Annotated in this window: 54 protein-coding genes, 1 tRNA gene and 1 riboswitch (1 of these 56 only partly in view); of the genes, 27 read left to right on the forward strand and 28 right to left on the reverse strand. The window is 67.6% G+C overall.

Going from position 1 to position 57,225, the window contains the following annotated elements; genetic code table 11:
- The first annotated feature begins 83 nt into the window (after positions 1 to 83).
- From M3B11_RS05710 to M3B11_RS05740, 7 genes are all read left to right on the forward strand, one after another.
- Positions 84 to 338: a DUF3263 domain-containing protein gene (locus tag M3B11_RS05710; RefSeq protein ID WP_165883619.1), complete on the forward strand. Its 255-nt coding sequence runs from the start codon at positions 84 to 86 to the stop codon at positions 336 to 338.
- Between the two features lie 3 nt (positions 339 to 341).
- On the forward strand, positions 342 to 947 hold the full coding sequence (locus M3B11_RS05715; protein WP_259875777.1) for a LytR C-terminal domain-containing protein: 606 nt from the start codon (positions 342 to 344) through the stop codon (positions 945 to 947).
- Positions 948 to 1,238: 291 nt separating this feature from the next.
- Positions 1,239 to 1,442, forward strand: coding sequence for a cold-shock protein (locus M3B11_RS05720; RefSeq protein ID WP_175293903.1), 204 nt, complete (start codon positions 1,239 to 1,241; stop codon positions 1,440 to 1,442).
- A gap of 271 nt (positions 1,443 to 1,713) precedes the next feature.
- Positions 1,714 to 3,339 carry a chaperonin GroEL gene (groL, locus tag M3B11_RS05725; RefSeq protein ID WP_191726471.1) on the forward strand — a complete coding sequence of 542 codons (1,626 nt, stop codon included), beginning with the start codon at positions 1,714 to 1,716 and terminating at the stop codon, positions 3,337 to 3,339.
- Positions 3,340 to 3,573: 234 nt separating this feature from the next.
- The gene (locus tag M3B11_RS05730; protein ID WP_259875778.1) at positions 3,574 to 4,317 is read left to right on the forward strand and encodes a sulfite exporter TauE/SafE family protein; all 744 of its coding nucleotides are present in this window, start codon (positions 3,574 to 3,576) and stop codon (positions 4,315 to 4,317) included.
- A 110-nt stretch (positions 4,318 to 4,427) separates the two neighbouring features.
- Positions 4,428 to 5,261 (forward strand): hypothetical protein, encoded by an 834-nt coding sequence (locus M3B11_RS05735; protein WP_259875779.1) that lies wholly within the window; start codon positions 4,428 to 4,430, stop codon positions 5,259 to 5,261.
- 3 nt (positions 5,262 to 5,264) lie between these two features.
- Positions 5,265 to 5,504 carry an RNA-binding S4 domain-containing protein gene (locus M3B11_RS05740; protein ID WP_259875780.1) on the forward strand — a complete coding sequence of 80 codons (240 nt, stop codon included), beginning with the start codon at positions 5,265 to 5,267 and terminating at the stop codon, positions 5,502 to 5,504.
- An 87-nt stretch (positions 5,505 to 5,591) separates the two neighbouring features.
- Here M3B11_RS05740 and M3B11_RS05745 read toward each other — a convergent pair whose 3' ends face one another.
- The 10 genes from M3B11_RS05745 to M3B11_RS05795 all read right to left on the reverse strand — a co-directional run bounded on the left by M3B11_RS05745 (position 5,592) and on the right by M3B11_RS05795 (position 15,646).
- Entirely contained in the window at positions 5,592 to 6,191 is a 600-nt protein-coding gene (locus M3B11_RS05745; RefSeq protein ID WP_259875781.1) for a PspA-associated protein PspAB, read from the reverse strand.
- Between the two features lie 47 nt (positions 6,192 to 6,238).
- A complete protein-coding gene (htpX, locus tag M3B11_RS05750; protein WP_259875782.1) occupies positions 6,239 to 7,141 on the reverse strand; it encodes a zinc metalloprotease HtpX in 903 nt (300 codons plus the stop codon).
- A gap of 39 nt (positions 7,142 to 7,180) precedes the next feature.
- Positions 7,181 to 7,483, reverse strand: coding sequence for a PspA-associated protein PspAA (locus M3B11_RS05755; RefSeq protein WP_259875783.1), 303 nt, complete (start codon positions 7,481 to 7,483; stop codon positions 7,181 to 7,183).
- Positions 7,484 to 7,485: 2 nt separating this feature from the next.
- Entirely contained in the window at positions 7,486 to 8,283 is a 798-nt protein-coding gene (locus tag M3B11_RS05760; RefSeq protein WP_259875784.1) for a PspA/IM30 family protein, read from the reverse strand.
- A gap of 239 nt (positions 8,284 to 8,522) precedes the next feature.
- The gene (locus tag M3B11_RS05765; protein WP_259875785.1) at positions 8,523 to 8,813 is read right to left on the reverse strand and encodes a WXG100 family type VII secretion target; all 291 of its coding nucleotides are present in this window, start codon (positions 8,811 to 8,813) and stop codon (positions 8,523 to 8,525) included.
- Positions 8,814 to 8,965: 152 nt separating this feature from the next.
- Entirely contained in the window at positions 8,966 to 10,699 is a 1,734-nt protein-coding gene (locus M3B11_RS05770; protein WP_259875786.1) for a trypsin-like peptidase domain-containing protein, read from the reverse strand.
- Complete coding sequence (locus tag M3B11_RS13300) at positions 10,683 to 12,479, reverse strand: sensor histidine kinase (RefSeq protein ID WP_396121538.1); 1,797 nt, start codon at positions 12,477 to 12,479, stop codon at positions 10,683 to 10,685. Before M3B11_RS13300 ends, M3B11_RS05770 begins: the two co-directional genes overlap by 17 nt.
- 45 nt (positions 12,480 to 12,524) lie before the next feature.
- Positions 12,525 to 13,286: a response regulator transcription factor gene (locus M3B11_RS05785; RefSeq protein ID WP_165883612.1), complete on the reverse strand. Its 762-nt coding sequence runs from the start codon at positions 13,284 to 13,286 to the stop codon at positions 12,525 to 12,527.
- 73 nt (positions 13,287 to 13,359) lie between these two features.
- Positions 13,360 to 15,018: an FMN-binding glutamate synthase family protein gene (locus tag M3B11_RS05790; protein WP_259875787.1), complete on the reverse strand. Its 1,659-nt coding sequence runs from the start codon at positions 15,016 to 15,018 to the stop codon at positions 13,360 to 13,362.
- Positions 15,019 to 15,094: 76 nt separating this feature from the next.
- Positions 15,095 to 15,646 carry a CGNR zinc finger domain-containing protein gene (locus M3B11_RS05795; protein ID WP_259875788.1) on the reverse strand — a complete coding sequence of 184 codons (552 nt, stop codon included), beginning with the start codon at positions 15,644 to 15,646 and terminating at the stop codon, positions 15,095 to 15,097.
- Positions 15,647 to 15,829: 183 nt separating this feature from the next.
- Here M3B11_RS05795 and M3B11_RS05800 point away from each other — a divergent pair, with 183 nt between their 5' ends.
- Both M3B11_RS05800 and M3B11_RS05805 read left to right on the forward strand, forming a co-directional pair.
- Entirely contained in the window at positions 15,830 to 16,360 is a 531-nt protein-coding gene (locus tag M3B11_RS05800) for an EamA family transporter (protein ID WP_259875789.1), read from the forward strand.
- The gene (locus M3B11_RS05805; protein ID WP_259875790.1) at positions 16,361 to 16,855 is read left to right on the forward strand and encodes a DMT family transporter; all 495 of its coding nucleotides are present in this window, start codon (positions 16,361 to 16,363) and stop codon (positions 16,853 to 16,855) included.
- Positions 16,856 to 16,864: 9 nt separating this feature from the next.
- Here the strand turns inward: M3B11_RS05805 and M3B11_RS05810 are convergent, their stop codons facing one another.
- From M3B11_RS05810 to M3B11_RS05820, 3 genes are all read right to left on the reverse strand, one after another.
- A complete protein-coding gene (locus M3B11_RS05810; RefSeq protein ID WP_259875827.1) occupies positions 16,865 to 18,055 on the reverse strand; it encodes an MFS transporter in 1,191 nt (396 codons plus the stop codon).
- Between the two features lie 122 nt (positions 18,056 to 18,177).
- Entirely contained in the window at positions 18,178 to 19,854 is a 1,677-nt protein-coding gene (locus M3B11_RS05815) for a DNA repair helicase XPB (RefSeq protein ID WP_259875791.1), read from the reverse strand.
- Positions 19,851 to 22,139 carry a helicase-associated domain-containing protein gene (locus M3B11_RS05820; RefSeq protein ID WP_259875792.1) on the reverse strand — a complete coding sequence of 763 codons (2,289 nt, stop codon included), beginning with the start codon at positions 22,137 to 22,139 and terminating at the stop codon, positions 19,851 to 19,853. The genes M3B11_RS05815 and M3B11_RS05820 overlap by 4 nt, the downstream gene beginning before the upstream one ends.
- 103 nt (positions 22,140 to 22,242) lie before the next feature.
- Between M3B11_RS05820 and M3B11_RS05825 the strand changes: the two genes are divergently transcribed.
- The 5 genes from M3B11_RS05825 (at position 22,243) to M3B11_RS05845 (ending at position 26,100) form a co-directional block, all read left to right on the forward strand.
- Positions 22,243 to 22,509, forward strand: a complete 267-nt coding sequence (locus M3B11_RS05825; protein WP_259875793.1) for a hypothetical protein — start codon at positions 22,243 to 22,245, stop codon at positions 22,507 to 22,509.
- A 187-nt stretch (positions 22,510 to 22,696) separates the two neighbouring features.
- A complete protein-coding gene (locus M3B11_RS05830; RefSeq protein WP_259875794.1) occupies positions 22,697 to 23,065 on the forward strand; it encodes a cold-shock protein in 369 nt (122 codons plus the stop codon).
- Positions 23,065 to 24,204, forward strand: coding sequence for a DUF3027 domain-containing protein (locus M3B11_RS05835; RefSeq protein ID WP_259875795.1), 1,140 nt, complete (start codon positions 23,065 to 23,067; stop codon positions 24,202 to 24,204). The genes M3B11_RS05830 and M3B11_RS05835 overlap by 1 nt, the downstream gene beginning before the upstream one ends.
- Positions 24,201 to 25,466 (forward strand): MFS transporter, encoded by a 1,266-nt coding sequence (locus M3B11_RS05840; RefSeq protein WP_259875796.1) that lies wholly within the window; start codon positions 24,201 to 24,203, stop codon positions 25,464 to 25,466. Before M3B11_RS05835 ends, M3B11_RS05840 begins: the two co-directional genes overlap by 4 nt.
- Before the next feature lie 133 nt (positions 25,467 to 25,599).
- On the forward strand, positions 25,600 to 26,100 hold the full coding sequence (locus tag M3B11_RS05845) for a DUF456 domain-containing protein (RefSeq protein ID WP_259875797.1): 501 nt from the start codon (positions 25,600 to 25,602) through the stop codon (positions 26,098 to 26,100).
- A 126-nt stretch (positions 26,101 to 26,226) separates the two neighbouring features.
- Here the strand turns inward: M3B11_RS05845 and serC are convergent, their stop codons facing one another.
- Positions 26,227 to 27,363 (reverse strand): phosphoserine transaminase, encoded by a 1,137-nt coding sequence (gene serC / locus M3B11_RS05850; RefSeq protein WP_259875798.1) that lies wholly within the window; start codon positions 27,361 to 27,363, stop codon positions 26,227 to 26,229.
- A gap of 63 nt (positions 27,364 to 27,426) precedes the next feature.
- On the opposite strand from serC, the gene pdxH reads away from it, so the two are divergent.
- The 6 genes from pdxH (at position 27,427) to M3B11_RS05880 (ending at position 33,141) form a co-directional block, all read left to right on the forward strand.
- Positions 27,427 to 28,125 (forward strand): pyridoxamine 5'-phosphate oxidase, encoded by a 699-nt coding sequence (gene pdxH / locus M3B11_RS05855; protein WP_259875799.1) that lies wholly within the window; start codon positions 27,427 to 27,429, stop codon positions 28,123 to 28,125.
- Positions 28,126 to 28,383: 258 nt separating this feature from the next.
- Entirely contained in the window at positions 28,384 to 29,850 is a 1,467-nt protein-coding gene (locus M3B11_RS05860; RefSeq protein ID WP_259875800.1) for an aldehyde dehydrogenase family protein, read from the forward strand.
- A gap of 234 nt (positions 29,851 to 30,084) precedes the next feature.
- Entirely contained in the window at positions 30,085 to 30,771 is a 687-nt protein-coding gene (locus M3B11_RS05865) for a metal-dependent transcriptional regulator (protein ID WP_259875801.1), read from the forward strand.
- 254 nt (positions 30,772 to 31,025) lie between these two features.
- Positions 31,026 to 31,173: riboswitch (cyclic di-AMP (ydaO/yuaA leader) on the forward strand.
- A gap of 2 nt (positions 31,174 to 31,175) precedes the next feature.
- Complete coding sequence (locus M3B11_RS05870; RefSeq protein ID WP_259875802.1) at positions 31,176 to 32,057, forward strand: C40 family peptidase; 882 nt, start codon at positions 31,176 to 31,178, stop codon at positions 32,055 to 32,057.
- A gap of 380 nt (positions 32,058 to 32,437) precedes the next feature.
- Positions 32,438 to 32,641, forward strand: a complete 204-nt coding sequence (locus M3B11_RS05875) for a hypothetical protein (protein WP_165883598.1) — start codon at positions 32,438 to 32,440, stop codon at positions 32,639 to 32,641.
- Positions 32,638 to 33,141: an HNH endonuclease gene (locus M3B11_RS05880; RefSeq protein WP_259875803.1), complete on the forward strand. Its 504-nt coding sequence runs from the start codon at positions 32,638 to 32,640 to the stop codon at positions 33,139 to 33,141. Before M3B11_RS05875 ends, M3B11_RS05880 begins: the two co-directional genes overlap by 4 nt.
- Positions 33,142 to 33,411: 270 nt before the next feature.
- Here the strand turns inward: M3B11_RS05880 and M3B11_RS05885 are convergent, their stop codons facing one another.
- A complete protein-coding gene (locus M3B11_RS05885; protein ID WP_259875804.1) occupies positions 33,412 to 33,678 on the reverse strand; it encodes a GlsB/YeaQ/YmgE family stress response membrane protein in 267 nt (88 codons plus the stop codon).
- A gap of 427 nt (positions 33,679 to 34,105) precedes the next feature.
- On the opposite strand from M3B11_RS05885, the gene M3B11_RS05890 reads away from it, so the two are divergent.
- Both M3B11_RS05890 and ppk2 read left to right on the forward strand, forming a co-directional pair.
- Positions 34,106 to 35,122, forward strand: coding sequence for a universal stress protein (locus M3B11_RS05890; protein WP_259875805.1), 1,017 nt, complete (start codon positions 34,106 to 34,108; stop codon positions 35,120 to 35,122).
- Positions 35,123 to 35,241: 119 nt separating this feature from the next.
- The gene (ppk2, locus tag M3B11_RS05895; protein WP_259875806.1) at positions 35,242 to 36,144 is read left to right on the forward strand and encodes a polyphosphate kinase 2; all 903 of its coding nucleotides are present in this window, start codon (positions 35,242 to 35,244) and stop codon (positions 36,142 to 36,144) included.
- Between the two features lie 93 nt (positions 36,145 to 36,237).
- Here ppk2 and M3B11_RS05900 read toward each other — a convergent pair whose 3' ends face one another.
- Positions 36,238 to 36,690 (reverse strand): DUF805 domain-containing protein, encoded by a 453-nt coding sequence (locus M3B11_RS05900; RefSeq protein ID WP_259875807.1) that lies wholly within the window; start codon positions 36,688 to 36,690, stop codon positions 36,238 to 36,240.
- 209 nt (positions 36,691 to 36,899) lie between these two features.
- Here M3B11_RS05900 and M3B11_RS05905 point away from each other — a divergent pair, with 209 nt between their 5' ends.
- Entirely contained in the window at positions 36,900 to 37,856 is a 957-nt protein-coding gene (locus M3B11_RS05905) for a carbon-nitrogen hydrolase family protein (protein ID WP_259875808.1), read from the forward strand.
- Here the strand turns inward: M3B11_RS05905 and M3B11_RS05910 are convergent.
- Both M3B11_RS05910 and M3B11_RS05915 read right to left on the reverse strand, forming a co-directional pair.
- Positions 37,846 to 38,583 (reverse strand): hypothetical protein, encoded by a 738-nt coding sequence (locus M3B11_RS05910; RefSeq protein ID WP_259875809.1) that lies wholly within the window; start codon positions 38,581 to 38,583, stop codon positions 37,846 to 37,848. The two genes, M3B11_RS05905 and M3B11_RS05910, sit on opposite strands and share 11 nt — an antisense overlap.
- Positions 38,584 to 38,882: 299 nt before the next feature.
- Positions 38,883 to 38,958, reverse strand: a tRNA-Arg gene (locus M3B11_RS05915).
- A gap of 131 nt (positions 38,959 to 39,089) precedes the next feature.
- Between M3B11_RS05915 and M3B11_RS05920 the strand changes: the two genes are divergently transcribed.
- Entirely contained in the window at positions 39,090 to 43,640 is a 4,551-nt protein-coding gene (locus M3B11_RS05920; protein ID WP_259875810.1) for a DUF4011 domain-containing protein, read from the forward strand.
- A 4-nt stretch (positions 43,641 to 43,644) separates the two neighbouring features.
- Positions 43,645 to 43,953: a hypothetical protein gene (locus M3B11_RS05925; RefSeq protein ID WP_259875811.1), complete on the forward strand. Its 309-nt coding sequence runs from the start codon at positions 43,645 to 43,647 to the stop codon at positions 43,951 to 43,953.
- Here M3B11_RS05925 and M3B11_RS05930 read toward each other — a convergent pair.
- The 3 genes from M3B11_RS05930 to M3B11_RS05940 are packed head-to-tail and all read right to left on the reverse strand — an operon-like array spanning position 43,927 to position 48,128.
- A complete protein-coding gene (locus M3B11_RS05930) occupies positions 43,927 to 44,526 on the reverse strand; it encodes a LysE/ArgO family amino acid transporter (protein ID WP_259875812.1) in 600 nt (199 codons plus the stop codon). The two genes, M3B11_RS05925 and M3B11_RS05930, sit on opposite strands and share 27 nt — an antisense overlap.
- Positions 44,527 to 46,422, reverse strand: a complete 1,896-nt coding sequence (locus tag M3B11_RS05935) for an ABC transporter ATP-binding protein (RefSeq protein WP_259875813.1) — start codon at positions 46,420 to 46,422, stop codon at positions 44,527 to 44,529. It abuts the gene before it with no gap.
- Positions 46,419 to 48,128, reverse strand: a complete 1,710-nt coding sequence (locus M3B11_RS05940; protein WP_259875814.1) for an ABC transporter ATP-binding protein — start codon at positions 48,126 to 48,128, stop codon at positions 46,419 to 46,421. The genes M3B11_RS05935 and M3B11_RS05940 overlap by 4 nt, the downstream gene beginning before the upstream one ends.
- Positions 48,129 to 48,280: 152 nt before the next feature.
- Between M3B11_RS05940 and M3B11_RS05945 the strand changes: the two genes are divergently transcribed.
- The gene (locus tag M3B11_RS05945; RefSeq protein WP_259875815.1) at positions 48,281 to 50,419 is read left to right on the forward strand and encodes a RecQ family ATP-dependent DNA helicase; all 2,139 of its coding nucleotides are present in this window, start codon (positions 48,281 to 48,283) and stop codon (positions 50,417 to 50,419) included.
- Here the strand turns inward: M3B11_RS05945 and M3B11_RS05950 are convergent.
- From M3B11_RS05950 to M3B11_RS05980, 7 genes are all read right to left on the reverse strand, one after another.
- Complete coding sequence (locus M3B11_RS05950; RefSeq protein WP_259875816.1) at positions 50,416 to 51,696, reverse strand: MFS transporter; 1,281 nt, start codon at positions 51,694 to 51,696, stop codon at positions 50,416 to 50,418. The genes M3B11_RS05945 and M3B11_RS05950 overlap by 4 nt on opposite strands.
- A 4-nt stretch (positions 51,697 to 51,700) precedes the next feature.
- A complete protein-coding gene (locus M3B11_RS05955) occupies positions 51,701 to 52,672 on the reverse strand; it encodes a serine/threonine dehydratase (RefSeq protein WP_259875817.1) in 972 nt (323 codons plus the stop codon).
- A gap of 136 nt (positions 52,673 to 52,808) precedes the next feature.
- Positions 52,809 to 53,627 carry a DedA family protein gene (locus tag M3B11_RS05960; protein WP_259875818.1) on the reverse strand — a complete coding sequence of 273 codons (819 nt, stop codon included), beginning with the start codon at positions 53,625 to 53,627 and terminating at the stop codon, positions 52,809 to 52,811.
- Positions 53,628 to 53,773: 146 nt separating this feature from the next.
- On the reverse strand, positions 53,774 to 54,274 hold the full coding sequence (gene mscL, locus M3B11_RS05965; RefSeq protein WP_259875828.1) for a large conductance mechanosensitive channel protein MscL: 501 nt from the start codon (positions 54,272 to 54,274) through the stop codon (positions 53,774 to 53,776).
- A 141-nt stretch (positions 54,275 to 54,415) separates the two neighbouring features.
- The gene (locus M3B11_RS05970; protein WP_259834382.1) at positions 54,416 to 55,129 is read right to left on the reverse strand and encodes an SAF domain-containing protein; all 714 of its coding nucleotides are present in this window, start codon (positions 55,127 to 55,129) and stop codon (positions 54,416 to 54,418) included.
- A 148-nt stretch (positions 55,130 to 55,277) separates the two neighbouring features.
- Positions 55,278 to 55,658 carry an FmdB family zinc ribbon protein gene (locus M3B11_RS05975; RefSeq protein ID WP_259875819.1) on the reverse strand — a complete coding sequence of 127 codons (381 nt, stop codon included), beginning with the start codon at positions 55,656 to 55,658 and terminating at the stop codon, positions 55,278 to 55,280.
- A 44-nt stretch (positions 55,659 to 55,702) separates the two neighbouring features.
- The gene (locus M3B11_RS05980) at positions 55,703 to 56,338 is read right to left on the reverse strand and encodes a 5-formyltetrahydrofolate cyclo-ligase (RefSeq protein ID WP_259875820.1); all 636 of its coding nucleotides are present in this window, start codon (positions 56,336 to 56,338) and stop codon (positions 55,703 to 55,705) included.
- Between the two features lie 30 nt (positions 56,339 to 56,368).
- On the opposite strand from M3B11_RS05980, the gene galU reads away from it, so the two are divergent.
- Positions 56,369 to 57,225, forward strand: partial view of a UTP--glucose-1-phosphate uridylyltransferase GalU gene (gene galU, locus M3B11_RS05985; RefSeq protein ID WP_259875821.1) — the 5' portion only. Its footprint extends 49 nt past the window's final position; the window shows 857 of its 906 coding nt (coding positions 1-857); its start codon is at positions 56,369 to 56,371; the stop codon falls past the right edge of the window.

Raw genomic sequence — 57,225 nt, forward strand, 5'->3', positions numbered from 1 at the left:
TTCTGCATGACCGGCACGCCCGCCTGAAGCACATGCGTGTCATTCTTCGCTAGACTGTGGCTATCCGACAGAAGGCAGGTGGCATGAGCGAGCAGGAGCTCACCGAACTCGAATCCCGTGTGCTGCGCTTCGAGCGCCAGTGGCACACCTACGGAGGCGCCAAGGACGGCGCGATCCGTCAGGAGTTCGACATGTCGGCCCCGGCCTATTTCCAGCTGCTCAACACTCTGCTCGACAGCCCCGCAGCCTATGCTGCCGATCCCATCCTCATCAAACGGCTGCGCCGCATCCGCGAGAGCCGTCACCAGCACCGCGCCCGCGCGCGCATGGCGAGGTAGCCGATGGCCAAGTACCCACGCGACGAATTCGACGACCTGCAGCCCACCGGCCGCAAGGGTGCCCATCGTCGAGGCGGACCGATCTCGCAGGGCGGAGCGATCGCTCTCATCGCTGTGCTCGCCGTTGCCGCACTGCTCGTCGTCTTCGGTGCCCTGAACATCATCCGCCAATCCGCCTCGAACCCCGAGGAGAATGTGGCAGAGTCGCCGACCGCCACTGAAGAGGCCGAACCGACCGAGGAGACCTCCGAGCCGACCGTCGACGTCGTCGACAAGACCGCCGAGGTCCACGTCCTCAACGGATCCGGAGTCACCGGTGCGGCCGCGAAGTTCCGCGAGCACCTCGAATCCAGCGGTTGGAACGTCACGAGCGTCGGCAACCATTCGACGAACGAGTCCTCCTCTGTGGTGTACTACTCCGATGACGAGTACGAGATCCAGGCTGGCGCCCTGGCCGCTGAGCTCGGTGTCGAGACCGTTGAGAAGTCAGCCGAATTCCCCGGCCAGGTGACTCTGCTCATCACCTCCGATATCGCTGATGACGATCTCGACAGCCTCGGCGGAGACGGCGGTTCGACGGAGGGCGCCACCGGGGGCACCGGCAACTGAGAGCTGGTACCGGCAACTGAGAGCTGGCCCCGGTGAGTGGGGGGCTCTCATTGCGCATGCGGTCCGAAACGTATGACGCTGCTGCGGTGTTTGCAGACAACGCCACCTGTGGCATAGGCTGTCGGCAATGTATGAGATACAAGGAAACTTGCCGTAACCGACAGTCTTCCGGGCATACAGTGAACCGCGTCGATCGCGCTGCTGTCGCACTGTGGCAGTCGCGTGCCCGGCTCGAACAACGGAGCTCCTTCGATAGGTGCCCCGCTGCAGTACGCATGATATGGAGTAGAAATGACGCAAGGCACGGTCAAGTGGTTTAACGCTGAGAAGGGCTACGGCTTCATCACCGTGGAAGGCGGAGACGAGGACGTCTTCGTTCATTGGACCGCGATCGAAATGGACGGGTACCGCTCGCTTGAAGAGGGCCAGCAGGTCCAATTCACGGTTGGCGAAGGCGGCAAGGGCCCGCAGGCAGAATCGGTCACGGTGCTCTGAGCACTGTCGACCGGCGTTGCCCGCCGATCACCTGAAGAGCCGGGTTGCCCCCGGCTCTTCTCATGTCCGGACTCCCTGTGCCTGCACCGTTCCCGAGGTGTGGGTGCAGTTTTGCACTCTCGACCTGAGAGTGCTAAATCTAGTACTGGTAAATCTCGGCCCCGAGAAGTGAGACAGGCTGCTGTGGAAGGGAATCAGCAGAACCGGCTCTGCCGTCGCGGGCGCTCAGGACCGGGAAGACATGCCACTCCGTTCAGGGAGGACCAGCCATATGGCAAAGCTCATCTCATTCGATGAAGATGCACGCCGCGGACTCGAAACCGGACTCAACACCCTGGCCGATGCGGTCAAGGTGACGCTGGGACCGCGCGGCCGCAACGTCGTGCTCGAAAAGAAGTGGGGCGCACCGACCATCACCAATGACGGTGTCTCCATCGCCAAGGAGATCGAACTCGAGGATCCATACGAGAAGATCGGCGCCGAGCTCGTCAAGGAAGTCGCGAAGAAGACTGACGATGTCGCCGGCGACGGCACCACCACCGCCACCGTCCTGGCCCAGGCTCTCGTCCGCGAGGGACTGCGCAACGTGGCTGCCGGTGCTGACCCGCTCAGCCTCAAGCGCGGTATCGAGAAGGCTGTTGCAGCCGTCTCCGACGTGCTGCTCGAGACCGCTAAGGACGTTGAGACCAAGGAGCAGATCGCTGCAACCGCAGGCATCTCGGCAGGCGACCCGGCCATCGGCGAGCTCATCGCCGAGGCGATCGATAAGGTCGGCAAGGAAGGCGTCGTCACCGTCGAGGAGTCGAACACCTTCGGCCTGGAGCTCGAGCTCACCGAGGGCATGCGCTTCGACAAGGGCTACATCTCCGGGTACTTCGTCACCGACGCTGAGCGTCAGGAGACGGTGCTGGAGGATCCCTACATCCTCATCGTCAACTCGAAGATCTCGAACGTCAAGGATCTGCTGCCGGTGCTGGAGAAGATCCAGCAGTCGGGCAAGCCGCTGCTCATCATCGCCGAGGACGTCGAGGGCGAAGCCCTCGCTGTGCTCGTGGTGAATAAGATCCGCGGCACTTTCAAGTCCGTGGCCGTCAAGGCACCGGGCTTCGGCGACCGCCGCAAGGCGCAGCTGGCCGACATCGCCATCCTCACCGGTGGCCAGGTCATCGCCGAAGAGGTCGGCCTCAAGCTGGAAAACGCCACCCTCGACCTGCTGGGCACCGCCCGGAAGGTCGTTGTCACCAAGGACGAGACCACCATCGTCGAAGGTGCCGGTGACGCCGACGAGATCCAGGGCCGTGTGCAGCAGATCCGCACGGAGATCGAGAACTCCGATTCGGACTACGACCGCGAGAAGCTGCAGGAGCGCCTGGCCAAGCTGGCCGGCGGTGTGGCAGTCATCAAGGCCGGAGCTGCGACCGAGGTCGAGCTCAAGGAGCGCAAGCACCGCATCGAGGATGCTGTGCGCAACGCCAAGGCCGCAGTCGACGAGGGCATCGTCGCCGGTGGCGGCGTGGCACTCATCCAGGCCGGCAAGACCGCATTCGAGAAGCTGCAGCTCGACGGAGACGAAGCCACCGGTGCTGCGATCGTCAAGGTCGCCATCGACGCTCCGCTCAAGCAGATTGCCACGAACGCCGGCCTCGAGCCCGGTGTGGTGGCCGAGAAGGTCCGCAACCTCGAACCGGGACACGGCCTCAACGCCGCCACCGGTGAGTACGAGGATCTCATGGCTGCCGGCATCAACGACCCGGTCAAGGTGACCCGCTCTGCACTGCAGAACGCCGCCTCGATCGCCGGTCTGTTCCTCACCACTGAGGCTGTCATCGCCGACAAGCCGGAGAAGGCTCCGGCGATGCCCGGTGGCGAACCGGACATGGGCGGCATGGGCTTCTGAGCTGCTGAGAACTGAACGGCCGGCCGCGTAGCCGACACGTCAGAACTCGGCCTGGCGGGGTGGAAGAGTCCGACTCTTCCACCCCGCCTGCTGTCATTCACCCCGCCGCTGTGAGCGCCCTGATCCGCAGCGCACCGCATGCTGCTTCGGTCGCATCGGACCGCATCGGACCGTATCCCAGCGGTCGTCGCACGTCCCGGTGCTGCGCTGAGGAAGCGCTAAGCTGAGTTCATCATGCCCGTCATCACCTTCATCCTGCTCGCCGTCTTCATCGGCGCACTGTCCCAGCGTGTGACGGGGATGGGATTCGCCCTCGTCTCCGGTCCGTTCCTCGTGCTGCTGCTCGACCCGTTGTCCGGGGTCGTGCTCGTCAACATCGTCGGCTTCATCTCCTGCGCGATCGTCTTCGCCCGCACCTGGCGCGAGGTGCATTGGAAGGCGTTGAAGATCCTCGCCGTGTCCTCGGTCATCGCCACCATTCCCGGTGCGTGGCTGGCGTCCGTCATGCCGACCGCTCCGCTGCAGACTCTCATCGGTGCGATCGTCGTCGTCGCGCTGGCCACCTCGATCGTCATCGGCCGCGTCGGCAAAGTCCTTCCGGTCACGCCGGTCGGCATCGCCACCTCCGGCCTGGCCGCCGGCCTCATGAACGCCGCCGCCGGTGTCGGCGGGCCGGCCTTCAGCACCTACGCGGTCCTCACCCGCTGGGAGCAGCGCAGCTTCGCTGCCACGATGCAGCCGCTGCTGGCCATCGCCTCGGTGATGTCGATCATCGCCAAGGTCACATTCGATCGCAACGCGATTCCGCACCTCGGGCTCAGTCAGTGGCTCATGGTCCTCGCCGCACTGGGCGCCGGTCAGATCATCGGCGAGCTGACCGCCGAGCGCATCCCGGTTAGAGTCGCGCGTATCGGTATGATCACCATCGCACTGGCCGGCGGTGCTGCCACCCTCATCAAGGGGCTGGCGGGCCTGTGAGCTGATCCCGGGGCGCCGTACTCACGCCTGCTCCTCAGAGTGCACTAAGGTTCGCCGGTGATAATGGGGCAGTCAGATGCACTCGTGATGGAAGAAGGATCGGACGGGGCATGGGATACGTCTTTCTCGGTTTGCTCATCATCGTCGGCTCACTTATGTTCTTCGGCTCCCGGCGCCAGAAGCTCCGCGAGCAGGAGGAGCAGGCAGAGGAGCTCAGCTTCGTCACCCAGTCGGCAGCCGAGGACGTCACGTCTTTCGGAGAGGAAGTCGCTGATCTCGACATCGTCACCTCCGGCGCTGACCTCGACGAGGGCGGCCGCCAGGACTACCAGCGCGCACTCGACGCCTACGACACCGCCAAGGAAACCCTTGATCGCGTGCAGAAGCCCGAGGACATCCGGCACGTGACCGAAGCGCTTGAAGACGGCCGCTACGCCGCCAAGTGCGTCCGCGCCCGCGTCAACGGCGAGCCGCTCCCGACCCGCCGCCCGCCGTGCTTCTTCAACCCGCAGCACGGCCCCTCGGCTGAGGAGATCGACTGGGCTCCCGTCGGCGGCCAGCCGCGTCCGGTGCCTGTGTGCGCCGCCGACGCTGAGCGCATTGCCGTCGGTGCTGAACCGGCCGTGCGCAAGGTTGCCACTGCTGACGGGCTGGGCCGCCGCGCCTACTGGGAGGCCGGCCCGAGCTACGCCGAATACAACCGCGGCTACTTCAACTCCTACGCTGGCTCCGGTCTGCTGCCCGGTGTCCTGATGGGCGCGATGCTCTTCAACGGTTTCGGCCACGGCTGGGACGGCTCCTATGCTGACGGCTTCAACGACGGAATGAATGCTGACGCCAGCGGGATGGACGGCGGCGATGCCGGCGGCTTCGACGGTGGTGGCTTCGATGGTGGCGGCCTCGGCGACGGGGGCGGGTTCGGCGACTTCTTCGGCGGATTCTGATCCGTGGAGACGATCGAGATCCGCTCAGGCGATATCCGCCTCGGTCAGCTGCTCAAACTCCACGGCGTTGCCGAGCACGGGGTCATGGCCAAGGACATGATCGCTGCCGGTGATGTCCTCGTCAATGGCGAAGTCAATACGCGTCGCAGCGCCAAGATCGTCACCGGCGACGTCGTCGCCGTGCCCGCTGCCGGCGTCGAGTTCACCGTCGTCCAAGCACTGGAGCCACCAATCGTCAGCTGACCGTCCGGTAGCGTCGGCGTCCGGTTCCTGATGCTGCGTGCAGACTCAAAGAACGTCGAGTCTACACGGACTGCACTCGGGCCCTCATCAGCGGGGCAGCTCTGGACCAGCCATCCGGTCCATGCCCGGGGCATCCCACAGCGGCGACCACTTCGTCAGATCCTCCTCAAGTGGAACCTCGCCCTCGAGCAGACCTTTGAGTTGGATTTCCAGGGCGTTGTCCCGCCGATGCTGACCGACCTGTACGAAGGGGTAGAAGGTGCCGCGCTTGTACAGGTAGACGATCGCGGCCCCACGTCCCTCAGCGTCACGGAAATACAGCGCGGTGCACAGCAGCATCGTGTCGAAGCCCTGGTTGACCAACGCTGAGTTGATCGCGTGCATGTTCGTCGCCAGATTCGAGATGTTCGCCTGGGCGTCGCTGATGACCTGCCAGGTGAAGCCGTAACCGTCGTTGACCTGCTCGACGTCGCAGTCGGGATCCTTGGCGATGAGCTCACGGCTTTCCTGCTCAGCTTCGGCAAAGGCGCGGCCTTCGACTTCGCGAAAGCAAACGGCACCGACGCCGGTGGGCGCGAATGTCGAGGACGACTGCAGGGTCAGCGACACATTCGGCAGCGCGAACAGATCATCGAGGTTGGCTCGCTTCGGCTTGCTGCGGCCCAGAATCGCATCGAGGAGTCCCATGGTCTCAGTTTACGAGTCCAGGCCCAGGTGCGGAACCAGCGGTGAGGTCATGACGGCTGGGAGAGCTGGCCGGAGATCTTGTTCAGCTGCTCCAGGCGCTTCTCGAGGGTCGGATGGGTGGAGAACCACTGGCGGACGTCGCGGCCGTTGATGGCCGGGACGAGTGCGAGGTGATTGGCGCTAGCGGTCTTGCGCAGATCCTGCGAGGGGATCTGCGTCATCTGACCGCTGATCTTCACCAGAGCCGAGGCGAGTGTTGATGGCTGGCCGGTGAGGATCGCGGCAGCACGGTCAGCGGCCAGCTCCCGGTAGCGGGAGAGCACTCGGATGAGCACGAAACTGAGTGCGTAGACGACAGCACCGACGATCATCATCGCCAGCATCACCGGCAGACCGTTGTTGTTGCGGCTGCGCCCGCCGGTGTAGAAGCCTGCGCGAACCATGAGCGAGGCGACGACGCCGGTAACACCGGCAACCGTCATGACGGTGACATCGCGGTGGGCGACGTGGGAGAGCTCATGCGCCAGGACGAGCTCGACTTCCTTGGGCTCGAGGGTGTCGAGAAGGCCGCGGGTGACGCAGACGACCGAGTGCTTCGGCGACCGGCCGGTGGCAAAGGCATTGGGCACAGGCGAATCGGAGTACGCCACCCGCGGTTTGACGGTGTCCGACAGCTGGCACAGCCGATCGACGATGACATGCAGTTCGGGTGCCTGTTCGGGTGTGACGACCCGGGCGCCCATCGCTTTCAACGCAATCGAGTCGGAGAAGTACCACTGGAAGAAGAAGGCGCCAGCGCTGACGATCACCGCGATGACGACTCCACCGGGGCTGCGACCCAGGATGTACCAGATCGCCACCATGAGCAGCACGAAGATGAGGCCATTGAGGAACATGGCCGTGCTCATCCGGAATGTCAGCCCGTGGTCTTTGACGAAACGGTTCTTCATAGTCTCCTGCCTTGTTGCTGTGCCGACGGCTGGTCCTGCTCAGCCCTGAGGGCCGAGGGAGTCCAGGTCTGGGATCAGGCCAGAACCGTCGACCAACTGTCGGATGTCGTCGATGCTCGCATCAGCGAACGGGACGACGATGTCGGAGGTGCCGAGGAAGTCATCTGCCACGGGAGTGCCGTGGGAGAGGATGTACGAGCGCAGGTCGTGGAGCGCGGCGCTCGTCTGCTCCTCATCTCCGGACTGAACGGCCTGCTCGACCTTGTCGTCGTAAGCCTGGAGGGCATCTTGTTCGACATCGGCGACGTCGTACTGGCCTTCGCCCATGATGCGCACGATCATGATCAGCCCTCCTGCCGGGGATTCTCAGCCGGGGCCTGCGAGTCGGCGGTCTCTGCGTCGACAGGGGCCTCGCGGGTGATTTCCGGACGGTTCGAATGGCCGCTGGGCAGCCCCTCGCGCAGACGGGCGAGTTCCATTTCGACATCGCTGTCACTGGAGAGCGCGTTGAGCTGGGCGTCGATGTCGTCGTGCGGGGCGCCGGTCGGATCGTCAAGTGCACCGGAAGCCAGCAGCTCATCCATTGCGCCGGCGCGAGCCTGCAGCTGCGCGGTTTTGTCCTCGGCGCGCTGGATCGCCAGACCGACATCGCCGAACTCCTCAGAGATTCCCGAGTATGCCTCGCTGATCTTGGTCTGCGCTTCTGCTGCGTTGTAGTTGGCCTTGAGGGTCTCCTTGCGGGTGCGGAAGGAGTCGACCTTGGCCTGCAGGCGCTGCGAGGCCGTCGTGAGCTTCTGCTCTTCGGCCTGCAGATTCTGGTGCTGGGTCTGCAGGTCGCCGATCTGCTGCTGCAGACCGGACTTGCGGGTCAGCGCCTCACGCGCGAGATCCTCGCGACCGACTTCCAGGGCCTTCTGCGCCTGGGACTGCAGCTTGTCCTGCTGCTTCTCCAGCTGACCGATCTGCAGTTCGAGCCGCTTGCGGCTCGTGGCCACATCGGCGACCCCGCGGCGCACCTTCTGCAGCAGCTCGAGCTGCTTTTGGTACGAGTAGTCCAGTGTCTCGTTGGGGTTCTCGGCTTTGTCCAGGGCGGAGTTGGCCTTGGCGCCGAAGATCATCTTGATGCGTTTGAAAATGCCCATCCCGGGGAGTCTCCTTCGAGCTCAAGCTCAGTTCTGCGTTCCCCCTCACTCTACTGCGTGAAAGTGGAAAAAGCTTGAGTCGGATCGGCCTGAATGCCAAGCCCTGGGCGGGTTCTGCGGCCCGGGATGGTGCTGCGCCGCCGGTGCGCTGCAGCCGGAACCATCCGCCGGGTCATCCCGGTCTCCTCCAGCTGCCTGTCGGCTCCAGCTGCCTGTCGGCGCACCGGCGGCGCGCACTGTCAGCGCGAGAACCGCCTGCGGTTGGCCTCCTCCACCTCTGAGTACTGCACCCCGGCAGCTGAGAGAGCGTCGCGGATGCTCTCGATGCTCTCCTGCACCTGCCGCTGCACGACCTCCCATTCGCCGGCCAGCTGCTGGAAGCTCTCAGCGGCACCGCCGCGCCACGAGTTCTCCAGATTGCGCAGGTGGCTCATGAGGCTGGCCGCCTGATCGTGCAGGACCGTGCATGATTCCCTTGTCCGCGTGACAGTGGCTTCGATCTCCTGGGCATCGACCTGGATGACAGCCATCTCCGGCTCCTTTCGTGTGGGGAGAATTGCTGTCCTCCATTGGACGGCAGAGCATCGCCGGCCACCAGACGAAGCCGGCCAGGTGTGGACAGCGGCGCGTGTCCACACCCGACCGTGCGCCGTGTCAGCTGCCGTTCACAGCAGACCGCCTGTCATTTCGCCAGCAGCGTCGTGTCGATCTCCTCCTCCTGTCCGCCGCGCACCACGGTGATCTTGACTGTCTGGCCCACCGCATGGGAGCGGATGAGTGCCTGCAGTGCGACCGCGTTGTTCACCTGGGTGCCGTCGACAGCGGTGATCTCGTCATCGGCCTGGATCCCGGCCTGCTCGGCAGCCGAACCGCCCTGCACCTCGGTGACCTTCGCGGCACCTCGTGCGATCCCGTTGTGATCGACCTGCGAGTCCTGCACCGCCACACCGAGCGCGGCGTGCTCGGCCTTGCCGTTCTGGATGAGCTGGTCGGCGATGTTCTTGGCCTGGGCAACCGGGATGGCGAACCCGATGCCGATCGAACCTGACTGCCCGCTCTGCTGGGAATCGCGCAGTGTCGCTGCCGATGAGTTGACTCCGATGAGCTTGCCGTTGCCGTCGACGAGCGGACCACCGGAGTTGCCCGGGTTGATCGCGGCATCAGTCTGGATGGCGTTGGTGATGGTCAGAGCTCCCTGCGGGTCCTCGGCGTCCTCACCGATGTTCTCCGTGGTCACCGGCCGGTTGAGGGCGGAGACGATGCCGGTGGTGACGGTGTCGGCCAGGCCGAGCGGATTGCCCAGTGCCATGACCGGGTCGCCGACGCGCAGCTGGCTGTCGTCGCCGAGCGGCAGCGGGGTCAGGTCTTCGGGGCTCTGCCTAAGCTTGAGCACGGCGATGTCGGTCTCGGGGTCGCGTCCGGCGATGTCCGCTTCGACGGTGTCGCCGTTGTTGAAGACGACGTTGACCTGGCCGCCGGGCGTATCGGCTGCGGCGATGACGTGGTTGTTCGTCACGATGTGGCCGGCGGTGTCGTAGACGAAGCCCGAGCCCAGTCCGCGCACCTCACCGTTGACACCGACCCGGATCGCAGCGACCGACTTCGAGGCGGTGTCGGCGATCGCCGCCCAATCGGGGGTTTCCTGCGTGCGCTGCGGGGTGTTCTGCGGATCGGTCTGGGACTCCTGCTCGCCGAGAGCCTGCATCCCGTACACGGTGCCGGCACCCAGTGCACCGCCGAGCAGCACCGCGAGCAGTGTGAACAGAGTCAGTGCACCCCAGCCGGGACCGCGTCGCTTCCGGCGAGACGGGGCGGAATGAGGGTCGCCGTTAAGAGGGCCGCCAGCGTGGGAACCGCCGGTAAGAGGGCCGCCAGCCTGGGAACCGCCAGGAGGCGGGGTCTGCTCACCACCGGAGCCGTAGCTCGGCGCGCCAGCGCCCATCGCGCGGCCTGCGGCCGTCCACCCGCTGGCCGTGTCCCCACCGGCTCCAGCACCAAGCTCGGTTCCGAGACCTGACCCGGACCCGGCTGAGTGCCCGGCGCTGCGGTCGGGTCCGGCGCTGCCGGATCCTGACCCGGCCGGACCGCCCGGTCGCGGGCCGGACTGGTATGCCTGCGGTGCGCTCGCCGGTGGCTGCGGGAATGTGCGCGGGGGCTGGCTGGGCTGCGGTCCGCCAGCCGGCGGGAAGGGCCGACCGACCGGCGTGCCGCTAGCATCAGCGCCATGGCCCGGATCGTGTCCGGGAGCGGGCTGCCGGCCCGGCTGGGAGCCGTAGGCCGCCGTCGGCCAGGCGGGACGCAGAGGATCGTCGCTGGTGGGGAAGGTCCGCCGGGTCTGCTGGGAGTGGCGGCCGGGCTGCACCGGTCCGGCGGGGCGCTCGTAGCCGTCGGCAGGGTGCTCAGGCGTGTGGCTCATCAGTGTCCTTTCCTTGCGCTTCGGACGCAGCGGGGGTGTCGAGTGGAATCGGCAGGTCGACGCGGAAGGTCGCGCCACCGCCGGGAGTGGGGTGCACGGTGATCCGGCCCTGGTGGGATTCGACGATCGCCTTGACGATCGACAGGCCCAGGCCGGAACCTCCGGTGTCACGGTTGCGGGAGGCATCGAGGCGGTAGAACCGCTCGAAAATGCGCGGGACGTCCTCCGCGTCGATTCCGTCGCCGTGATCGCGGACCTCGAAGCGCACCCGGCCGGCGGGGAACCCGGCGAGCTTCTCGCTCACGCTCACACCCCCGGCTGCGGAGACGTCTGGGACGATTGTCTGCGCCGTGCCCGAGGCGGCGGTTCCGGTCTCGGAGGCAGCGGCGCTGCCGGTGGCCGGTCTGGTCTTGGGGTCGGTTCTGTCGGTCTTGTCGCGTTTGAAGATCCGCACCGGGCCGGTGACGAAACCAGGCGCCTTGGGCTTCGGATCCACCGCCTCGGGAGCGGGAGGCTCGGCGGGCACGCCGACGACGCCGACGGCGAACTCGATCGCCGTCTGCGGTGGGGTGTGGCGCACGGCATTGCCGGCGAGGTTGACGATGACCTGGCGCAGCTTGGCCTCTGAGCCGTAGATGACCGGGATGTTCTCATCAGCGTCGCCGCCGTCGAGGCCGATGAAGCTGATGTCGCGATCCGGGTCCTGGGCGGCGGCGTCGGCGGCGGCGTCGCGGACGATCGCGCAGATGTTGACCGGGCCGAGCTCTGCCTCACGGCGTTCATCGAGGCGGGCGAGGACGACGAGGTCTTCGACGAGCACGCCCATCCGCTTGGCCTCGGCTTCGATGCGGTCCATCGCCTGGCCGATGTGCTCAGGGTCCTTGAGTGCGCCCTGCCGGTAGAGCTCGGCATAACCGCGGATCGTCACAAGCGGGGTGCGCAGCTCATGGGAGGCATCCGACACGAACTGGCGGATGCGCTTCTCTGAACGCGTCTGGCCGTCGAAGGAGTCCTCGATGCGGCCGAGCATGGTGTTGAGCGCTGCTGAGAGTCGGCCGAGCTCAGTGTTGCGGGGATACTTCGACACACGCTGAGAGAGGTCGCCGGCGGCGATTCGCGAGGCGGTCTCCTCGATGTTCTTCAGCGGCCGGAAGGTGTTGGTGATCGCGAAGTAGCCGACGCCTGCCACCAGTGCCAGGGCGAGCAGGCCGATGCCGACCATGGTGTTGCGGGCTCGTTCGCTGATGCCGTCGACGTCCTTGTCAAAGGGCACGGCGACGGCGACGAGCCACGGGGTTCCTTCGACTTGGAGCGCGAGCGCCCGCCAATGCGAGGAGGTGCCCTCGACGGTGAACGGGTGGCCAGCGCGTTCGCTGACGAGTGACTGATTGATAGCGGGCAGGTACGGCACATTCGTCGGGTCCGGAGCGACCGGCTCGAAGGCGGTATTGCCGTCGTTCGAGTAGAACTGCACGTAATAGGAGCCGGGCAGCAGATTGCGCAGCGACTCCTCCTGCGGATTCGACTGCACCTGATCCCCGCCCTGCAGAGGTGCGGGTAGGAACACCTGCTCAGCGGCCTGAATCGCCAGGGCATCCGAGGCGCTGATGAGCCGCTCATCGGTGCGCTCGATGAGGCTGGCGCGGAGGTTCTCGAGCACCCATGCGCTCGTGCCGGTGAGCACGAGCAGCATGAGCGTCATCATAATCGTCAGCAGCTTGGTGGTCAGCGACCATTCTTCCCAGAGGACGGTCTGCTTGCTCTTGCGGTGACGATTCACAGGCGTGACGATTCTCAGCTCGATAGGGGATCAGGTGTCAGATGCTCACTTGGTCTCGGGTGTGCGCAGCATGTAGCCCACGCCGCGCTTCGTCTGGATCATCGGGCGCCATTCGGCCTGCACCGGGTTGCCGGCTTCATCGGTTTCCGGGGCGGTGTCGATCTTGCGGCGCAGGTAGGAGATGTAGGACTCGACGATGCCGGTGTCGCCGCCGAAGTCGTACTCCCACACGTGGTCGAGGATCTGCGACTTCGACAGCACGCGGTTGGCGTTGAGCATGAGGTAGCGCAACAGCTTGAACTCGGTGGGCGAGAGGTCGACGAGGATCCCGCCGCGGCGCACTTCATGGGTGTCGTCGTCGAGCTCGAGGTCGCCGACCTGCACGACTGCGCCCTCGTCCTCTTCGAGGCTGTGGGTGCGGCGCAGCACCGCGCGGATGCGGGCAACGACTTCTTCGAGGCTGAAGGGCTTGGTGACGTAGTCATCGCCACCGACGGTCAGGCCGGTGATCTTGTCGGAGGTGTCGTCACGGGCGGTGAGGAAGACGACCGGGATGTGCCGGCCGGTCTGGCGCAGCCGGCGGGTGACGGTGAAGCCGTCCATGTCCGGGAGCATGACGTCGAGGACGAGCAGGTCGGGTTCGCTCTGCTCGGCCAGGCGCAGGGCCTCAGCGCCGTTGCCAGCGGAGATGACGTCGAAGCCGGCGAAGCGCAGGCTGGTGGAGAGGAGTTCGCGGATATTGGGCTCATCATCGACGACCAGCAGGGTGGCCTCAATGTCTTCGTGTTCGAGATGTCCTGAAGTCATGGCCCCATCCTGGCACATGAGTCTGGAAGTTTTCTGGACTCTAGCTGGATGCAAATGTGGTGTGCATCACATATCAACCGACCGGTTTGTCATCGGTTTCGACGTCGGGGTGGACGGTCTCGCCCTCGCCTTCCTCCTGATGGACCCAGTTGGGTCCGAAGAAGTCAGCAGTGGCCTCGTTCCAGTCCTCCAGCCACCCGCGCGGCGGAGCTTTGAGCAGCTCGCCTTCCTCCATCCAGTTGAAGACGTGCGCGTAGGACATCACCTCGGTCTGCGAGACGCGCTTGCGCAGCATCTTCGGCGAGAGCTGGTCCGGTCGGGCGACGCCGAGAGTCGAGAGCATCTGCTTGGCTTCATCGACGGTGGCCTTGTGGTAGTTGTGGACGGCTACGGACTTCGAGGGCACGTGCAGCGAGCGGGCGAGTTTGGGATCCTGCGTGGCGACGCCGGTGGGGCAGTGGTTGGTGTGGCAGCGCTGTGCTTGGATGCAGCCGACTGCCATCATCATCGGCCGGGCTGCCAGGCAGAAGTCCGCGCCCTGGATGAGTCGGCGGACGATGTCGTTGCCTGAGGCGATCTTGCCCGCCACCCCGAGCTTGATGTGTTTGCGCAGCCCAACGCCCACGAGCGCGTTGTGCACAACGTGCAGGCCCTCGGTCAGCGGGGTGCCCATGTGGTCTTCGTATTCCAAGGGCGCGGCGCCGGTGCCGCCCTCGGCGCCGTCGATGACGATGAAGTCGGGCAGAATGCCGGTCTCGAGCATCGCCTTGCACATGCCGAGCACGTCACGGCGCATACCGACGCACAGTTTGAAACCGATCGGTTTGCCCCCGGAGAGTTCGCGCAGCTGGGAAATGAATTCCATGAGCTCGCGAGGGGTCTGGAATGCCGAATGGGCAGGCGGGGAGATGCAGTCCTCATCGAGCGGGACGCCGCGGGCCTCAGCGATCTCCGGGGTGATCTTCTCCGCCGGCAGCACACCGCCCAGACCGGGCTTTGCGCCCTGGGAGAGCTTGATCGAGATCGCCTTGACATGCGGGTGGCGGGACTTTTCCTCGAACTGCTCGGGATTGAAGTTGCCCTCGGCATCACGGCAGCCGAAGTACCCGGACCCGAACTCCCAGATCAGATCGGCGCCGCTTTCGAGGTGGTACTTCGTCAGGCCGCCCTCTCCGGTCTCCTGGGCGAAACCGCCGCGGGCTGCTCCCTGGCTCATCGCCATGACGGCGTTCTTCGACAGGGAGCCGAAGCTCATCGAGGAGATGTTGAACAGCGAGGAGTCGTACGGCTGGCTGCACTGCGGTCCGCCGATGCGCACCCGGTGCTCACCTTCGGGGATCGGGCCGGGCTGTGCAGCATGGATGAGATACTCGTAGCCCGGTGCACGCACCTCGAGCTCGGTGCCGAAGGACTTGACCGAATGCGTGCCGTTGGCACGCTCATAGATGAGGTCGCGGACATCGCGGTCGAACGGCTTGCCGTCATAGTTGCGCTCGACGAAGTACTGCTGGACCATCGGGCGGATGGTCTCCATCATGTACCGGCCGTGGCCGATGACCGGGAAGTTGCGCAGCACCGCGTATCGGTGCTGCACGACGTCGTAGACGGCCACGAGCAGAAGGATGCCGGCCGCTAAGACGAGGATCCACCACCACGGGCTGAATGCCAGCGCCAGCGCCGCACCGACCGCCATGACGAAGAGTATGCCGATGAAGATACCGATCGCGATCATATTCTTTAGCCTACGACCAAAGCCGAGCTGCCTGAGGGAGGAACGTGCCCTGCTTTTCGCGCTGTCGGCGCACAGTTCAGGCCGGTTGCTCCTCCTGTCGCTTGCGGTAAGCGGCCACGTGGGTGCGGTTGGCGCAGTTGCCGGTGTCGCAGAAGCGCTTCGAGCGGTTGCGGGAGAAGTCGACGAACACGGCGTTGCAGTCCTCGGCCGCACACACCTGCAGGCGGGAGAGTTCGTGTTCGCGGATGAGGTCGATGAGCGCGAAGGCGATGTCGATGGCAAAGCGGTCCGGCAGCGGCGCGGTCTGGGCGGTGCCGTGCAGGTGCCAGTCCCAGCCGTCATGGCGCACGAGCTGGGGGAGGGCATTGCAGCGCAGCAGTGTCGAGTTCACCGCTGCGACCACGTCCTCGATCGCATCAGAGTCGAAGACGGTCTCGAAGTCCTCCCGCACCGCGCGGGTCAGGTCGACGTCGGCGCTCGTCGCCGCGATCGGGGCCGAGAAGTCGTGCCGACGGGCGAATTCCTCGATGTTTCCGGCGTCGGCCAGCAGCTCCTGGTCGTTGCGCCCGGAGTTGATGAGGTCGACGAGCATGAGCAGAACGGAGCGGTTTTCATCGGTGAGAGACATGCTGGCCACAGTGTAGCGAATGCGCTCTGTGAGCAAGCTCACGCGAATTCTATCTCGTCATGACCATCATCGCATTGACTCATGACATCAGCCTGCTGTTGACTTGAAGATATGCGAGTGCGTCATGAGTAAAAGGAAAGACACTCGTGACGCGCCACTCAGTTCCACGTGGGGAGGGAAACCGTGAATCGTCAGGCTGTCTCAGGCCTTGTGCTCATCCTGCTGTCCGCCTTCTGCTACGCCGCCGCCGCGCCGATCGGCAAGGTCATGTATGCCGGCGGCTGGACCCCGGAGGTCGTCGTGTTCCTCCGCGTCCTCGGCACCGGTCTCGTCCTCCTCATCCCCACGCTCATCGCCATGCACGGCCGCTGGCACGCGTTCGCCCGCTGGCAGACCTGGCGCGACGTCATCACCTTCGGGGTCGTGTCCGTCGCCGGAGTCCAGCTGCTGTTCTTCATGTCGGTCGAGCACCTCGACGTCGCCATCGCACTGCTGCTGGAGATGACCGCCCCGCTCATGATCGTCGTGTGGGTGTGGCTGCGCAGCCGCATCCGCCCCAGCTCACTGACCTTCGTCGGCATGGGGCTGGCGATGTTCGGCCTGGCCTTCATCCTCGACCCGCGCGGCGCCCAGCTCCACCTCGGCTCGGTGCTGCTGGCCCTCGGTGCAGCCGTCTGCCTGGCGTGCTACTTCCTCGACTCGGCCAAGGCTTAGATGCCGGTTCCGCCGATCGCACTCGTCGGCTTCGGCATGTTCGTCGCAGCTGCCGCCGTCGGCACGTATGCCTTCGCCGGTCCGCGCGCCCAGGAGCTGACCGCCGCGCCCATGTCGCTGGGCTCAGTGCCGGTCACCTGGTGGCAGGCGATCGCCCTCATCGTCTTCGTAACCGCCGGCGCCTACGTCACCGCCGCCTTCGGCATCCGCATGATCGGTGCGACGGTCGCCAGTTTCGTCAACCTCATCGAGGTGCCGTTCTCCGTCGTCATCGCCTGGGTCGTTCTCGCCGAACTTCCGGTCTACGCCCAGGCCGTCGGCGGCATGCTCCTGCTCGCCGGCGTCGTGTTCATCAAGATCGGCGAGAGCCGCACTGCTGCCCGCGAAGTCGTCGTCTCCGATGTGCCGGCCGCTACGCTTCCTGTCATCGAATGTGTCGCCGTTCCCGAGGCGCTGCGCGCCCGCAGTGCCGCCGCCGAGGCAGTCGGCGCCTGACCCGCTGGCTCAGCCTTCGGAGTCGTTGCGATCGGCTGGCCGCTGCGGATCACCCAGATACCGGTTGACCACCGGGATCCAGGACACGGCAACGCCGAGCAGAACCGCTGCGATCCCTGCAGACGCCAGCGGCGCGCTGGCGTCTGCAGCTGCGCCGATGATCGGGTTCACGGCGATCCCGACAAGACTGCCGAATGAGCTGGCGATATTGAGCACGGTCGCCCGCCGTACTTTCGGTATCACCTGATTCGCGACAGCCAGAGTGATCGGGCCGCGAGCGTGCATGCCGATGACAACGAGGAAGAAACCGCCGACGCCGCAGAGGGCGTGGGGCATCGCCATGAGGCCGAACCCTGCAGCCCCGCACGCCATCGCCAGCAGCAGGGCGCGCTTCCTGCCGATCGACGCCTCGATCCAGCCAGCCCAGTGGTTGTAGAAGGCCGCAGTCAGCTGGGCGCCTGCGACGATGAACCCCCACGTGGCCACCGGGACGCCGGAGGCAGCGAAAAGCGGCTGATTCAAAGTAAAGACTGCATTGAACAGCACGAAGCACGCGCCGGAGGCCGCAACCACATGCAGAAGGATCGGGGTGGAGAAGAGCAGGACAACCCCCTGCCGCAGCTGCTGCAGCGAGGACTCGCTCTCACCCGTCGGAGAACTCGTGCCCATCGGCTGTGCTGGCAGGAGCCCTGTGGCGAGAGCGCCTATTGAGGCTGCGACTGCGGTGGCGATCGCTGGCCAGGCGATATCAATCGCGGCGAGGAGGCCGCCACAGGCCGAAGCGATGACACCGGCGACCAACTCCAGCGAACTGAGGTGCCCCCAGACTCCGACGCTTCTGTTTTCAGCCGCAGCGCCGAGTGCGTCATAGACATAGGCATCTAATGCTCCGGTGAGTATGGCGATGGCCATGCCGCTGAGAGCGAAGGAGACGCTGAAGCTCAGATGCGATTGCGCGAATGCGAACAAGGTCTCGGCGACAGCGTTGAAACCGAACCCGGCGATGATCACCCATTTGCGGTCGATGCGATCGGCGATGATGCCGCTGGGCACCTCCGCGACGAGGATGCTGGCACCGAGGATCGTCTCGAAGATGAAGACGTCTGAGAGAGACTGGCCCCGGCTCAAAAGGAACAGCGCACTGACCGGGACGTAGAAGCCCAGGCCGCTGGCAACAGTCGCCAGGGCGATGGGAAGCAGGTGGGGATTTCCCCAGACGTCAGTCCAGGGTGAGCGGTTCTATCGCATCACGACTCCATCGTCTTCGGTGGTCTTTCCCTTACGATACATGCCAGCCGACGTCCCCGGCTCACCGGCCATCCTCACCGTCCGAGCTGCTCGGCGTTGAGGATCGTGTAACTGTATCCCTGCTCGGTGAGGAACCGGCGCCGGTGTGCGCCGAAGTGCTCGTCGACGGTCGAGGCCGCCACGACCGTATAGAAGGTCGCAGCTTCAGCATGCGGCTTGGGCCTGAGGATCCTCCCGAGGCGCTGGGCCTCTTCCTGCCGGGAGCCGAAGGAGCCGGAGACCTGGATGGCGACCGAGGCCTCGGGCAGGTCGACCGAGAAGTTCGCGACCTTCGAGACGACGAGCACCGAGATGTCCCCGGCGCGGAACTGCGAGAACAGCTCCGTGCGCTCCTTCACCGGTGTCCTGCCTGTCAGCACAGGTGCGCCGAGGGCCTCGCCGAGCTCTTCGAGCTGGTCGAGGTACTGGCCGATGACGAGCACCTGCTGGCCGGCGTGCTGGGCGGCGATCTTTCTGACCACCGGAATCTTCGCATCTGAAGCCGCCGCCAGCCGGTAGCGGTCCTCCCCATCGGCGTGTGCGTAGGCGCGCCGGGTGCCGGTATCGAGGCGCACGCGCACCTCGTAGCAGTGGGCCTCGGCGATGTAACCGGCGGCTTCGATCTCCTTCCACGGCGCCTCGAACTGCTTGGGCCCGATGAGGGAGAAGACCTCCTCCTCCCGTCCGTCCTCGCGCACGAGCGTGGCGGTGAGTCCGAGCCTGCGGCGGGCCTGCAGCCCTGCGGTGAGCCGGAACACCGGGGCCGGCAGCAGATGCACTTCGTCGTAGATCACCAGGCCCCAATCGCGAGCATCGAGCAGCTCCAGGTGGAGGTAGGAGCCCTTCCTGCGGGTGGTGAGGACTTGGTAGGTCGCGATGGTGATCGGCCGGATCTCCTTGACCGAACCGGAGTATTCGCCGATCTCGTCGGCGGTCAGGGTGGTGCGCCTGAGCAGCTCGGCTTTCCACTGCTTGGCTGCCACCGAATTCGTCACGAGGATGAGTGTCGTCGTGCCGACGGCGGCCATCGTGGCCGCCCCGACGACCGTCTTGCCCGCCCCGCACGGCAGCACCACGACCCCGGACTCCCCGTGGGTGAACGCATCGACGGCCCGCTGCTGGTAATCGCGCAGATGCCACCGTTGGCCCTCGCCCGAGGCGCCGGCGCCGGTGTCCCCGGTGGTGGCCGACAGCCCGATCTCATGCTTCTCACCATCGACGTAGCCGGCGTGGTCGGAGACCGGGTGGTCAAGCCGCAGCAGCCGGTGCTTGAGCTCGCCGCGCTCCGAGGGGTGCACGCGCACCGTGTGCTCATCGATCCGGGTGCCCACCAGTGAGACGATCTCGGGATGTGCGATGAGCTCGCTCAGCAGATCCGCGTCCCGGCTGTGCAGGACGAGCCCGTGGATGGGGGACTGCTCGAGAGTGAGGACCCCGAAGCGCTCCATTGTTTCGACGATGTCGAGCAGCAGCTCGTGCGGGACCGGGTGCTTGGCGTATTGGAGCAGTGCGTCGATGACGGATTCGGGATCGTGGCCGCTGGCCCGAGCGTTCCACAGCCCGAGCGGGGTGATCGTGTACGTATGGATGAGCTCGGGCGTCTTGGCCAGCTGCGCGAACGGGGCGATTGCGATCGCCGCCTCGGCAGCCTCCGGGTGGGTCGATTCGAGCAGCACGGTGCGATCGACCTGGACGATGAGGGGGCCGTTCACAGGCTGTCCTTGTTGTCCGTGTCCTCGCTGCCCCTGTCCTCGCTGCCCGTGCCCGAGGTGGGGGTTCCTGAGGCGGGGGTGTCCGAGGCGAAGGTGGGTGTGGTGCCGCCGTCACCTGTGCCGGCGGGAGCGGCGGAGATGATGCGGGCGAGCCCGAAGGTCAGTTCGGTGTCGCGGGCCGGGCCGGTGCGGGCGCGCACCCGCCCGCCTGCCACCTGAACCGGGGCGATGCGCACCCGGCGCTGGGAGCCCTCGCGGCCGACGACGGTGAGGTCGACCTCGGTGCCGGTGGCGGCGGCTTCGCGCAGCACATCGGCGATCGTCGACGGTGAGTCGGTTTCCGGTTCCGCGCCGCCGGTGCGAAGCGATGCGATATAGGAGGCCAGCTGCGAATCGGGCACCCGGGTCGTGCGCCGGGCGGTGGCGGGCCGACGGGTGAGGCTGGCCGCGCGTGGGGCAGTGGGGTTCTCCGGTGCCGCTGCCATCGTCTGGTATTCGGCTGCTTCGAGCAGCATCGCCAACCGTTCGCGGGAGACGTTCGACACCGCCACCGTTGCGCTCATGCGGGTGAGCCCGGCCGGGACGAGAGCGGAGTCGGCGAGCATCGCGGCCAGTTCGGCTTCGTCGTCGACGACGATGACGCTGCGCGCGGCGGCGATCTGGATCCGGCCGAGCCGGCCGGCGGTTTCGGTGATGAGGAACTCCAGCGGCTGGGGCAGCGTGTCCTGCCCGGTGACCTCGCGCAGCCGGGCGGTGATGTCGTCAGCGCGCATCCCAGACTTCAGCGCATCGGCGATCGTCGTCTCGGTGAACCGGTACACGGTGCCCTGCCCGCGAGTGTCGACCTCAGCGAGCGCGGTAAGCGCGGCATGGACCTGCGGGGCCAGCGGCCCGGTGGCGATCGCCGTGAGATCGGACTGGACGACCACCTGCGTCTGCAGCTGAGGCAGGATCCCATCGACACGGGCGGGAATCGATTCGGGCACCGACACCGCAGTGATGTCGAAACCGGTGACCGCACGGGCGGCATCCATCGCCTCGGCCAGGTGAGCGGCGAGCATCCGGCCCAGCGCCGTGAGCGCGTGGGCGCGGCCGTCGGCCAGCGGGGTGCACAGCAGTCCGAGCAGCGCGGCCTCCTCGATGAGCCGAGTGAGTGTCGTCGTGCCGGCGGCGGCCAGCAGCGGGTGGCGCCACTGGGTGTGGGCGATGAGCAGCGCATCGGGCACCGCCAGGTGGGCGCCGGCATCAACGGTGACACCGCCGGCAGCAGTGTCACTGCCAGCAGCGGGCGCGCCTGCGGGATTGCCAGGCGGATCGGCAGTGGCCTCGTCTGCGGCGGCTGTCAGTTCCGCGAGGGTCAGCAGCATTGCCCAGCGGGCATGCGGCAGCGGCGGCTGCGATTGCGGGAACCCTGCATAGGCAGCCTTCCGGTGCAGACCTGCCGAAGCGGCCAGCGACTGCAGCCGGTCCCCGCGCTCGGTGCGGCCGGCCAGCACATGGGTCGTATCGACAGTGCCGGTCAGCCAGGTCTTAAGCAGCATCGCATAGACCTCGCTGCGCTCGGCGGCGAGCACCGTGTCGAAGGCCGCGGTCGGCAGCCAGCGGGGGTCGAGCTCGGTGCCGCCGATGCCCAGCAGCCCGGCGGCTGCGGCCAGCTCGGTGAGCATCACCGCATCGGCGAAGCTCACCCCAAGCGCCCGGGCGATGACCTGCATATCGCGTTTGCCCGCCCCGCCGCTGGTGAGCTGGGAGACCTCATGGGAGGTGAACGCATCGACAGCCGAGAGCACTCCGGACACCGTCGCCGAGGCGGCAGCCGCCTCGGCATTGGCAGCGATCGCCGCAGCGACCGGGAGGGTGTGCGAGGCCGGATCGGCAGGGGCGGTCGCTGCGACCCAGTCCGGGGGACTGCGCAGCTCAGCTGCCGAGGTCGGCAGCAGGCTCATCGTCTCCGCGTGGGTGCGATAGACATCGTCGCCTACAGGCCACAGCAGCCCGCGGGTCTGCAGCGTCTGAACCACCTCGGGCGCGGCCGCCAGCGCGGCCACCGGCACGGCAGGATCCACGCGGGTGGCGCATGCCGCGCGGTGCACGGCCTGCAGGGCCACTGTGTCAAGGGATTCGAGGCCGGTGGCCACCGCGCTGCGTGACCCGGCGGCTGCTGCGACATCGCGCAGCCGGGGCAGGTCGGTTCGCATGAGATCGCGGCGGGCGCGGCAGAAGGCGGCGAAGTCCGCATCGGAGAGCTCGCCCAGCCAGGCGGCGAAGGAGGTCAGCGTAGCCATCGAACCCAGTCTAGTACCGCCGGCCGCACCCGGCTCGGGCCTCGGCTACAATGGTCTGGCCAGCCGCAACAGGCCCGCCACGCAGCAGAAGGAGGTGGCCACGGTGAGCGCACACGCACAGAGCGCACAGACACAGACGGCACCGCCGCACAGGCGCGCCACCTCGCGAGCCGACACCGTGCTGACAGCAGCTGCGGTGGTCTTCTCGTTCATCGGGGTGCTTGCGATCGCGGTCGTGCTCGTCCAGGCCGCCATGCAGGCCAGACCCTCGGCGCTGATGACCTATACGGGAATGATCTGCTTGCCGATCGGGTTTGCAGGAATGTTGGCCGTGCTCATCCGCGCGACACTGCGCCGCCGCAGCAGCTGAGGCTGGCGCGCCGCGGCGCAGCTGCCCAGCCGCCCGACCCGCCCGCGCGACAGCCGCCCGGCACCCGCGGCTGACACCGCACACCGCGCCACCGGCCCAGCGGCCGCACCACGAACATTGAACTCAGAGCAATCCGCTTCTGCTGCGGCACGATCGCCGCGCGAAGCATCGTATGTGAAAGGACGCTATGCCCACCGGACGCGTGAAATGGTTCGACGAAGGCAAGGGATTCGGCTTCGTCACCGCCGATGACGGCGAACAGATCTTCCTCCACGGCTCCGCCCTGCCTGCCGAGGCACAGGTGCGCACCGGCACCCGGCTGGACTTCGACATCGTCGACGGCCGAAAGGGCAAGCAGGTGCTCAAAGCCCGCGTGCTCGACGCGCCGCGCAGAGTCCGCCGCGATCCGGAGAAGATGGTCGCCATGGTCGAAGACGTCATCCGCCTGCTCGATGACACCGCCGCCGGTCTGCGCCGCGGTCGGTACCCCGATTCGGCACATTCGCATAAGGTGGCAGAAGTGCTCCGCGCGATCGCCGATGACCTGGAGGGTTGATGTCGCACCTGTTCGATGCCTGGCTAGAGGACATGCGGGCCAGCCGCAGCCGCACAGGCGCCGCCCTGGCTGACTCCGGCGAGCCGGAAGCAGCCGGAGAGCCCGAGGCGGGGGCAGTCGAAGCCGCCCCAGCTGCCGATCCGCAGTCGCCTGAGACCGCCGCCGAGGTGCCGCGCGCCTCCCGCAGGCCGGCGAAGGTCGCCGACGACGCCCTCCTGCTCGCTGCGGTCGACACCGCCCGCGAAGCGATCGCTGAGGCTGCTGAGGCTGAGCACATCGGCGCTCACCTGTCAGCTGTCATGGAAGGCCAGCGCCTGGCCACCCACGCATTCGCCTGCACGATGCCCGGCTACCGCGGCTGGCACTGGATCGCGGTGCTCGCCCGCGCCCCGCGCTCGAAGAAGGTCACCGTCTGTGAGACTGCGCTGCTGCCCGGCGAGGACGCGCTCGTGGCTCCGCGCTGGGTGCCGTGGACCGAGCGTCTGCAGCCCGGTGACATGAGTGCCCGCGATGTGCTGCCGAAGGTGCTCGACGACCCGAACCTCGAGCAGGGCTTCGAGCAGGTCGGCGGTGAGGGCACCGGGCTGGGCCCTGAGGATGAGATCGACCAGATTCCGAATTTCGAATGGGGTCTGGGACGGCGCCGTGTGCTCTCCCGTGAGGGCATCGCCAATGCCGCGACCCGTTGGGAGAACTCCGACGCTGGGCCAGAGGGCGACTACGCCCGCCGGGCGTCTGCGCACTGCTCGACATGCGGCTACCTCATGCCGATGGCCGGGTCCCTGCGCACCAAGTTCGGTGTGTGCGCCAACGAGTGGTCGCCCTTCGACGGCCGCGTCGTCGCCCTCGACAACGGGTGCGGTGCGCACTCGGAGACCGACGAGCGGCGCAGGCCCGAGCCGATCCCCGACCCGGTCATCGACGACCTGGACGAGGACTTCGACATGGTCGCCACCACCAGCACCGAGCAGTCCGGCAGCAGCGAGACCAGCGGTGAGGACAAGGATCAGCCGGCCGCCGCCTCAGGAGCAGATCAGCCGGCCACTGCCTCGGGAGCAGATGCGGCGCACACCGCCTCGGGAGCGGACGCGGCCACCGCCGCCGAACCCGAACGCGAGGAGGCACACGCCAGCCGATGAGCTCGATGTTCCGGTCGCTGAGCGAGCCCAACTACCGCCGGTGGTTCTCGGGTGCGCTGGTGTCGAACACCGGAACGTGGATGCAGCGCACGGCGCAGGACTGGATCGTCCTCACGCAGCTGACCGACAACGACGCAACCGCCCTCGGCGTCTGCATGGCCCTGCAGCTGGGCCCGCAGCTCATCATGTTCCCCGTCGCCGGGGCGATCGCCGACAAGTTCCCCAAGCGCCGGCTGCTCATCCTCACCCAGGCGCTGCTCGGTGCCTGCGGGCTGCTGCTCTTCGCGCTGGCGATCACCCACCTGCTCGTGCTCTGGCACGTCTACGTCCTCGCCTTCGCCCTCGGCATGGTCGCCACGATCGACAACCCCGCCCGGCAGGCCTTCGTCTCCGAACTCGTCGGCGAGAAGCTGCTGCCCAACGCCGTCTCGCTCAACTCCGCGTCCTTCAACGGCGCGCGGATGTTCGGCCCGGCGATCGCCGGCGGACTGACCGCACTCATCGGTGCCGAACCGGTGTTCCTCATCTCCGGGCTCGGCTTCGCCGCCACGATCGGAGTGCTGCTGACCCTCGACCGGGCCCGTCTGCACTCGACGAGTACGCGGAAGATGGGCAGGCGCGGGGTGCTCGGTGGATTCACCTACATCCGGACCCGGGCCGACATCATCGTCGTGCTCACAATCCTCGGGATCGTCTCGACCTTCGGATTCAACTTCAGCGTCTACACCGCCACGATGGCGAAGATCGAGTTCCACCAGGACGCCGGCGGGTTCGGGCTGCTGTCCTCGGTCATGGCGATCGGCTCGGTCGCCGGAGCGCTGACGGCAGCCAAGCGGGAGAAGCCGCGGCTGCGGATGGTCTTCGGCGCTGCCGGCGGATTCGGGCTCGCCTGCCTTCTGGCGGCGATCGCCCCGAGCTATTGGGCGTTCGCCATCGTGCTCACCGGCGTCGGATTCTCCGCGATCACGATGATGACGTCTGCGAACGCCTACGTGCAGACGACCACTCCGGCCGGCTACCGCGGCCGGGTCATGGCGATCTACGCCGCTGTCGTCATGGGCGGCACCCCGATCGGCGCACCGGTCGCCGGCATCATCGCCGACCTTCTCGGCCCCCGGGCCTCGCTCGTCGTCGGCGGGCTCTCCGGAGTCATCGGCCTGTCCGTGGGGCTGGGCTGGATGATCTTCGCCAAGCACCTGCGCGTCCACCGCCCCCGCCGGCGCCGGCGCCTCATTCACCTCAGCTACGACGGCAAACCCTGAGATCCACCGCACCCGAGGTCTGCGGCCGTGAGCTGCCAGCCGGTACGGCGCGCCTGTCCGGGCCGGTGCCGGGTGGTGCTCGTACACTGAGTGCGCACCCTGTTCCTTTCCCACAACGTGAGGACACTTGGCAGTGAACGCAGAAATCATCACCACCGCGATCGTCGGACTGGCGATGCTCATCGGCTGCATCGGCATCATCGTGCCCGTGCTGCCCGGCTCCGTTCTCATCGCCGTCGCCGCGATCGTGTGGTCCGTCGTCATCGGCACGACCACCGGCTGGGTGACGCTGGCGGTCATCCTGCTGCTCGTGGGCATCGGCATGGCCGCCTCCTGGGTGCTGACCGGCCGGCGGCTCAAGGCCCGCCAGATTCCGAACTCCTCGCTGCTGATCGCCGCGGTCTGCGCGTTCATCGGCTTCTTCGTCATCCCGGTCGTCGGCTTGTTCGTCGGCTTCATCGCCGGTCTCTACCTCGCCGAATTCCGGCGGCTGAAGGACCCGAAGGACTCCTGGAAGTCGAGCTGGACGGCGATCAAGGCGCTGGGCATCGGCATCATCGTCGAGTTCTGCTGTGCGGCAGCCGCACTGACGACCTTCGTCGTCGTCAATGTCATTTCCTTCGTCAGCGCCTGAGTGCGAGCACCGAAACGGCCGGCCGCCCCGCAGGGTGACCGGCCGCTGTGCGATCTGAACGCTCAGGTGTGAAGGTCCAGGGCTGAAGGATCAGGTGTGAAAGTCCAGGGCTGAAGGCTCAGACGCTCACTGCTGCACGGCGGTGAGCACGAAGTCGATGCAGGCCAGCAGCGCTTTGACGTCTTCGGGCTCGACCGAGACGAAGGTGGCGATGCGAAGCTGGTTGCGGCCGAGCTTGCGATACGGCTCGACGTCGACGACGCCGTTGGCGCGCAGCATGTCGGCGACGACTGCCGCGTCGATGGAATCGTCGAGGTCGACCGTACACACGACAGCCGAACGGTCAGCCGGGTCGGTGACGAAGCAGGCGGCGACCTCGGAGTTCTCCGCCCACCGGTAGACGAGCTCCGATGACGTCCGGGTCCGCTCGGTCGCCCAGGCGAGCCCGCCGTTGCCGTTGATCCATTCGATCTGCTCGGCCAGCAGCAGCAGCGTGGTGACCGCCGGGGTGTTGTAGGTCTGGTCCTTGCGCGAATTCTCGATCGCGGTGACGAGGTCGAGGGAGGCGGGGATCCAGCGGCCGGAGCCCTTGATCTCATAGGCCCGCTCGATCGCGCGCGGGGACATGATCGCGATCCACAGGCCGCCATCGGAGCCCATGTTCTTCTGCGGGGCGAAGTAGTAGACGTCCGTCTCGCGGATGTCGACCGGCAGGCCGCCGGCACCCGAGGTCGCGTCGATGACGACGAGCGCATCATCTGCGATGCCTTCCGGGCGGCGGATCTCTGTGGCGACACCGGTGGAGGTCTCATTGTGCGGCCAGGCGTAGACGTCGGCACCGGACACCGCTTTGGGAACGGCGCCTGTGCCCGGCGCGGCGTCGAGGATCGCGGACTCAGCCAGGAACGGGGCTGTGGCAGTGGCCGTGGCGAACTTCGCGCCGAACTCACCGAACTGGGCGTGGGCGGCCTTCTCGCGCACGAGCCCGAACGCCGCGACGTCCCAGAACACGGTCGATCCGCCGTTGCCAAGCACCACCTCGTAGCCGGCGGGCAGGTCGAACAGCTCTGTCAGGCCGGTGCGGATACGGCCGACGAGCTTCTTGACCGGGGCCTTGCGGTGGGAGGTGCCGATCACCTCGCGCCCGGCCGCAGCCAGCGCCGTCAGCTGCGCATCGCGCACGCGGGCCGGCCCGGAGCCGAAGCGGCCATCGGCGGGCAGGAGTTCGGATGGGATCTTCACGGAATTCGGTGCATCATTCACCCCACCGATTCTACGACCCGCCAGCGACCGGCCGGGGACAGGGTCGCGGAGTAGGCTGGGCACATGACTTCCGAGACCCCCGAGACGCAGGCCGCCGGGCGCGAGGCGATCGCCGACCTGGCCCGCCGGCGCGTCGAATACGGCAGCGACCATCTCGACGAGGTCGCTGCCGACCCGCACACCCAGTTCCGCACCTGGTTCGCCAAGGCCGAAGACGCCGTGACCGAACCGAACGCAATGCTGCTGGCCACCGCAGACGACTCCGGCCCGGCCGCCCGGATCGTGCTGCTCAAAGGCTTCGACGCGGCAGGGTTCACCTTCTTCACCAACTACGACTCGGCCAAGGGGCGTCAGATCGCCGCCCAGCCGATCGTCGCGCTCACCTTCCCATGGCTGGAACTCCAGCGGCAGGTCCGCGTGCGCGGGATCGCCGAGCAGCTCCCTGCAGCCGACTCCGACGCCTACTTCGCCATGCGCCCGCGCGGCGCGCAGATCGGGGCGGTCGCCAGCCGCCAGTCGGCACCGGTCGCCAGCCGCGAGGAGATGCAGCAGGCCTACGACGCCGCAGCCGCAGACTGTGAGGGCACCGAGGTGACCCGCCCGCGCAACTGGGGCGGCTACCGCGTGCGCGCCTTCGAGATCGAGTTCTGGCAGGGCCGGGCGCACCGCTTCCACGACCGCTTCGTCTACATGAGCACCGACGGACAGCCCGCCGACCTCGCCACCGCAGCCGACTGGTCGATCACCCGCCTCAACCCCTGAGCCGGCCACCGCCTCGGCGCCGGCCCGCAGACCAAGGCGGACCGCTGGGTGACCCTGGCCGACCGCAGACGGAGGCGGACCGCTGGGCGACCCTGGCCGACCGCAGACGGAGGCGGACCGCTGGGCGACCCTGGCCGACCGCAGACGGGGGCGGACCGCTGGGCGAACCGGTGAGTGATGCCGCTCACGCGGGGGATAGGATGAGCGCGACGGCCGCAGCGCCCGCGGCCACGTGAGCGAATCAGAGAGGATGCTGCCATGACCCAGAACCCGCCGGCCGCCTATGGTCCCGACGAGCTGTTCGACAACCTCATCGCCGGTCAGTGGGTCCCATCGGAGGACCGCAGCCGCAACATCAACCCCTCGGACACCTCCGATGTCCTCGGCCAGTTCGCCCGCGCCGATGCCGCCACCGTCGAACGCGCCATCGCCGCCGCCAAACAGGCATCCGAGACGTGGGCGCACGGCCCCATCCAGCAGCGCTTCGACATCCTCGACACCGCCGGCACCCTCATCAGAGAGCGCGCCGACCAGCTCGGCGAGCTGCTCGCCCGCGAAGAGGGCAAGCAGCTCAAGGAGGCCACCGCCGAGGTGCTGCGCGCCTCCCAGCTGTTCAAGTTCTTCGCCGGTGAGACGCTGCGCAACACCGGCGAGGTCGTCGACTCCGTGCGCCCGGGGCTGCGGGTCGAGATGATCCACGAGCCGGTCGGTGTGGTCGGCATCATCACCCCGTGGAACTTCCCGATCGCCATCCCGGCCTGGAAGATCGCACCGGCGCTCGCCTACGGCAACACGATCGTGTTCAAGCCCGCCGAGATCGTCCCGGCCAGCGCACACGCTCTCGTGTGTATCCTGCGCGAGGCGGGCCTGCCTGATGGTGTGCTCAACCTCGTCATGGGTCCCGGCCGGGTGGTCGGGGATGCGATCTCGACCAGCCGCGACGTCGACGCGGTCACGTTCACCGGATCCGTCGGCGTGGGCGCCGGCGTCATCGCCAACGCCTCGGCCGCCGGGTCGAAGGTGCAGTGCGAGATGGGCGGCAAGAACCCGCTCATCGTGCTCGGCGACGCCGACCTCGACGCGGCCGCCGATGCCGCGATCAACGGCGCTTTCTTCTCCACCGGCCAGCGCTGCACCGCCTCCAGCCGCCTCATCGTCACCGCCGATGTCCACGATGAGCTCGTCGCCAAGCTCAAGGAGCGGATGACCGGACTGACCGTCGGTGACGCGCGTGCAGCGTCGACGGTCATCGGCCCGGTCGTGTCGGCAGACCAGCTCAAGCAGGACGAGGAGTACATCCGCCTGGCCGCTGATGAAGGCGGCACCGTCCACGGCGGCGAGCGGGTCGAAGCCGACACCGAAGGCTACTTCCTCGCCCCGGCGCTGGTGACCGAGACGACCGAGGACATGACGATCAACAAGGAGGAGGTCTTCGGACCCGTCGCCAGCGTCATCAAGGTCGCTGACTACGACGAGGCCCTCGCGGTGGCCAACCGCACGACCTTCGGCCTGTCGTCGGGCATCTACACCGGCTCCCTCACACACGCCGAGCACTTCAAGCGCCACTCCCAGGCCGGCATGGTGATGGTCAACGCCCCGACCGCCGGCGTCGACTACCACACGTCCTTCGGCGGCCGGAAGGGCTCCAGCTACGGCCCGCGCGAACAGGGCCGGGCGGCACGGGAGTTCTTCACCCTGCACAAGACCATCTACGTCAACCCCTGAACGCGACCTGACGGCTGTGACCCAGCAGGCGTCTCGGGCCCGGTCCCGAGGCGCCTGCTGACGCTCCAGCACACGCCCACCAGCGTGCGCGCTGGAGCAGAAGCCGCAACGGATGCGCTCGGGATGATTTTTCACCCCACACGGCGTAAACTGGAACAGTTCCAGATAAAAATCGCCGGGGTCTCCTGCCTCGGGATAGACTGGTGGCAGCCGGAAAGGAAATGGACCAAGCTCGTGAATGATCTCATCGATACCACCGAGATGTACCTCAAGGCCATCGTCGAACTTGAGGAACAGGGCGTGGTGCCGCTGCGCGCTCGCATCGCCGAGCGCCTCGACCACTCCGGTCCCACCGTGTCGCAGACCGTAGCCCGGATGGAGCGCGACGGCCTGCTCGTCGTCGGCTCCGACCGTCACCTCATCCTCACTCCCGAAGGCCGCGACCTGGCCACCTCGGTCATGCGTAAGCACCGGCTGGCCGAGCGGCTCCTTGCCGATGTCATCGGCCTGGACTGGGAGCTCGTCCACGACGAGGCGTGCCGCTGGGAGCACGTCATGAGCGACCAGGTCGAGGACAAGCTCGTCGGCCTGCTGGAGAACCACGCCACCAGCCCCTACGGCAATCCGGTGCCCAGTCGCGAATCCCTCGGCGAGGCGCCCAAACCCAGCGCCGACATCGTCGCCCTGTCTGAGGCCTGTCCCGGTGACCGGCAGTGCACGGTGACGATCGCATGGATTGCTGAGCCGCTGCAGACCGATCATATGCTGCTCGGCCAGCTCAAGCAGACCGGCATCCTGCCCGGGGTCACCGTCGCCTGCGAACCGACCGGCGACTACCTCACGCTGCGCGCTCCCGGTGTCGAGGATGTCCTCGACCTGCCGATCGAGACCGCCGCGCACATCTTCGTCACTCAGGAGTGACAGACGCCCGCCAGGCGAGCGCCGCAAGGGATGAGATCACGGAAGCGCCGCGATTGCGGCGCTTCCGTAACATTTTCTTGAAGAATTTTTATAACCTCTGACCTGGGCAGATACCTGCAAGGTCCCGGCGCTGTTCACATCCTTGTGACAATAATGTGACATTCGGCCGCGATGTCGGTTACTGTAGCTATCGCGGGTTGAGACAACCCGCTTCTGCAATGAGAATCCGAGTGCCGCACTCAGCGCAGAAGACAAACCCAAAAGGACCGTTGCGGCAGCGGGGGAACCACCTTCGCTTCACCGGCCGGCAGGCCGCGAAGCTCGGGGCTAAGTTCCAAGCCGGAACCGGGCAACTCCAGCTCGAGCCCGACAGCTCACCCCGTAGGTAATGGAGGAGAACTTTCGTGGCAGTAAAGACGCGTGGTCGCCGTCGGGCAAATGGTCCGGCCAAGACTCCACTCACTGAACTCACCGACGTCCTCGCCGCCAACTCCGGCGCAGTCGGACGTCGCGCGGCCGTCGTCGCCGCCGCCGGCGGCCTCATGGCGGCAGTCGCACTCCCGACCGCCAACTCGGCAGCTGAAGCCGATGGCAAGGTCGTCGCACAGGACTCCGAGGTCGATCAGACCCCAGAATTCGTCAACCAGGCCAGCGTCACCGCTCCCGATGCCGAGGACAGCAGCGACGCTCTGAAGACCTCGACCGCCAGCGTCGAGACCGGATCAGCTAAGGCTGCTCCGAGCCCAGAGCCCACCCAGACCAGCACGCCCACCCAGACCAGCACGCCGACGCAGACCAGCACGCCGACGCAGACCCGCGACTCTGGTTCGGCATCGCGTGATTCGGGTGCCGCATCGCGTGATTCTGATCGCTCCTCGAAGAGCTCCGACGACTCGAAGAGCTCCGATGACTCGAAGAGCTCCGATGACGTCAAGATGCCCAACGGCTCGAAGGCCCAGCAGGTCATCGGCATCGCCAAGCAGTACACAGGCGTCCCGTACGTCTACGGCGGTACCACGCCGAGCGGCTGGGATTGCTCCGGCTTCACCTCATACGTGTATGGCAAGGTCGGCGTGAACTTGCCCCGCTCGTCAGGTGCGCAGCGTAACGCAGGAAAGGTCGTCTCCAAATCTGAGGCGAAACCGGGTGACCTCGTCTGGCATCCCGGCCACATCGGCATCTACGCCGGCAACGGCATGATGTACGACGCCGGTAGCTCGAAGTCGGCCACCTCGTACCGCTCGATCAGCTGGATGGGTAACGTCCAGTTCATCCGCGTCCTCTGATCTTTCCGCCGCGCTCAGCGCCGTGCGCTGACGAGTCGGCTCTCACACCGCACGCCCGCGAGTTGCCATGGTCCTGGCAGTTCGCGGGCGTGCGGCGTCTGTGCATGCCGAAGCGGCGCGCCCGGATCGCTTCTCGGCCCGCCGGCCTCAGGCTCCCGCCCCAAGTGCCTGCGCGCCGGCATCCCCGCCCGGGCGGCGAACCGCTGGTGAATCCCGGTGAACAGATGCCGTCAATTCGGCAACCTTGCGCCCACTGTGTGCGCGTCGGAGGCGAAAACGCGCGCGCTCCGCTACTCTAGTGCGCAGTGACATGGACCACGTCCACCTCGGTGGCGGCTTGCCGCCGGGAACGGCAGTCGAGCACAGAAGGGAGACGGGCCATGACGACAGCGCAGACCGCGCCGGCACCGAGCCTGCTTCCCGAGCGCACCGACGCCGTGGACGTCTTCGACATCGTCGATTCCATAGCCGAGTCCATAGTCGACTCGATACCCGCCGTGCCTGCACGGCAAATCTCCCAGTTCCAAGGCGTTGCACGAATGTGCAGCGCCTTGTGTGTTCTCAGCAGAGGAGCGAACCTGTGAAGACCCTGGTGCTCAACGCCGGCTACGAGCCGATGTCCGTCGTGTCGTTCAGACGCGCCATCATCCTCGTCCTGGCCGGAAAGGCGACCGTTCTTGCCGCAGACGAATGCGTGCAGGTGCGCAGCGAAACACTGTCGCTCGAACAGCCCTCGGTCATCCTGCTGACACGCTACGTCCGCCCGCCCTCCAGCGCCTCGGTCACGCTCTCACGCAGGGGAGTGCTGCGCCGCGACGATGCGACGTGCGCCTACTGCCGTGGCCACGCCAACACGGTCGACCATGTGCTGCCCCGCTCCCGAGGCGGTGGCAACACCTGGCAGAATCTCGTCGCCTGCTGCCGGGCCTGCAACAACGAGAAGGGCGACCGCACACCGGAGGAGATGGGCTGGTCGCTGCCGTTCACCCCGGGCCCGCCGCGCACCGGCCGGTTCTGGTTGCGTGAACTCGATAATCCCGCCGAACAGTGGCGGCCGTTCCTGTCCTACGCGACTGCTGCCTGAGGACGCTGACAGGTGTTGTCAGCGTCGAGTGCCACATCGAGTGAGCTCGATGTGGCACTCAACGTCGATGATCTGGCCGTTTCGACGTCGTTGACTGCAACATTCAGGCCTCTCGATGTGGTACTCAACGCACATTCGATATGCCTGGTGCGGCCATCGGCCTGATGCGGGCCGCACGCGAAAGCAGGAAGCCGCCCATGAATGCCGACAGGCGGTCTGCCCCGAAGGTCAGACCGCCTGTCCGCTGTGTCTCAGGCTGGAGCGCTGAGATCAGTCGCGCCGGGTGCGTCCGGAGATGAATCCCCAGATGATGAGCACGATCAGCGAGCCGCCGATGGCCAGCAGCCAGGAACCGATGTCGAAGAACGCGTCGACACCCTTACCGAACAGAACGCTGCCGAGCCAGCCACCGAGCAGAGCGCCGATGACACCGCAGACGAGCGCGCCGAGCCAGCCGCCACCCTGACGACCCGGGAGGATCGCCTTGGCGATGGCACCTGCGATGAGGCCGAGAAGAAGAAATGCGAGGAAGCCCATTGTTGCTCCTTTCGATTCGCGGAATCTGCGCCTCCGCCGGCGAACCGGCCGAGGCTGGATCCTGAGTGGATCCTGCACTTACTCCTTGATCCTATCAAGTTCCCTTGAGGATGAGCCGCTGTTGAGTTGAAACTCATATGGTTGTGATCACATGCATGGCATAACAGTTGAACGCACCTGCGCATCGAATCGGGGTTACGATCGGTGTATCGGCGAAAATAGGTGGATTGTCCGCGCATTCCGGCAGGCCCAGCGGCTAAGCGCGGCATCTGTGTGAAATCTGAGCGCGGAACCGTCCGCCGGGTGTGTCGGATCCTGCGTGACTGACCATATCCCGAGAATGGGCGGATCGGACAGTGTCCTGGGGCGGCCGCCGGCCTGGCCGAGGCGGTATTGTGGGGATCACAATCCGCTGTAAGGAGTTACCGTGACCGAAGACGCGAACACCCAGAACCCGTCCGCTCCCGATGTCGCCGACCCGGAAGCGATTCTCGTCGGCATCGACGGCTCGAAGGCCAGCCGCAACGCATTGCGCTGGGCGATCGGCGAAGCGAAGGCGCTGGGCCGCTCGATCCGCCTCGTCGGCGCTTACACGATCCCAAGTGTCACCGCTGCCACGATCGACGTCTCCTATGTCCCGATCGACGACACCGCGATCCGTGCCTCAGTGACGGCGACTCTCAAGGAAGCCGCCGCCGAGGTCAAGGCCGCCGACATCCCTGTCGAGGCTGTCATCGAGATCGGGGATGCCGCCGGTGTCCTCGTCGAGGAGTCGAAGGCCGCCTCGCTGGCTGTCGTCGGCTCCCGCGGCCGCGGCGGGTTCGCAGGCCGGCTGCTCGGCACCGTCTCCTCGGCGCTGCCAGCCCACTCCGCCTGCCCGACCGTCGTCATCCCCGTGGGCTGGACCCAGGACGGGGAGCGCGCGCCCAAGCAGACCGCCTCACGGCCGATTCGGCACTACGAGCACGGCGTCATCGACACCGACTCGGAGATGGAGACGGTGCCCGGGATGGACTTCTCCGACTCCGTCGTCGTCGGCGTCGACTCCCTCGGCAAGGACTCACCGGCCCTGTGGGAAGCCGCCTCCCTGGCAGCCCAGCGCGGTACACCGCTGCACATCGTCGGCGTGACGATCACCGCCGTCGTCGGCCCGGAATGGCTGCCGAGCACCGGCGATATGCGACGCTTCATCGACGAGAGCTCCGGGGCCCTCATCGACGCCCGGGACGCGCTCAACGAGAAGCACCCGGATCTCACGGTGCGCTGGACGCTGTTCGACGGGCAGCCGGCCGAGGTGCTTGTGCGCGCTTCCGACACCGCTGATGTCCTCGTCATCGGTTCCCGCGGCCGGGGCGGATTCGCCGGCCTGCTGCTGGGCTCTACTTCGCAGTCGGTGCTGCCCTACGCCAAATGCCCGACGATGGTCGTGCGGGTCTCCCGCTGATCACCGGCGGTGTCGGCCGGCACCGCTATCGCACCAGCTCGTCCGCTGGCCCCGCATCAGTGGGGCCAGGGGCACCGGAACTCCATTCGAATACCAGCTGCCGAACAGAAAGTGGACCAGTGGATCTGTCACAGCGCGAGAATCTCCGAGAATACATCGATCGACTCAACACCGAAGGCTACACCGTCGCCGATGGCCACAACCCGGACCCCGACCTCATCGACCCGATGGGCAGAGCGGTCGAAACCTGGCGCGAAGGCTACCCGTATGACGAACGGATGAGCCGCGAGGAGTACGAACTGGAGAAGTACCGCCTTCAGGTCGAGCTGCTGAAGTTCCAGTACTGGAGCCAGGACTACGATCTGCGCCACGTCATCGTCTTCGAAGGCCGCGATGCCGCCGGCAAGGGCGGGACCATCAAGCGCTTCACCGAGCACCTGAATCCCCGTGCCGCCCGCGTCGTCGCACTGAACAAGCCTTCCGATCGCGAGCAGGGCCAGTGGTACTTCCAGCGCTACGTTCAGCACCTGCCGACCCACGGCGAGATCGTGATGTTCGACCGCTCCTGGTACAACCGCGGCAACGTGGAGCGCGTCATGGGCTTCTGCACCGATGAGCAGTACGAGGAGTTCATGGTGCAGGCGCCGATGTTCGAGAAGATGCTCATCGACTCCGGCATCCACATCACGAAGTTCTGGTTCTCCGTCACCCAGTCCGAGCAGCGCACCCGCTTTGCCATCCGCCAGATCGACCCGGTCCGGCAGTGGAAGCTCTCACCGATGGATCTGGAGTCCCTCGACCGCTGGGAGGACTACACGAAGGCGAAGGAGGAGACCTTCCGGCGCACCGACACCGACCACGCGCCGTGGATCACCATCAAATCCAACGACAAGAAGCGCGCCCGCCTCAACGCCATGCGCTTCTATCTCAACCAGTTCGACTACGCCGGCAAGGACTCCTCGGTCGTCTACGCCGCTGACCCGAAGATCGTCCGTCGCGGTCGCGACGCCGTCGACGACTGAACCCACCCCTCGGGCCCGGCCCGAGCAGACGACAGCGGCCGCATCGATCGGTGCGGCCGCTGCTGTCGTGTGCTCAAGCGTGGCTGAGCCATGTCACACGGTGGTCTCATAGCGAGTGTTCTGCACCGTCGGCAGGAACCCGAGGGCGATCGAGGCGATCCAGCCGAGGCCCGGGAGAAGGATGAGCAGACCGAACCAGCCGGAGTAGTTGGCGTCGTGCAAGCGGCGGAAGCTCAGCGCGAGCTGCGGGATCATGAGCGCGAGCGACAGCAGCGACAGCGGCATGGTCGCCAGGTTGCCGAAACCGGAGAAGACGCCGGTGTTGAACGCCCCGGAGAGCAGTTCGGCCGGGCCGAGGATGATCGACTGGAGGATGCTGATGGCGATATTGGCGAGGACGAGGCCGAGGAGGCCCCACCAGTATTCGCTGCGGCTGGAGCGGCCGACGAAGACGAGCGCCTTGCGGACGAGGCGGACGAGCGCGACGGAGAAGTCGGCGCCGTAGATCGGGGATTGCATGCCCGGAGGGGCCTGGAATGCTGACATCGGGGGGGTTCCTTCACATGCAGGACGGAGAGCTGTCGCTCCCACTGTAGTCCAGCCGCCGGCCAAGAGCGGCTGGGCGATCCCCACTGTTCACCGGGACGTTACCGAACGCCACGCTCCCGAGGCGGTGGCTGGTTGCGCCTGTCGTCACCGGCCGGTGCTCGATAGGGTGAGCAGTGAACCTGGTCACACAATGTGAGGAGACGGTCATGACGACAGTGGCAGTGGTGCAGAGCGGCGCGGTGCTCTTCGACGCTCAGGCCTCGACGGACAAGGCGTGTGCGGCGATCAGCGAGGCGGCCGGCAGGGGCGCTGAGCTCATCGTGTTCCCTGAGGCGTTCATCGGCGGCTACCCCAAGGGCACTGCATTCGGCGCAGCGCTGGGATTTCGCACCGAGCGCGGCCGCGATGAGTTCGCCCGCTACCGGGCCGGGGCGATCACGCTCGACGGGCCGGAGGTCGACCAGCTCGTCCAGGCCGCGGCCGAGCACCGCACAGCCGTCGTCATCGGCGTCATCGAACGGCTGGGCAATACTCTGTACTGCACGGCCCTGCTCATCTCACCCGACGATGGGCTCACCGGTGCGCACCGCAAGCTCATGCCCACCGGCATCGAACGGCTCGTGTGGGGATTCGGCGACGGATCGACCCTCGACACGATGGACACCGCGGCCGGCAGGGTCGGTTCGGTCATCTGCTGGGAGAACTACATGCCGCTCATGCGGCAGGCGATGTACGCCCAGGGCGTCGAGGTGTACTGCGCCCCCACCGTCGACGACCGCGATGTGTGGCAGTCGTCGATGACGCATATCGCCATCGAGGGCCGGGTCTTCGTGCTCTCGGCCTGCCAGTACCTGCCGGCCTCCGCGCTGCCCGACGATCACCCGTTCGACTTCGACCCGCCGAACCCCGCGTCGATCATTCGCGGCGGCAGCGTCATCATCGACCCGACCGGCACCGTGCTCGCCGGCCCGGTGTTCGATGAGGAGACGATCCTGTACGCCGATGTCGATCTTGCAGCCAAGCACCGCTCGCACCTCGACTTCGATCCCGTCGGCCACTACTCCCGGCCCGATGTCTTCAGCCTCCGCGTCGATACCCGGGCGAAGAGCTCCGTCGCCTTCGACCGCCCGGCTGCTGAGGGGCCGGGCACTGTCAGTCGGTGAGGCCCTGCGTCCCGGTGGTGCGGAGGCCGCGGCTGCGCACGTGCAGGAACACGAAATAGGCGATCACTAAGACCACCGCGGTGATCGACAGCTGCTCACCGGCGCTCTCCGCCCAGGTGGCCAGGTAACGGGCACGCGTTGACCAGCCCCACTGGCGAGAAGCCGGGCCGATGCCGTCGAAGATCGCGGCGAAGAAGGCGAGAGAGACCAGGGGCGGGACGAGGAACCAGACGATGCGCCGCGGCTGCGGGGTAGACCGGCGGAAGGCGATCATGAACCAGGCGAGCAGTCCCGAGCCGGTGATCACCCAGAACAGCAGCTCGCCGAAGTCCTGCCCGCGCAGGTTCCACATCGCCGGGAAGCCCAGGTTCCAGGCGATCGCCCCGCCGATCTCCTCATGAAGGCGCAGGGAGTCGTCGGCAGCGATGAAGAAGAGGATGCAGCCGGCGACCAACAGCACTGGTGCTGCGAGCAGCCGACGCCAGAGCCAGACGAGTGCGATGCCACCGGCGACGGCTTTCACGTAACCCCAGATCTCCAGCAGGCTGCCGTCGGGATCGCCCTCCCACAGAGGGTGGGCGAAGGCCGGGAACATTCCCCGCGTGATGTGGAGACGGTGGAGCATGTCGGCCAGCAGGAAGAGAGCATCGACTGTCAGCAGGGCCAGGCCGAGCCACACTAGTCGCCTCGTGATGCGGGGCAGTGTCGTGTCTCTGCCTGCGGGCACGAGCTGAGCTCCTTCATGCTGATCGGCACGCGAACGCGGGGTCACGCGCGGCGCCATGGATGGGCCGGCCAGGGCAGCTGGCGGCGGATCGCATACATTATGCACTGCACGTGCATATCTAGAGCATGAGGGGCAGTGGCATCTCCGGCGCTTCCAGGGCCTCGGCGTCACCCTTACCCGTTCGGGGCCCGGAGGAGCGTGCCGGTCGGCTCATCTGGAACGGGTGGGAGCGGCCCGGTCGGGCCATCTGGAACGAGCCAGGTCGCACGCGCGACGGTTCGGGCTGCTGCACGTGTGAGTGGCGCCCCCGGCAGGATTCGAACCTGCGACACCCGCTTTAGGAGAGCGGTGCTCTATCCCCTGAGCTACGGGGGCTTAGCGCCCGGTCGCCGACCTGCATGCAGGCAGCCGCTGGGCAACCAGCCCAGTGTACCAGCGGCGTGGAAAATTCCGCCTCCCCGGTGCGCCAGCGCGCGAATCCGCTGGCTAATGGTTAGGCTCGAAGTGTGTCATCAACCGAACATGCAACGAAGTCCACAGTCGGCGAGGCCTTTGCCGCGTGGAAGGCTCGCGCTGCCAAGATCGGCGGACGCGACACCATGCTGCAGTATCGGGACTCCCGCGACGGCTCCATCGAACTGACCGGCGCCCACCCCTCTGGCCTGGCACAGCTGCTGGCCGGCAGACCGACCCGGCTCTCGAGCCTCATCCGGGATCATGACCAGCTCTCCGATGCCCGCCGCCGGGCCCGTTCGATCCGTCAGAAGGCCGACCAGCTCGCCAGCGAACGCGGCATCAACACCGCCCATCTGGCCATCGGCTTCGCCACCTGGAGTGAGGACAGCGACTCCGGCGCCCGTCTCGACTACGCCGCACCGGTGATGCTGCGTCACGTGCGCCTCGTTCCGCGCGGCTCCCGGGTCGAGGACTACGAGATCGTCCTCGACGAGAGCATCACCATCAACCCCGCGCTCATCGACTTCCTGCACCGCGAACACGACATCGCCATCGACGTCGACGAATGGGTCGCCTCCACCGGCTACAGCCATGGATTCGACCCCAACCCGGTCTTCGAGCGGCTGCGCGAGGTCGCCCGCGGCGTACCCGGCCTGCTCGTCAACCAGCGGCTCATCGTCTCCACATTCGCCAACATCGTCTCCCCGTACACCGGTGAGGAGCTGCCCGAGGCGCACCCGATCCTCAGGGCGCTCGCCGGCCAGACCGATGCGCTGCCCGAACCCACCGCACAGGCGGCAGCCGGCGCCGAGGCGGGAACCGCCTCGGGTCCGGTGCCGCTGCCGGACCGCAGACCGCAGGAGGAGTTCCTCGCCATCGACGTCGACGGGGACCAGCAGGCCGTCGTCGATGCCGCGGTGGCCGGCCAGTCACTTGTCGTCGACACCCCGCCGGGGACCGGTGCCACTCAGCTGGCGACCGCGATCGCCACGACCCTGGCCCACACCGGGCGCAGTGTGCTCTACGTCGCGCAGAACTCCGATGCGCTCGATGACTTCGCCACCCGGATGGGGGCCGCCGGCCTGCCGGATCTGGCGATCGACGGCCGCGACTCCGCCCGCGACATCCACCGTCAGCTCATCCGCCTCATCGCCCAGGCTGAGAAGGCCGAACGCCCCGATCTGGGCACCCTGCTGCAGCGGCTGAACGAACAGCGCGACACCCTGTCCCAGCACGCCGAATCCCTGCACCGGATCCGCCAGCCGTGGGGAGTCTCGGTCTACCAGACGATGCAGCACCTCGCCAGACTGACCGCCGGACAGCCCGGTCCCACCACCGGGGTGCGGTTCGGCGACGACATCATGGCCGCTGAACCCGGCCACCGCAGCCGGCTGCGGGAGAAGCTGCTGAAGCTCTCAGCGCTCGGTGCCTTCACCCTCGAAGTCGAGGACACCGTGTGGTTCGGCGCCCGCTTCAACTCCGATGCCGACGCCGAGGCCGCCCGCAGCGTCGCCGAACGCGTCGCAGCGAAGATCCCGCAGCTGACGCAGCTGTGCGAACCGGTGCTGCGCGACGCCGGCCTCAACCCCGAACGCACCGTCGCCGGCTGGGGGCAGGCGCTCTCAGTGCTGCTGGGCGTGCGCCGCACCCTCGACAAGTTCTCGCCCGATGTCTACGAGCACAACCTCAGCGAGCTCATCGCCGCGACCGGCTCGAACGAGTACCGCGCCGAGCAGGACAACCCGATGGGCATGATGGAGCGCCGCCGCCTGAAGAAGGCCGCCCGTGAGTTCCTGCGCCCCGGCGCCCATGTCGATGACCTGCACACCGCACTCATCAACGCGCGCGACGAGCGTGCCGCCCTCAAGGATCTGGCCGGTGGAGGCACCCGGCTCAAGGTGCCCCGCGGGCTGCTCGACGCCCATGAGAAGTACCAGGAGGTTCAGGCCGACCTCGACAAGCTCTCACCGGTGATGGCCGACACCCCGGACGGCGGCGACCTCGGCGAGATGCTCGTCGAGGAGCTCCACGCCCGCCTGCAGGCGATGGGCGAGGACAAGGAGGCCCTGTCTGATCTGCCGGCTCGCACCCACCTCGATGCCGAGCTGCGCCAAGCCGGGCTCACCGAGCTCATCGACGACCTGCGCTCCCGCCGCGCCGCTCACGAGCTCGTCGGCGAGGAGTTCGACCTTGCCTACTGGGCAACCGTGCTGCAGCGCCTGGCCGCTGAGGATCCGCAGATCGGCCAGCACGACTCCGAGGCGATGCACCGCACCGCCGCCGACTTCCGCATCTGCGACCGCCAGTACGTCGCTGCCGGCGCTCAGCGCCTGCAGTGGTCGCACGCCCAGGGCTGGAAGCACGCGATCGGCGAACACGGCCAGCAGGCCCAGGCGCTGCGTGCAGCCCTGCGCTCGCGCCAGTTCCACGTCGAACCGCTGAGCCTCACCGCTCCCGACGTGCTCGGCGCGCTCGCCCCGGTCTGGCTCATGAGCCCGTTCGACGTGCCGCAGTACTTCGCCGACCTGCCGATGTTCGACACCGTCATCCTCGCCGACGCCGGCCGGATGTCCGTACCCGAGGTGCTGCCGGCGATCGCCCGCGGCAAGCAGATCATCGCCATGGGCGACGACCGGCTGCTCGGTCCGCGCGACTTCAGCGTCGCCGTCGACCGGCGCACCGTGCCCAACGGCTCCGGCACCCCGAGCGTGCTCGCTGAGCTGCGCGAGTTCCTGCCCGTGCGCCGCCTGCACACCAGTTACCGGCTCTCCCCGGCAGGCCTGCTCGGGCTCGTCAACGAGCAGTTCTATGACGGCACCATCACCGGCCTGCCGAGCGCCCACACGAACGAGGGCACCGGCCTGGAGTTCGCGTATGTGCCCGACGCCTTCGGCTCCCCGGACACCGCCACCGGCCAGGTCGAGAGCCTTGATGCCGAAGTGCAGCGGGTCGTGGATCTCGTGCTCAAGCACGCCCGCACCAACGCCCGCCAGTCGCTGGCCGTCATCACCCTCACTCCGTGGCACGCCAAGCGCGTGGCCGCCGGCATTCAGCAGGCGATCCGCCAATACCCGTATGTCGCCTCCTTCTTCTCGGACGGGTCGAAGGAGCCCTTCGTCGTCACCGACTGCAAGCAGATCCAGGGGATGGCCCGCGACGCCGTCATCTTCTCCCTCGGCTACGGCCGCACCCGCCAGGGCCGGGTCATCTACAACTTCGGCGCCCTGTCCGAACCCGACGGTGAGAAGCTGCTGGCCGCCGCCGTCACCCGCGCCCGCCGCAAGCTCACGCTCGTCTCCTGTTTCGAGGCCGACGACTTCGATCCCGCTCGGCTGCGCCACGGTGCCGCCGTGCTGCCGGACCTGCTGGCAGCCGTGGCCGCCGGCGGGCTGAGCCCGCAGGCAGACACCGCCCCCGAGGCGGAGGGCACCTCCTCTGCCGCCGGTGAGGCTTCCGAGACGGCCGGTGACGACGAGACCGACGATGCAGCCCACACGCCAGCGCAGCGAATCGGCAACGGCTCGACTGCTGCAAGCCGTATCGCCGAGACGGACGGCGACACCTCGGAGGCGGAGTCCGGAACCACGGACGCCGGGGCAGGCGATGCCGAGGCGGCACCCGTTGAGGATGCCGGTGTGGAGCTGGCGATCTACAACGACGTCGCCCCTGTCATCGATGACTTGGCCGAGCGCCTCATCCGCATGGGCGTCGAACCCCATGCCGGATACGCCGGCATCGACCTGGCTGTCGCCGTCTCCGCTGCAGGGGATGAGGGCATGGCCGTCGCCGTCGAGTCCGACGGGGCGTCCTATGTCAGCCGGCAAAGCATCCGCGAACGCGAACGTCTGCGGCCTGAGAACCTGGCCCGCCACGGCTGGCGGAGCCTGCGCGTGTGGACGACCGATGCGTTCGTCGATCCGCAGCGCGAAGCCGAGCGGATCTTCGACGTCTGGAAGGACACCGTCGAGGAGCTCTCCCCGCAGGCAGTGCTCAACGCCGCCCGCGCGGCAGCCGTCGTCGTCGGACGGCAGGGCAACCGCCCGCGCGTGACCCCGGGCCTGCCGGTCTACACCTACTCGGCTGAGGACCTCGACGCGATGCTCGACTGGATCCAATCCGATGGTGTTTCGCGCACCGACGCCGGGCTGAAAGACCAGCTGCGCTCCGCACTCGCAGTCAAGAGCCGCGCCCACCGCGTCGACAGTGTGCTCACCGAAGCCGTGCAGCGATTCCGCCGCCGCTCCAACGAACGCAAGTCCACCCATGTGGCCACGAGTCAGCGAGAAGAAGACGTCTTCGTCCCGGCCGCTGATGCCGGGCCGGATCAGACCGCCGTCATGCCGCAGTACGACACCGGTAAACTGCGCGAGCAGGAGCTGCTTGACGCCGGGCTGATCGACAGCGACGAAGCGGGCAGCTCCTCTGCCGCGGCGGAGGACAGCAAGGACAACAGCGCTGCTGCGTTAGCCGACTCATCCAGCGGCAGCACGGCAGCCGAACGGAAGTCCGCCGATGCCTCCGCTGTGGAGGACTCCGCATCCCCGGCAGATGCCGACGAGCCCACCGAAGATGCTGCCGGGGTTGACAAGCGGAAGCCCTGAGACCGTGGCGAAAGATCCCCGAGTGCAGGCTGCGATCGAGGCCTATCGGCGCACCCTGCGCAACGAATCCGGGGACTTAGCGCCGGCCTCGGAGGCGAGCAGCGACGAGAGGCTGCTGGCTGACCGGCCACCGCATTGGGCGACGAGATCCCGCCCGGTCCCGGCACCGGCATCACGGACGAATCCACGCCAGGTCGACTCCGTCACACGCCCAGCCGAAGATGTGCCCGAGACCGGCAGTGACGCAGCCGCCGGCGACGCAGGCGAGGCGTCCGCTGATACCGGCTCAGGAGAGCACGAGACGGACCGCTAATCCGAGGATGACAACGGCGATCGCGACGTCGATGGCCTGCCAGACGCGCGGTTTGGCCAGGACGGGCGCCAGCGCTCGGGAACCGAAGCCGATGACAAGGAACCAGCTGATCGAGGCGGCCATCGCCCCGAGCATGAACCACCACCGCCCTTCTGCACCCTGCTGATTGGCCAGATTGCCGACCATGACGACAGTGTCGAGGTAGACGCCGGGGTTGAGGAAGGTCAGCGCCAGAGTCGTGCGCACGATCTGCCTGCGGGTGCGCGGCTGTGCATCGGCGCTCAGACCGGTGGCGTGCCAGGCGGAGCGCAGCGTGATGAGAGCGAACCACACAAGATAGGCCGCACCCAGCCACTTGAGGGCTGTCAGCAGCCAGGGCACCAGCAGTATGAGACCGCCGATGCCGATAGTGCCCAGGCCGATGAGCGCGACATCGGCGATGATGCAGATGGCCAGCACGACGCCGAGGTGTTCGCGGCGGATGCCCTGCCGAAGCACCAGAGCGTTCTGTGGGCCGACGGCGATGATGAGCGACCAGCCCGTCAGCGCGCCGGTGAGCAGGTGGAGAATCACTCAGGCATCGTAGGCCATGCGCGCCTCAAGCCGCTGGAACGGGCCGGTGCGTGAACGCAGCTGGCCGGCGGTACCGGATTCGACGACCGTGCCGAGGTCGAGCACCCACACAGCAGCCGCATCGTCGATGAGGTCAGCCCGGTGGGTGATCTCGATGATCGTGAGGTTCTCGATCGCCTGCAGCCGCTGCCGGACCTCGGCTGCGGTGTCGGCATCGAGCTGGCTGAGGCCCTCATCGATGATGAGCACCTGCGGGTTCGGCAGCAGTGCGCGGGCCAGCGACAGCCGCTGCAGCTGCCCACCGGAGATGCCCTGACCGCGTGCGCCGACCGGCTCTGCCAGCCGCTCAGTCCAGTCGGGCAGGCCGGCGAGCATCAGCGCCTCAGCGATCTGCTCATCGGTGGCGTCAGGGGCGGCCAGCGTGAGGTTCTCCCGCAGGGTCCCGCGCAGTGTTGTCGGTCGCTGCGGGGCCAATGAGATGCGTGAGCGCAGCTCGGCAAGCGGCAGCTCGCGCACATCGGTGCCGGCCAGGCGCACCACACCGGATTCGGGATTCCAGCCGCGCAGCAGCAGCCCAGCCAGCGTGGATTTGCCGCTGCCGGAGACCCCGACGATATGCGTCCACGTCCCCGCCTCAGCGTGCAGCGTCACGCAGCCGAGTGCTCGCGGTCCGGCATTCGGGTCATAGCTGAAGGTGACGTCGTCGAACTCAATACCTGCAGCCGCACCGCTGAGACAGCCAGCCGCACCGCTGAGACTGCCAGCCGTGCCGCTGGGAGGGGCAGGTGTATCGCTGAGAGGGGCAGCTGTACCGCTGAGAGGGGCGGCCGCTGCCGGACCGGGGGTGGCCTCAGATTCGCATGGGTCACCGGTGGCAGCGGGAGCCGCGGCGGCTGTGCGGCTGGCGGAGTCGGTGACGGCAGGAGCAGCGTCCATGATCTCGCGGATGCGGGCGGTGGCGGCGAAGGCGTTGTCGAGACCGGTGATGTAGTCCTCGAACCCGCGGGCGGGGCCGATGAGCCCGATGCCGACGGCCAGCGCTGTCATGATCGCAGCCGGTGAGGCCCCGACGCCGGCGCCGATGAGGAGGACGGCGATGAGCCCGCCACCCTGCAGCAGCACCGACAGGCCCGCCCGGGTCGCCTGACTCGCACCGACCTGCGCGGCCGCTGTGGTGCGTGCGGCATCGACGCGGGCCAGGCCGTCGAGACGCTGCTCGGCGATGCCGAAGCCGAGGATCTCGCGCATCCCCTGCACATCGTCACCGAGGCGCTCGGCGATCTGCCCGCGCACCCGGGCCACGGCATCGGCTGAGTCGACGGCCCCGCGCCGGGTCAGCAGCGGCAGCGCGAGCAGAGCCGCGACCGTAAGCGTGAGCGTCAGCGCCAGCCGCGGATCCACGACGACCGCCAGCCAGGTGAGCGCAATCGCGGGCACCGCGACAGCAGAGACAGCTGGAGGCAGGGTATGGGCGAAGAACACCTCGATCCGGTCGATGTCCGAGGTGGCCCGGCTCGTCAGCTCGGCCCCCGCACGGCCCTGCGTCGCGGCAGGCGCCTGGGGGATCAGCCGGGCGAAGAAGGCATCGCGCAGCCGCTGCAGCGAGGTGAAGGCGACATAGTGACCGGCGTAGTGCTCGGCGTAGCGCAGCAGCGCCTTGGCGATCGCCATGCCGGCCAGCGCGGCAACAGCGACCCCGATGCCGACGGGCTGGCCTGACAGCTGCGGGCCCGCAGCACGGATGAGCAGTGACGCGGCGAAGACGAAGAGTGCGACCCCGAGCAGCTGGCCGAGCACCCGGGCGATGACCGCCAGGCCGAGCGGGGCGAGCAGACCACGGGTCTGGCCGATGAGCCAGCCGGTGAGCTCCCGGCGGCGGGCAGTCGCATGCGTCATGACGGCACCTCCGTCATCAGCTGACGCAGGTCGATGACCCGGTCAGCGGAGAGCACCGCCAACGGACGGTGGGCGATCGTGAGCACCGTGCGACCGGCAGCCAGCCGGCGCAGGGCCTCAAGGATCTCCGCCTCACCGGACAGATCGACCTGGCTGGTCGGCTCGTCGAGGATGAGGATCGGGGCATCACGCAGCGCAGCCCGGGCGATCGCCAGCCGCTGCGCCTGCCCGCCGGAGAGCAGCCGACCGTGCTCACCGACCGGTGTCGCCAGGCCTGCCGGCATGCTGCGCACATCCGCGGCCAGCCCGGCGGTCTCCAGCGCCTCCCACAGCTGCTCCTCTGCGGCTTCGGGAGCGGCGATGCGCAGGTTGTCTTCGATCGTGCCGAGGAACAGGAAGGTCTGCTGTTCGACGACAGCCAGCTGATCGCGCACCGCCGCCGACTGCACATCCTGCGTGTCGAGCCCGCCGACGGCGACCACACCAGAACGCGGCAGCAGGTGGGCCTGGAGGAGGGCGGCGACCGTCGACTTCCCGGCACCCGAAGGACCGATGAGCGCGACGTGCTCACCGGGTGCGATATCGAGGCTGAGCCCGGTGAACACCGGCGGCCCGCCCGGCCAGCCCGCGGTGACCTCGCGGAGGCTGAGCGCAGCTCCGGCGGTCTCGACATCCCCGCGACGTTCGGCATCCGCGCCGGCTGCCACCTCGGACGCGGTGCCGGCATGCAGGTGCTCACTCAGACTGCGCTGGGCTGCCCGGCCGCTGATGCCGATGTAGAAGAACCGGCCGATGATGTCGACCGGCCCGATGACAAGCGTGGTCATGAGCAGGACCGCCAGCGCCCCGCCGAGGCTCAGGGTGCCGGCGGCCAAGCCCTGCAGCGCCAGGGCGGTCGCGGCGACGACGACGGTGAGGGAGAAGGCGGCATCGACGACGAAGATGAGCAGCTGGTTGCCGGCCAGCATCCGCATGATGCTCGACCGGTGCTCCTCGCCGCGGCGGGCCAGCTCAGCAGCGGTGCGCCCGGCAGCGCGCGCGTAGACGAGGGTGTCAAGCGCCTGGATCGCCTCGAGGAAGGCAGCGGTCAACCGGCCCTGCGTCATCCGGTACGACCGGCCGATCGGGCGCACCGCCCGCCGGAACCCGGCGATGACGACCGGGACGATGAGCAGCAGCAGCGCGAGGATTCCGGCGATCCGCCCGCTGACGGTCAGCGCCATGATCGCCAGCACAAGCAGCGGGGTGGTCAGCGCCCCGATCATCGGGCCGATGAACGCCGCCCGGTAGTTCGCGGTGCGCTGCACCCCGTCGGTCAGCAGCGACAGCAGGGACCCGGCGCGCGACTGCACGTCGACGGCGCCGAGGCGGTACAGGCTGCCGAGTGCTGCTGCGCGCAGCTGCTTCTCGGCATCCGAGGCAGCCCAGGCGGAGAACCCGGCACCGGCGGCTGCCCAGATCGCAGCTGCGGCTGCGATGAGGATGAGGGTGATGATCTCGACCGGCATCAGGCGCTCACCGAAGCTGAGCACATCGAGGGCCGAACCGAGGCTGAAGAACAGGAACGCCGTCGCCGCCGCCTGCGCCCAGGCTGCGGCCGTCGACACGGCCAGCACCCAGCCGGGCACCGCCCGGCGCAGCTGCTCATGGAGCGGTGGCTCCGGAGCGTTGGACGCACCGGGATGACCATGCGGATGCGCAGTCACGACAGCCTCCTGGCAGGGGACGGGAATCTGTACCGCAGACCATCATACGGAGTGGGACGGATACCGCCCCGTCCAGCCGACTGGCGGGGCATCGTTCCTGGTCACACGGTGAAGTGCCGGCGACGTCCGTGGGTGTGCCTAGACTCGGGAACATGAGCACTGACGCATCTGCACCCCAGCCGGCTCCTGCCTCGGCGGCGGCCCCCGACCCGCAGCTGCACGCGGCCGCCCTGGAGGTGCTGCGCGAGCTCACCGGCCGGGCTGACGCGCAGTTCCATCCCGGCCAGTTCGAGGCGATCGCAGCGCTGGTCGCCCAGCACCGGCGCGCACTCGTCGTTCAGCGCACCGGCTGGGGCAAATCAGCTGTCTACTTCGTCGCCGCGACCCTGCTGCGCCGGGCCGGCCGCGGGCCCTCACTCATCATCTCCCCGCTGCTGGCACTCATGCGCGACCAGGTCGCAGCCGCCGAACGCGCCGGCGTGCGCGCGATGACGATGAATTCGTCCAACGCCGAGGCGTGGGACCAGGTGCGCACCGACCTGGCCGCCGGTGCTGTCGACGTGCTGCTCATCTCTCCCGAACGGCTGGCCAACCCGTCCTTCCGCTCCGAGGTGCTGCCTGGGCTCATGGCCGATCTTGGGATGGTCGTCATCGACGAAGCCCACTGCATCTCCGACTGGGGGCACGACTTCAGGCCCGACTACCGGCGCATCGGCTCGATTCTCGCTGAGCTGCCCGAGGCGATTCCGGTGCTGGCGACAACCGCGACAGCGAACTCGCGGGTCGTCGACGATGTCGCTGAGCAGCTCGGCCACGATGCGCTGGTCATCCGCGGTCAGCTCGCCCGCGACTCCCTGCGCCTGGGCGTGATGGAGAAGTCCGAACCGGCTCGCCGGCTCGCCTGGCTGTGCGAGCACCTGGGCGAGTTCATCGGCTCGGGCATCATCTACACGCTCACCGTCGCCGCCGCCCAGGATGCTGCGCGGGCGCTCACGCAGGCCGGCTGGAATGTCGCCGCCTATACCGGAGCCTCGGACGCCGATGAGCGGGCCGGCATGGAGGCTGCGCTCAAGGCAAATGAGGTCAAGGCGCTCGTGGCAACCTCGGCGCTGGGGATGGGCTTCGACAAGCCGGATCTGGGGTTCGTCATCCACTTCGGCGCCCCGTCCTCACCAGTGGCGTACTACCAGCAGGTCGGCCGCGCCGGGCGTGCAACCGAATCAGCTGATGTGCTGCTCATGCCCGGGCCGGAGGACGAGCGGATATGGGAGTACTTCGCCACCGCATCGATGCCCGACGAGGAGACCGCCGCCGCGGTGCTCGCCAACCTCAGCGCCGAGGAGCCGATGTCGATTCCGGCGCTCGAGACCGTCGTGGGGGAGAAGCGGGCGAGGCTCGAGCTGCTGCTCAAGATCCTGCAGGTCGACGGGGCCGTCGACCGAGTGCGCGGCGGATTCGTCACCACCGGGGCCGGCTGGACCTACGACGCCCAGCGCTACGCCGCGGTCGCAGCCACACGCACCCATGAGGCCGACGCGATGCGAGAGTACGAGCGCACGCAGATGTGCCGGATGCGATATCTGACCGCCCAGCTTGATGACGACACGACCGGTGACTGCGGTCGGTGCGACAACTGTGCCGGCTCGTGGTTCTCCACCGAGGTCAGCGACTCCGGTCTGCAGTCTGCCGGCAGCCAGCTGGCAGGCGTCGGACTGCCGGTTACCCCGCGCGCCCAGTGGCCGACCGGCCTGGACCGTCTCGGCATCGAACTGCGCGGCAAGATCGCCCCGGCGCAGCGGCCGGCCGAGGGACGGGTCATCGCCCGGCTCACCGACCTGGGGATCGGTCAGCGCCTGGCCGAGACCTTCAGCGCCGGGCAGGTCGACGCACCGGTGCCCGAGGCGATCGGCCAGGCTGCGGTGACGGTGCTGGCCGACTGGGACTGGCAGTCCCGGCCCGAGGTGGTGGTCTCGGTGCCGAATACGCTGCGGCCGGTCTTCACCCGTTCCCTGGCAGCCGGGCTCGCTGCGGTCGGACAGATGCAGGATATCGGTGAGTTCGAGCTGCTGCGCGACCCCGGGTCCCCTGACGTCAACTCTGCGTTCCGGGTCAGGAACCTCGCCGGTGCGTTCCGGCTGACAGACGAGCAGGCCGCTGCCGTGAACGGGAAGACGGTGCTGCTCGTCGATGCGCTCATCGTCTCCCGCTGGACGATGACGGTCCTCGCCCGCCAACTGCTGCAGGCAGGCGCAGCTGCCGTGCTGCCGTTCGCCGCCGCCCAGCAGGCCTAGCGGACGCGGTAGCGCGTGAAGCTCGGGGCGGCTGCCGCAGCGATGAGCACGCCGATGATGACGAGCACGCCTCCGCCGGCGGTCGCCCAGGTGGTGCCGATACCGGTGGCGACGTAGCCGTGCAGCACATCAGCGATGCGCGGGCCACCGGCGACCACGACGATGAAGACGCCCTGCAGTCGTCCGCGGACCGCATCGTCGGCGGCCTGCTGCAGGATCGTCATGCGGAAGGCGGCCGAGACGACATCGGCGACACCGCCGATGGCCAGGAATACGACGGCGCCGATGAGGGCGAACATCCACCAGTTCCCGGCCGCTGGCAGGACCAGCCCGAAGCCGGTCATCGCCGCACCCCATACGAGGATGCAGATGACGACCGCTCGGCCCTGCCGGTTGACGCGAGAGACCCAACCGGAGAAGATCCCGCCGAGCAGCGCTCCGAAGGGGATCGCGGCGGAGAGCAGAGCGAAGACGAACCCGCCGGAGCCGGGGCCGCCGAACGTCTCGTGGGCGATCTGCGGGAACAGCGCCCGCGGCATCCCGAAGACCATCGCGATGATGTCGACGACGAAGCTCATGAGCAGAACCGGGGCGGTGATGAGATAAGCGAAGCCGTCGACGACGCTGCGCACGCCCGCACGGCGCCTGACTGCGCCTGCCGCCTCGCCTGCGCGCTGCGGCGGCAGGGACGGCAGCCGCCAGATCGCCCACACAGACACGAGCAGCGCTAAGGCATCGAAGAGGTAGAGGAGGGAGAAGCCGATGACCGGGATGAGCATCCCGCCGACCAGCGGGCCGACGACTGCGCCGAAGGTCATGAGCGTCATGTTGAGCGCATTGGCTGCCGGCAGCTGGTCACCGGGCAGGATCGCCGGAAGGATCGCGCTGCGGGCCGGCTGATTGAGCGCGAAGAACATCTGCTGGATCGCATAGACGCTCAACAGCAGCCACACATTCGTCGACCCGAGAGCCGAGAGCAGGAACAGTCCGAAGCTGGCCGCCACCAGGCCGCAACCGGAGCCGAGCATGAGGATCCGCCGGTCCATGACATCAGCCAGGGCACCGCCGTAGAGGCCGAAGATCACCAGCGGGATGAGCCCGAACAGACCGGCCAGACCGACATAGCTCGACTGCCCGGTCAGCGCATACAGCTGGGCGGGGATGGCGACGATCGTGACCTGTGCACCGATGACGGTGACGATGTTCGCCGACCACAGCCGCCTGAACGTCGGCGTGCGCAGCGGCCGGGTGTCAGCGAGCAGATCCTTGAGAGCCACTGCCTCAGTCTAGGGGCAGGTCAGACGGGTCAGCGTTCGCACCGCAGACGATGACGGTGACCTGCTCACCTGGTGCCGGCTGGTAGGCACCTGAGAGCAGCGCGGCCAGTGCCGCACCCCCACCGGGTTCGGCTGCGATGCGGGTCTGGCGCCACAGCCACGTGCGGGCTTCACAGATCGCAGCATCGGTGACAAGCACCGGCTGCAGCGCGTTGCGGCAGGCGACCGCGAAGCAGATCTCACCGACCGTGCTCGCCCCGAGCGAATCGGCAGCCACCCCATTGGGAGTGATCGGTGTGCGTTCGCCGTCCTGCAGCGCCGTGTGCAGGGCAGCGCAGGTTTCCGGTTCGACCGGCACGACGTGTGCGGCGGAGCCGAACCAGGCGGAGATCCCGCCGACGAGACCACCGCCGCCGGTGGCCACGAGCACCGTCGGAACCTCCGCCTCGGCCGCGGTGCGGCCCTGCTCACCGGCGCGGCTGCGCAGCTGAGTGTCGAGTTCCGCACCGAGGGTGCCCTGGCCGGTGACGGTGGCCGGGGAGTCGTAGGCGTGCAGGGCCAGTGCACCCGGCTGCGCGGCGGCCTCCTGGCTGGCGGCGAACGCATCAGCATAGACATCACCGATGACGGTGACCTCAGCGCCCATCGCCTGAAGCCGGGAGACCTTCGCCTTAGGGGCGGTTGAGGGGACGAAGATGCGTGCCGGGATGCCGAGCTGGGAGGCGGCGTGCGCGACAGCCAGACCATGATTGCCGCCAGAGGCGGCCACCAGGGTCTTCGGCGGCTCAGCGGCGGTGAGCGCGCCGGTGAAAGCACCGCGGGGCTTGAAGCTGCCGGTGTGCTGGAAGAGCTCGAGCTTGAGTGTGACAGGCGTGCCGTCGGGCAGAGTGATGTCGAGCAGCGGGGTGCGGCGGATTCGGCTGCTGATGAGCGAATGCGCGGCGGTGATCTCGTCGCGTGTGGGAACGATCGACATGCCGGCCAGTCTAGTGGCGGCCGGCCGAAGGGGGTGTCCAGCGGGCCGTCGAGCACCTGGCCGCACCGGACGTACCCCCGCCGCACCCGTTCAGGTTACTGCCCGGGGTCCACCGGCGGCAGGGGACCCGGCACACTCAGCGCTGATCCCCAGCTGTGGAGTCCTCCGCGCCATCGGCTGCCGTGGCGCGCTTGGATTCGGCGCGCACGCTCTTAGCCGTCGACCACACGACGATGCCGACGATGATCGACAGGGAGATCCACATCGCGTAGCGGTCGATGACCTGGATGACGTCGACGGCGGCCTGCCCGAGGCTGTAACCCAATGCCGTCCAGACCGCAGTCATGACTGCGGCTCCGGAGATCTGGGCGGTGAGGAACAGCGGCAGCGTCATCCGGCTGTAGCCAGCGACCAGCCACACGATGGTGCCGGGGATGCCGGGCACCCGGGAGATGAAGACGAAGATGAACAGCAGCCAGGCCGGCAGGTTCTTCAGCTGCCGGAAGCGCCTGCGTTGGCGTTCGGACTGGGCGAAGAGGTTGACTGCGCCGTCACCCCAGCGGCGGCCGGCCAGCCAGAACATCCAGTCGAACTTGGCCATGCCGACCAGGCCGGCGATGAACACGAGGGTCAGCGGCAGTTCGCCGATCCCGGCGTAGGCGCCGGCCCCGACGATTGCGGACTTCGCGCCGGTGAGGAACTCCAGCAGCACCGGATGGCTGGCGATGAGCTGCGGGCGGAAGGGCAGCAGCGCGAGGTAGAACAGCGGCACGCCGAACACGCCGACGAGCAGGAGTTTGTCGACGACTGTGGCCTCGCCCTCCCACGGAGCGAGGTCTTTGAACGACTGCGGCTGGGCCGGGGGTGCCTCAGCGCGGTTCTGCGGGTCCGCGGCCGGTGCCTCGGTCTCGGGCGCACGGCGGTGATGGGAGAGCGGGAGCTGCTCGTCGGTCATGGCGTCAAGAGTAGCCGGGCGCACCCGACGATGACAGCCGAGCATGTCAGAGGCGGGCCGGGACACGCGAAAGGGCCCGGAGGATCGCGCTGATCCTCCCGGCCCTTCCGGTCAGTCACACGCCGAGGCGTGTGCGCGGTGGCGTGTCAGTGGCGCGGGTCGCCTTCGCCTGCCGAGTTCGGCATGTCCTGGGCTCCGCCGGGCACACCGGGTGTGCCGGAGGCGCCTTCGACGAACCGCTGGTCGGCGACGACGTTCTGCTGGCCCTGGGCGATGAGGTCGCGGATCTCGGCGAGCAGCTCCTCGCTGGTCGGGGGAACCTCTTCTTCCGGGGCGCCGCGCTTGCGCAGCTCGTTGATCTTGTTCATCGGCATGATGATGACGAAGTAGACGACGGCTGCGACGATGAGGAAGTTGATGAGGGCGGTGATGACCGCACCGATGTCAACCTTTGTCGCTTCCACGCCTTCACGCAGGTAGAACGACAGTGCAGGTGACTCGGGCGAGCCGATGGCGGCGATGAGCGGGTTGATGATCTTGTCGGAGATCGCGGTGACAATGGCCGTGAAGGCACCGCCGATGATGACTGCGGTCGCCAGTTCGATGACGTTGCCGCGCAGAATGAAGTCTCTGAAGCCCTTGAGCATAGTCATGTCCTTTCCAGACCCGGCAGCCTGACCGCGAAGACGCGCTCATCAGCTGCCCTATGTACCTTCCGATCATAACCCGACCGCTCATATGAGCGGCGGATTGCAGGCCTGTCATCAGCACAAAGTCTTGGAAACCGGTCAGTTGAGCACCGCGAAGCTCAGCGCGCTGCCGGCGATATCGGCGAGTGCTGCCGCCTCGTCCGAGTGCACCCTGAGCACCACGACTGTCGAGCGATCGAGCGGTGAGCTGCCGGCGTCTGCCTGTTGAATCGACTCGACGACTGCGTCCTCGACGATTGCCGGGCCGCGCCGCAGTCCGGTCATCGGGTCGCCGTCGTCTCCGGCAGGTTCGCTGCCGGTGCCGGCAGCGAAGACCCGCACATGGTGTCCTGCGCGCAGCACCTGTGCGGCCGCGGCGTCGCCGACCTCCACCGGCAGGGCGACCATGCCCTCGGGCAGCGGCTCAGTGCGCGGGGTGAGAATCGTGTGCTCGGTGATGACCGCCCCGGCCGCCACCTCGGCGGTCGCTGTCGCCCCGACGACGGTCGCAGTGTCGGTCAGCGCGCCCTCGGGTACGAGGTCCGGTGGGAAGCGTTTGAGCGACACATCGGCTGCGGTCAGCTCGGTTCCGGCGCTGATCGGCCCGCTGGCCACGAGCACGTGCGTGCCGCCGGTGCGTGGAATGAGCAGCCACACCGCCAGCATCGTCGCCACCGCCAGTGCGGCCGCCCCGAGGATCCGGCGGCGCCTCAGAGCTGTGCGGGCGTGCACCGCCGCCGAGGCGGTACTCGCTTGAGGTTCGCGGGAGCTGGCTGGCTGCCGGGTGAGGCGTGTGAGAAGCGAGAGGACCATGCGCTGAGTCTGACCGGCGCGCACACCCCGGCAGGCAGCTCAGCGCAGGCTGTGGACAGCGATCTGCCTCCCATCCACAACCGCATCTGGGGATGTCAGCCGCGCTGACCAGTGCAGATACCCAGGCAACCAGGACCCCGACCGGTGGTCATGACGCGGAGGTCGCTGCCGTCTTCGACGAGGCGGTGCTGCTCGATGCACCGGCTGAGGCTGTGCTGGCCGCACTGCTGGAGGACGAAGCTGAGGAATCCGCAGACGAAGCTGAGGAGTCAGCAGACGAAGCTGAGGAAGATCCGGAATCGCCACCGGCCGAGCCCGCCGAGCCGTTGCTGGCCGACCCGTTGCCGGCAGTCGCGCCGTGGTCGTTGCGGTAGAAGCCCGAGCCCTTGAAGCTCACCCCGATCGAGCCGAAGACCTTCCGCAGCCGTCCGTGGCACTGCGGGCATTCGGTGAGCGCATCATCGGTGAACGCCTGATGGATGTCGAAGGCGTTGGAGCACTCGGTGCAGCGGTAGGCGTAGGTGGGCACAGCAGACCTCTCTCACGGGCGGAAATCCGTCAAGAAGTATAGCCCTACTCGCATGCGCTCGCGCCGGCGCCTCCGGTCACCGGGTGCAGGCCGGTTTCGGTCGCGATCGCCGAGACCGCAAGATCCCACTCCTCACGCCTGACCTCTGACAGCACTTCGTCTGCGTAGCAGACGCCGATGACGTCCACCGCCGCCGAGGCCGCGGGCACCTGCCCCTGCGGTCCGAAGGTCCGATCGTAGAACCCGGCCCCGTTGCCCAGCCGGGCGCCATCCGGGCTGAAGGCCAATCCCGGCACGAACACGACGCCCACCGGCGGGTGATCGGCGGTGCCGGCCACCGCCTCGGGCGCGGTGAGCACCGGCTCGGGTTCGCGGATCTGCCACCTGCCCACCCGGGGCAGGCGTTCCATCGCAGTGTCCAGCCGGCCGAAGCACAGCGGCTGCCCCGGGGTGGTGACCGGCAGGTAGACCGTCCGGCCGCGGACACGCAGGTCATCCAGGAGCGCATCGAGGTTCGGCTCGCCGGCCAGGGCGGCGTAGGCGAGGATCGCACCTTCGCCGGGCACACAGCCGGCCAGCACCTCGGCGAAGGCTGCCGCGGCCCCGTCACGGGTGCGGCGACCAGCGCGGATGCGGGTGCGCAGCGCGGCTTTGGCGGCCGCGTTCGAGGTGTCGGTCACTGCCCTCACTCCTATGCGTACACTGAGCATATGACTGAGAATAGCAACGCAGCTGTGAGCAAGGCCGTCATCCCCGTGGCCGGGCTGGGCACCCGCTTCCTGCCGGCGACGAAGGCCACCCCGAAGGAGATGCTGCCGGTTGTCGACAAGCCGGCCATCCAGTACGTCGTCGAGGAGGCCGTGCATGCTGGTCTCAACGACATTCTCATGATCACCGGGCGCAACAAGCGCCCGCTGGAGGACCACTTCGACCGCGTCGACGGACTCGAGCGCGCCCTGGAGAAGAAGGGCGATACGAAGAAGCTCGCCGCCGTCCAGCACTCCTCGGAACTCGCCGACATCCACTACGTCCGCCAGGGCGATCCGCTCGGCCTCGGCCACGCAGTGCTCAAGGGCGAACTGCACGTCGGCAACGAACCCTTCGCAGTGCTGCTCGGCGATGACCTCATTGACGAATCGAACCCGATCCTCGAATCGATGATCGCCGTCCAGCAGGCCACCGGCGGCAGCGTCGTCGCCCTCATGGAGGTCCCGCACGAAGACGTCGGCCTCTACGGCTGCGCGGCCGTCGAGAACGTCGACATCGACGGCGCGGTGCGCATCACCGGCCTGGTCGAGAAACCCGACCCGCCCGAGGCACCGAGCAACCTGGCGATCATCGGCCGCTACGTGCTGGCCCCGGAGATCTTCCCCGTCCTGCGCAACACCCCGCCCGGACGCGGCAACGAGATCCAGCTGACCGACGCGCTGCAGACCCTGGCCGCCGACCCGAACTCCAACGGCGTCTACGGCGTCGTGTTCTCCGGCGACCGCTACGACACCGGCGAGAAGATCAGCTACCTCAAGGCCGTCATCACGCTCGCCGGGCGCCGCGACGACCTCGGAGA

Source organism: Brevibacterium sp. p3-SID960, assembly GCF_025144725.1.
Taxonomy (GTDB): domain Bacteria; phylum Actinomycetota; class Actinomycetes; order Actinomycetales; family Brevibacteriaceae; genus Brevibacterium.

Excerpts from the sequence above, each read along its gene's own strand:
- M3B11_RS05735 (WP_259875779.1), top strand. The coding sequence starts at position 4,428 with ATGGGATACGTCTTTCTCGGTTTGCTCATCATCGTCGGCTCACTTATG.
- M3B11_RS05770 (WP_259875786.1), bottom strand. The coding sequence starts at position 10,699 with ATGAGCCACACGCCTGAGCACCCTGCCGACGGCTACGAGCGCCCCGCC.
- htpX (WP_259875782.1), bottom strand. The coding sequence starts at position 7,141 with ATGAAGAACCGTTTCGTCAAAGACCACGGGCTGACATTCCGGATGAGC.
- M3B11_RS05935 (WP_259875813.1), bottom strand. The coding sequence starts at position 46,422 with ATGACGCATGCGACTGCCCGCCGCCGGGAGCTCACCGGCTGGCTCATC.
- M3B11_RS05905 (WP_259875808.1), top strand. The coding sequence starts at position 36,900 with ATGACGACAGTGGCAGTGGTGCAGAGCGGCGCGGTGCTCTTCGACGCT.
- M3B11_RS05860 (WP_259875800.1), top strand. The coding sequence starts at position 28,384 with ATGACCCAGAACCCGCCGGCCGCCTATGGTCCCGACGAGCTGTTCGAC.
- M3B11_RS05960 (WP_259875818.1), bottom strand. The coding sequence starts at position 53,627 with ATGACCGACGAGCAGCTCCCGCTCTCCCATCACCGCCGTGCGCCCGAG.
- M3B11_RS05900 (WP_259875807.1), bottom strand. The coding sequence starts at position 36,690 with ATGTCAGCATTCCAGGCCCCTCCGGGCATGCAATCCCCGATCTACGGC.
- M3B11_RS05885 (WP_259875804.1), bottom strand. The coding sequence starts at position 33,678 with ATGGGCTTCCTCGCATTTCTTCTTCTCGGCCTCATCGCAGGTGCCATC.
- M3B11_RS05970 (WP_259834382.1), bottom strand. The coding sequence starts at position 55,129 with ATGGTCCTCTCGCTTCTCACACGCCTCACCCGGCAGCCAGCCAGCTCC.
- M3B11_RS05875 (WP_165883598.1), top strand. The coding sequence starts at position 32,438 with ATGACGACAGCGCAGACCGCGCCGGCACCGAGCCTGCTTCCCGAGCGC.
- M3B11_RS05730 (WP_259875778.1), top strand. The coding sequence starts at position 3,574 with ATGCCCGTCATCACCTTCATCCTGCTCGCCGTCTTCATCGGCGCACTG.
- mscL (WP_259875828.1), bottom strand. The coding sequence starts at position 54,274 with ATGCTCAAGGGCTTCAGAGACTTCATTCTGCGCGGCAACGTCATCGAA.
- groL (WP_191726471.1), top strand. The coding sequence starts at position 1,714 with ATGGCAAAGCTCATCTCATTCGATGAAGATGCACGCCGCGGACTCGAA.
- M3B11_RS05765 (WP_259875785.1), bottom strand. The coding sequence starts at position 8,813 with ATGGCTGTCATCCAGGTCGATGCCCAGGAGATCGAAGCCACTGTCACG.
- M3B11_RS05945 (WP_259875815.1), top strand. The coding sequence starts at position 48,281 with ATGAGCACTGACGCATCTGCACCCCAGCCGGCTCCTGCCTCGGCGGCG.
- M3B11_RS05745 (WP_259875781.1), bottom strand. The coding sequence starts at position 6,191 with ATGGGACTCCTCGATGCGATTCTGGGCCGCAGCAAGCCGAAGCGAGCC.
- M3B11_RS05820 (WP_259875792.1), bottom strand. The coding sequence starts at position 22,139 with ATGGCTACGCTGACCTCCTTCGCCGCCTGGCTGGGCGAGCTCTCCGAT.
- M3B11_RS05835 (WP_259875795.1), top strand. The coding sequence starts at position 23,065 with ATGTCGCACCTGTTCGATGCCTGGCTAGAGGACATGCGGGCCAGCCGC.
- M3B11_RS05755 (WP_259875783.1), bottom strand. The coding sequence starts at position 7,483 with ATGATCGTGCGCATCATGGGCGAAGGCCAGTACGACGTCGCCGATGTC.
- M3B11_RS05715 (WP_259875777.1), top strand. The coding sequence starts at position 342 with ATGGCCAAGTACCCACGCGACGAATTCGACGACCTGCAGCCCACCGGC.
- M3B11_RS05720 (WP_175293903.1), top strand. The coding sequence starts at position 1,239 with ATGACGCAAGGCACGGTCAAGTGGTTTAACGCTGAGAAGGGCTACGGC.
- M3B11_RS05710 (WP_165883619.1), top strand. The coding sequence starts at position 84 with ATGAGCGAGCAGGAGCTCACCGAACTCGAATCCCGTGTGCTGCGCTTC.
- M3B11_RS05955 (WP_259875817.1), bottom strand. The coding sequence starts at position 52,672 with ATGTCGATCGTTCCCACACGCGACGAGATCACCGCCGCGCATTCGCTC.
- pdxH (WP_259875799.1), top strand. The coding sequence starts at position 27,427 with ATGACTTCCGAGACCCCCGAGACGCAGGCCGCCGGGCGCGAGGCGATC.
- M3B11_RS05785 (WP_165883612.1), bottom strand. The coding sequence starts at position 13,286 with ATGACTTCAGGACATCTCGAACACGAAGACATTGAGGCCACCCTGCTG.
- M3B11_RS05790 (WP_259875787.1), bottom strand. The coding sequence starts at position 15,018 with ATGATCGCGATCGGTATCTTCATCGGCATACTCTTCGTCATGGCGGTC.
- M3B11_RS05805 (WP_259875790.1), top strand. The coding sequence starts at position 16,361 with ATGCCGGTTCCGCCGATCGCACTCGTCGGCTTCGGCATGTTCGTCGCA.
- M3B11_RS05840 (WP_259875796.1), top strand. The coding sequence starts at position 24,201 with ATGAGCTCGATGTTCCGGTCGCTGAGCGAGCCCAACTACCGCCGGTGG.
- M3B11_RS05830 (WP_259875794.1), top strand. The coding sequence starts at position 22,697 with ATGCCCACCGGACGCGTGAAATGGTTCGACGAAGGCAAGGGATTCGGC.
- M3B11_RS05760 (WP_259875784.1), bottom strand. The coding sequence starts at position 8,283 with ATGGGCATTTTCAAACGCATCAAGATGATCTTCGGCGCCAAGGCCAAC.
- M3B11_RS05795 (WP_259875788.1), bottom strand. The coding sequence starts at position 15,646 with ATGTCTCTCACCGATGAAAACCGCTCCGTTCTGCTCATGCTCGTCGAC.